The following is a 54,054-nucleotide window of genomic DNA, read 5'->3' as shown; positions in this document are numbered from 1 at the left end:
CGGATCTTGCGCGCCGTCGCATTTCTGGGCCGTCACCGTGAACTCGCCGAGAAATATCCGGACAAAGTGGGTCCCAATATCAGAGACAACGTGGCCGAGGGGCTTGGCTATTCTGCCCTCGACGTGGCACGCGCGCTTTCGCTGCAGACCGCGCTTTATCGGAGTTGGCAGACATTTTTCGGCGAGCACGATTTTATCATCGCGCCGACAGTCACGATCAGCCCGCGGCCCTGGTCCGAGCTTTACCCGGCCGCCATCGACGGAGTACCTACGAAAAGCTATTTCCACTGGCTGGCGCTGGCCTATGCCGTGACCAATGCCGGACACCCGGCGGTGGCGATACCGGCCGGCCGCGACGGCGCCGGATTGCCGTTCGGCATCCAGATCATCGGTCCGCGAGGTGGCGACGTCGCGACGCTTTCAGTGGCCCGCGAGATCGAGGCGCTGCTTGAGGCCAATCCGGAGACAGCCCGTCCCATCCCCGACCTCGCCTGGCTGCGCCGACAGCCTCCGATTTCGAGCCGGCCGGGTTTTCTGGATTTCGACTGAGGCGATATTCGTTGCGGCGATAGCCAAGCTCACGTTGCGGTCGGCACCGCATCGAGAGGCAAGGCTTGGCTGAATATTTGCTGCCCATGGCGGAGGCGTTTCAGCGCTTCACGACAATGGTTCCCGATCGGAAGAAATAACGACAATCGCCGGCTACCGTCGCAACGGCCTCCTGAACGTCCATTCATCAAAATTAAATCCGGCGCCAGGACGGCCGGAAGCCGGGTCCAAGGCAACAAACTTCACTCGAAAGTGTTTAGCGAGTCTGCGGTTATGTGAAAAAGTTTGCCTGTCTGATTACGGAAAGGAGGAGTCGATGAGAAAGGCACCTTTGGTTCTGGCTGTCGCGGCAACCCTTGGCCTGACAGCGGTAACGGCGCCGTCGCCCGCGGAGGCTCACTGGCGCGGAGGGGGCTGGGGCTGGGGCGGGGCTGTGGCTGGCGGATTGATCGCTGGCGCGGTGATCGGTGGACTGGCGTCGAACGCCTACGCCTATGGTCCGGGTTACGGATATTACGGCGGGTATCCGGGCTACGGCGGCTACTACGGCGGTTATGCACCGGCCTACTATGGCGGCTATTACAGCGAGCCCTATTATCCCGTGGTTCGTTATCGCCGCGTGATTCGCCCGGCGTACGCCTACTATGGCGGTCCGCGATTCTATGGCGGTCCGCGATTCTATGGTCCGCGGTATTACGGCGGCTGGCGTCGCTGGTGATCCGGCAAAATGAAAAAGGGCCGCCCGACTGGCGGCCCCTTTTTGCATGGCGCTGCGAGAGCCCCTCAGTCGACTTCATGCACCACGGTGCGGGTAGCGGGATCAACCAGCATCACGCGATTGTTCGAGTAGACATAGCGATACTTGGTCACTGACGGGCCCCAATCCGAAGGCACTGCCTCGAGTTCGACCTCGGTCGGCACCTTGGCGCCCACCACGATCCGTTCCCGTGTTTCTACCGGACGGATCTTGTGCTCGGTCACGTAGCTCTTGATCTTCGTGCGATACTCCGGCTCGATCCGAATCGTTGCGCCCGCAGTTCCGGTGGTCGTGTCGGGAGTTATGACCGTGGTTTGAGCGTTGGCCATGGTCGCAACCAGCGACGCTGCCGCCGCCGCCAAAATAAGCAGCTTCTTCATCGGGTCCTCCTCAAGCCGCATCAGCGCGGCATCAGGAAAAACGGTTTCTGAGCGTCCTTGTTCCGCCTGAACGACCGCCTTCGTTGCTGCCTACACCGGCGCGACGCCCTCGACGAAAACCAGACGGCGATCCAGCGCGGCCTGCCGCACTCTCAACGCCTCGGCATATTCCGGCGAGGCGTACCATTCGCGCAAACGCTCCATCGTCGGAAATTCGACGACGATGATGGTTTTCGGCGGTGGGCCTCCTTCGATCAAAGTTGCGGCGCCGCCGCGCACGAGATAGCGGCCGCCATACTTTGCAATCGCCTTGGCCGCTATGCTGCGATAGCTTTCGAAGTCAGTGGCATCACGCATCTCGACTTCGGAAATAGCGTAGGCTGACATCCTTCCCTCGCGCACGGTGTTTGCGCATCACCGGATTTCGACGATCTCCGCTTCGCCTCCTGCGATGGCAACGACATCGCCGACACCCTTGCCGAACAGCGCGCGCGCCAGCGGCGAGCCGTGCGAGATCGTCCCGTGTGCGGGCTCGGCCTCGTCTTCGCCGACGATCCGGAACGTCTGTCGCCGGTCGTCCTCGCGCACGATGGTGACGGTGTGACCGAAGCGCACGACGGAATTGTCTGATGGCACGGGGGCCACCCTTGCCGTGGCGCGGCGAGCATTCCAATAGCGGAAGTCACGGCGAGCGCTGGCCAGCGCCGCGCGATCGCCGGCGGATTGCGCCGCAGCCTGGGCCGCGGCCAACGCCTGCTCGATCCGGCGGAGACCGTCAGCCGTCACGTCGTTCGGAAGTTCGGAGATTGGCCGGTCAGGCAGATCTTCGACGTCTTCGGTATCCTTGACGAACGCTCTACTCATGGATGTCAAACGTTTGGCGGCCCGGGACGTTCCTGTGAAGTCACGCGCCGGCCGCGATCGCGGGCGCGCCGGGCAACAAAAAAGCGGCGCTTTTGGCGCCGCCTTTGAAAAACTGCGATTTGGAAGAGTTACGCCGCTTCCGCGGACTTCTCTTCCACAGGACCAGAATCCTGGCCCTTGGCGTCGACGTCGCGGTCGACGAATTCGATCACGGCCATCGGGGCGTTGTCGCCGTAGCGGAAGCCGGCCTTGATGATACGGGTATAGCCGCCCTGACGGTCCTTGTAGCGGGGCGCCAGCGTGTCGAAAAGCTTCTTGACCTGATCCTTGTCGCGCATCTCGGAGATTGCCTGGCGGCGCATGGCGAGCCCGCCCTTCTTGCCGAGGGTAACGAGCTTCTCGACGATCGGGCGCAGTTCCTTGGCCTTCGGCAGGGTGGTGACGATCTGCTCGTGCTTGATCAGCGCGGCGCACATGTTGGCGAACATCGCGCGGCGATGCTCGGCGGTTCGGTTGAGCTTACGATGAACCTTGCCGTGACGCATTGATGTATTCCTTGATTTGTCTTCGTCGCGACGGTTCGTCGGACTTGTTGCTCAGGTGGGCTGCCTGCGTTCGCCCTGGGTGGCGAGTAGCGAATGGCAAGTAGCGAATAGTTTCTCCCCCATTCGCTATTCGCCACTCCCAATTCGCTCAGTAATGATCCTCGAAGCGCTTGGCGAGCTCGTCGATGTTCTCCGGCGGCCAGCCCGGCACTTCCATGCCGAGATGCAGACCCATCTGGGCCAGCACTTCCTTGATCTCGTTCAGCGACTTGCGGCCGAAGTTCGGCGTGCGGAGCATTTCCGCTTCCGACTTCTGCACGAGGTCGCCGATATAGACGATGTTGTCGTTCTTCAGGCAGTTTGCCGAACGCACCGACAACTCGAGCTCGTCGACCTTCTTGAGGAACGCCGGGTTGAAGGCGAGATCGGGGATGATCTCCTGCGCGACTTCCTTGCGCGGCTCTTCGAAGTTCACGAACACGTTGAGCTGATCCTGCAGGATGCGCGCGGCATAGGCCACCGCGTCCTCCGGCGAGATCGCGCCGTTGGTCTCGATCGTCATGGTCAGCTTGTCGTAGTCGAGAATCTGGCCCTCGCGGGTGTTCTCGACCTTGTAGGAGACCTTGCGCACGGGCGAGAACAGGCTGTCGACCGGGATCAGGCCGATCGGCGCATCCTCGGGCCGGTTGCGCTCGGCGGCGACGTAGCCCTTGCCGGCGGCGACCGTGAACTCCATGCGGATTTCAGCGCCCTCGTCCAGCGTGCAGATCTGCAGCTCGGGATTGAGCACCACGATGTCGCCGACGGTCTGGATGTCGCCGGCGGTGACGACGCCCGGACCCGACTTCTTCACGACCATGCGCTTGGGGCCCTCGCCCTGCATCTTGATCGAGATGTCCTTGATGTTGAGCACGATGTCGGTGACGTCCTCGCGAACGCCCGCGATCGAGGAGAACTCGTGCAGCACGCCGTCGATGTGCACCGACTGCACGGCGGCGCCCTGCAACGACGACAACAGGATGCGGCGCAGCGCGTTACCGAGCGTCTGGCCGAAACCGCGCTCGAGCGGCTCGGCGACGACGGTCGCAAACCGGGTCGCATCGCCGCCCGGCGTTACCTGCAGCTTGTTCGGTCGAATAAGTTCTTGCCAATTTTTCTGGATCGTCACTTTGTCACCCCTTCGGGTCAATAGACCGGCCAGTCGATCTGCCTTCAGATCACTGGCGTTGGAGATCGCGGATCAGTCCGCGGAAAATTCCAAAAGCAATCGCGAGCGGCATAACCGCCCGCGACCAGATATCAAACGCGCCGGCGCTTGCGCGGACGGCAACCATTGTGCGGGATCGTGGTCACGTCGCGGATAGATGTGACGGTGAAGCCCGCAGCCTGCAGCGCGCGAAGCGCCGATTCGCGGCCCGAACCGGGGCCGGCAACTTCCACTTCCAGCGTGCGCATGCCGTGTTCCTGCGCCTTCTTGGAAACGTCTTCGGCCGCGACCTGCGCGGCATAGGGGGTCGACTTGCGGGAGCCCTTGAAGCCCATCGTGCCGGCCGAGGACCAGGCAATGGTGTTGCCCTGCGCGTCGGTGATGGTGATGGTCGTGTTGTTGAAGGACGAATTCACGTGCGCGATGCCGGAGGCGATGTTCTTGCGTTCGCGACGGCGGACGCGGGTGGCTTCCTTGCCCATTACCTTAAAACCTTCCTGTGATCTCAAACGCCGCCGTACTGCCAGCGGCTACACCTAAGAGGTGAATGGTGAGTGGCGAACGGCGAATAGAACCATTCGCTACTCCCCATTCGCTATTCGCTTAATTACTTCTTCTTGCCGGCGATCGACTTGGCCGGGCCCTTGCGCGTGCGCGCATTGGTGTGGGTGCGTTGACCGCGTACCGGAAGGCCGCGGCGATGACGCAGGCCGCGATAGCAGCCGAGGTCCATCAGGCGCTTGATGTTGATGCCGGTCTCGCGCCGAAGGTCGCCTTCGACGAGATAGTCGCGGTCGATGACTTCGCGGATCTGCAGGACTTCCTGGTCGCTCAACTGGCTGACGCGACGATCAGCCGGGATCTTGACCTTCTCCATGATCTCGGACGCGTTCTTCTGGCCGATGCCATGGATGTACTGGAGCGCGATCAGAACGCGCTTGTTGGTCGGGATATTCACGCCGGCAATACGGGCCACGGACTTCTCTCCTGTCGCCGATCCCTCATGGATCGGGCTGTGTTCTTGCTAACTCGGGCAGGTGTCCGCAAACGCGAACACGACGCCCTCCCCTCATCTCTTTCGGGGCCCGGCATCGTCAAAAAACTATCCGACTTGGATGCGGGGCTTATTAAAGGATTCAACTCGGTTTCGTCAACCGCCTCTATCGCTTAGCTCGCTTTTTCGTGACCTTTTTGGCCGCTTTCCGGACGGTTTTTTGGGCGCTTGCGCCCCCTCGGCCTCTGGCCGCCGAAACGGCCTTCCGAGCAGCCTTCTTGTTACCAGCCGTTTTGGTTCCCCTGGAGGCCGGTTTGGCGGCCTTACGCGCCGTTTTGACGGCCTTCTTGGCGGTTTTGGCAGCCTTTTTGCCTGCAGGCTTGGCGGTCTTCCGTGCCTTGGCCTTCCGGGCCGGCGCCACCTTGGGTTCCAGCGCGCCGACAGCGGAGAGGATCCGGTTAACCTCCCGGGTTACCTGCTCGATGGTCATCATCCCGTCGACGGTCGCGAGCTTCCGCCGCTCGGAATAGTAGTGAATCAGCGGCTCGGTCTGCGACCGGTAGGCAGCGAGCCGTTTGGTCAGCACTTCCGGCGTGTCGTCAACACGCACCTCCTCGCCGCGCGCCAGCATCTCGGCGACGCGGGTTTCGACGCGCTGCAGCAGCGCGCTCTCATTGACGCGCAGTTCGACCACCGCGTCGAGCCTGAGATGCTTTTTCTTTAGGAGATCATCCAGCGCCTCCGCCTGCGGCACCGTGCGCGGGAACCCATCGAGGACGAAGCCCTTGGCCGCGTCCGGTTGATCGATCCTGTCAGAAATGATTCCGACTACGACGTCATCAGGCACAAGCTGACCGTTTGCCATGAGGTCCTTGGCCTTCAACCCGACCGGCGTCTCGGCGGCCACAGCCGCGCGCAGCATCTCGCCGGTCGAGAGCTGCACAATCCCATAGCGCTGCACCAGCCGCTGTGCCTGGGTACCCTTCCCCGACCCCGGCGGTCCCAAAAGGATCAATCTCATGACTACTCGCCCCCCGGCTTGGTGAGCGAAACCGCACACCTTGTATTGAATTTCAGAGCGGTCCGCTGGTTAGCGGCGACGGCCCCTCAGCTTGGATTTCCGGATCAGCCCCTCATACTGATGGGCCAACAGATAACCCTGCACCTGCGCCACCGTATCCATGGTCACGCTGACGACGATCAGAAGCGAGGTTCCGCCGAAATAAAACGGCACCGAGGCATAGGAAATCAGGATTTCGGGAATCAGACACACGATCGCCAGATAGATCGCGCCCAGCACCGTGATGCGCGACAGCACGTAATCGATATATTCGGCGGTGCGCTCGCCCGGGCGGATACCGGGAATGAAGCCGCCGTGCTTCTTCAGATTGTCGGCGGTCTCGGTCGGGTTGAACACGATCGCGGTGTAGAAGAAGGCGAAGAACACGATCAGCGCCAGATAGAGGAACAGGAACAGCGGACGGCCGTGGCTGAGCTGGGTGTTGAGCCACTGGAACCACTCCGGCCCCCTGCCGGCGTTGAAGTTCGCAACCGTCGCCGGCAGCAAGAGCAGCGACGAGGCGAAGATCGGCGGAATGACGCCCGAGGTGTTGAGCTTGAGCGGCAGATGCGAGGACTGCCCCTCGAACATCTTGTTGCCGACCTGGCGCTTCGGATACTGGATCAGAAGCCTGCGCTGCGCGCGCTCCATGAACACGATGAAGGCGATCACGGCGACCGCCATCACGATCACGATCAGGATCAAGCCGGTCGAGAGCGCGCCCTGGCGTCCCAATTCGAGCATGTTGGCGAGCGCCGAGGGCAACTCGGCAACGATGCCGGCCAGAATGATCAGCGAAATGCCGTTACCGATGCCGCGCGAGGTGATCTGCTCGCCGAGCCACATCAGGAACATGGTGCCGCCGGTCAGCGTGATCGTGGTGGAAATCAGGAAGAACATCCCGGGCTCGCTGACCACGTTGCCGGCGCCCTGAAGTCCGATCGCGATGCCGTAGGCCTGGAACGTGGCGAGGATCACCGTGAGGTAGCGGGTATACTGGTTCAGGGTCTTGCGGCCCGCCTCGCCTTCCTTCTTCAAGGCTTCGAGCTTGGGCGATACCGTCGTCAGAAGCTGGATGATGATCGATGCCGAGATGTACGGCATGATGTTCAGCGCGAAGATCGCCATGCGGTTGATGCCGCCGCCGGCGAACATGTTGAACATGCCGAGAATGCCGCCGGCCTGCGACTTGAACACCTGCTCCCAGGCCGCGGGATCGATGCCGGGCAGCGGGATATAGGTGCCGAGCCGATAAACAAGCAGCGCACCCAGCGTAAACCAGATGCGCTTCTTCAGTTCGTCGGCTTTGGCCAAAGCGCCGAAATTGAGGTTTGCCGCAAGTTGTTCTGCTGCTGAGACCATGTTCAGGCTTTCTCCCGCCGCCTCCCAGGCCGACGCCCCTTCGCGGGCAATCGGTAGACGCCGGACATTATTTGGTGCGCGGCTTCGATAAGTCCACTGGTCCATGCCCGCGATCAGGCGGGCATGACGCAGATGTTACGCCGCCTCGCCTTCCTTCTTGGCCGGGGCCAGGATCTTCACCGTGCCGCCGGCCTTCTCGACCGCCGCAACCGCGGATTTCGAGGCGCCGTGCACCTCGATCGCAAGCTTGGCCTTAAGTTCGCCACGGCCGAGCAGCCGCAGGCCGTCCTTGGCACGGCGGATCACGCCAGCCTTCACCAGCGACTCGACGGTCACGGTTTCCTTGGTGTCGACCAGCTTGGCGTCGATCGCCTCCTGCAGCCGGTCGAGATTGATCTCGGCAAAGTCGAGCCGGAAGATGTTGTTGAAGCCGCGCTTCGGCAGGCGCCGATGCAGCGGCATCTGGCCGCCCTCGAAGCCCTTGATGCGCACGCCCGAGCGCGCGGTCTGGCCCTTGCCGCCGCGGCCCGAAGTCTTGCCCTTGCCGGAACCGATGCCACGGCCGACGCGCATGCGCTTTTTGCGCGAGCCGGCGTTGTCGGCGATATCGCTGAGCTTCATCGCCCTGTCTCCTTACTTACTTCTCGCCGACGATGCGGACGAGATGTTGAACCTTGCTGATCATGCCGCGAACTTCAGGGGTGTCCTGCAGCTCGGCAACCCGGCCGATCTTGTTGAGCTTGAGGCCGATCAGCGTCGAACGCTGCGAGTGGTGGCGGCGGATCGCGCTGCCGGTCTGCTCGACCTTGATCGTCTTTGCGGCCTTGGCCATCGTCTTAACTCCAAAGAGCGCTTGAAATTCGCGCCGGTTATTCAGCCACCACTTCGGCGTCGCCGCCGACGCGGCGCGATTGCAGCGTGGACACCTTGATGTTGCGGCGTGCCGCAACCGAACGCGGCGAATCCTGATGCTTCAGCGCGTCGAAGGTCGCGCGAACCATGTTGTAGGGATTCGACGAGCCGATCGACTTCGCCACCACGTCCTGGATGCCGAGCGTCTCGAACACCGCGCGCATCGGGCCGCCGGCGATGATGCCGGTACCGGCCGGAGCGGCGCGCAGGTAGACGCGGCCGGCGCCGTGACGGCCGGCGATGTCGTGATGCAGCGTGCGGCCTTCGCGCAGCGCCACCCGCGTCAGGTTGCGCTTGGCCGACTCGGTCGCCTTGCGGATCGCCTCGGGCACTTCGCGCGCCTTGCCGTGGCCGAAACCGACCCGGCCCTTCTGGTCGCCGATGACGACCAGCGCCGCAAAGCCGAAGCGCTTGCCGCCCTTGACGACCTTCGCCACGCGATTGATGTGGACGAGCTTGTCGACGAACTCGCTGTCGCGCTCCTCGCGATCCCTGCTCCGTTCGCGTCCGCCGCGTTCGCGTTCACCTGCCATGGTGTTTTCCAATCTTTAGGGGAAGAAAGCCCCTGTCCTCGTAATTATCCAAAACCGTTTCGTTAGAAGCTCAGTCCGCTTTCGCGGGCGGCGTCCGCGAGCGCCTTGACGCGCCCGTGGTAGAGATAGCTGCCGCGATCGAACACCACTTCCTTGACGCCGTTCTTCACGGCGCGTTCCGCCAGCAGCTTGCCGACGGCCTTGGCCGCATCGATGTTGGCGCCGGTGTTGCCGGCCTCGCGCATGGTCTTTTCCAGCGACGAGGCGGAAGCCAGCGTCTCGCCCTTCAGGTCGTCGATGACCTGGGCGTAGATGTGCTTCGACGACCGGAACACCGACAGACGCGGGCGTCCATTGGCGGACCGGCGCAGCGAGTTGCGCACGCGCTGTTTGCGCCGGGCATTCGTGACCTTGAGTGACATGACCGGCTCCGTTACTTCTTCTTGCCTTCCTTGCGGAAGATGAATTCGTTGGCGTACTTCACGCCCTTGCCCTTGTAGGGCTCCGGCGGACGGTAGGCGCGGATCTCGGCGGCGACCTGCCCGACGCGCTGGGAATCGGTGCCCGAAATCGTGATCTCGGTCGGCTTCGGCACCGCGATGGTGATGCCTTCCGGGATCGCATAGACCACGTCGTGGCTGTAGCCGAGCGCGAGCTGCAGGTTCTTGCCCTGCATCGCGGCGCGATAGCCGACGCCGGTGATCTCGAGCTTCTTCTCAAAACCCTTGGTGACACCCTCGACCAGGTTCGCCACCTGCGCGCGCGCGGTGCCATACATGGCCTGCGCGCGGTTGGTCTTGAATTTCGGCGCGACCTTGACCTCGCCCTTGTCGAACTTCACCTCGACGTCGTCATGCACGACGAACTGAAGCTGGCCCTTCGGCCCCTTCACCTTGACGGTCTGTCCCTCGACGGTCGCCGTCACACCGGACGGGATCGCCACAGGCCGCTTGCCAACACGTGACATGGCTAAAAATCCTTCCTCAGAACACCGTGAAGAGAACTTCGCCGCCCACATTCGCGTCTCGCGCGGCGTGGTCGGCCATGATTCCCTTCGGCGTCGACAACACCGAAATGCCGAGACCGTTGTTCACGCGCGGCAGGTTCTTCACCGAAGCGTAGACCCGGCGGCCCGGCTTCGAGACCCGCTCGATCTCGCGAATGACGGGCTCGCCGTCGAAATACTTCAACTCGATCTCGAGTTCGCTGCGGCCCGAAGCATGCTCCACGCTGGCATAGCCGCGGATGTAGCCCTCGGCCTTCAGCACTTCGAGCACGCTGGCGCGCATCTTCGAGCCCGGGGTCGAGACCTTGGACTTCGAACGCATCTGCGCGTTGCGGATGCGGGTGATGAGATCGGAGATCGGATCGTGCGTTGACATCGTGACGACCCTCCTTACCAGCTCGACTTCACGAGCCCGGGAACCAGGCCCTTGGAGCCGAGTTCACGCAGCGCGATGCGGGAAAGCTTGTTCTTGCGGTAGTTCGAGCGCGGGCGGCCGGTCAGCTCGCAGCGGTTGCGAATCCGCGTGGTCGACGAGTTGCGCGGCATCTGGGCGAGCTTCAGCGTCGCCGCAAACCGCTCTTCCATCGGCTTGGTCTTGTCGGCGATGATCGCCTTCAGCTTCGCACGCTGCGGGGCGGCGTTCTTGGCCATCCGCTTGCGCCGGTTGTTCTTCTCGATCGAACTCTTCTTTGCCATGCTTGGCTCCTGGGTTTCCGCGTTTGAGAGGCTTAGCTGCGTCTCACTGCCGGAACGGGAAATTGAATGCGGTCAACAAGGCGCGCGCCTCGTCGTCGGTCTTCGCCGTGGTGCAGACCGTGATGTCCATGCCGCGGGCTTCCGAAACCTTGTCGAAATCGATTTCGGGGAAAATGATGTGCTCCTTGAGGCCGAGCGAGTAGTTGCCGCGGCCGTCGAAGCTCTTCGGGTTGAGGCCACGGAAGTCGCGCACGCGCGGCAACGCCACGTTCACCAGGCGATCGATGAACTCGTACATCCGCGCCTTGCGCAGCGTGACCTTGCAGCCGATCGGCTGGTTCTCGCGCAGCTTGAAGGTCGCGATCGCTATCCGCGAATAGGTCACGATCGCCTTCTGGCCGGCGATCTGCGTCAGTTCGCCAGCCGCGGTCTCGGCCTTTTTGCGGTCGTTGACGGCATCGCCGACGCCCATGTTGAGCACGACCTTGTCCAGCCGCGGCACCTGCATGACGTTGGCATAGCCGAACTGTTCGGTCAGCTTGCCGCGAATGCTCTTGTCATACTCCGCGCGCAGGCGCGGCACGTAAGCGGTATCAGCCATCGATCTCTGCTCCCGAGCTCTTGGCAATGCGTACCTTCTTGCCATCAGCCTGAATCTTGAAGCCCACGCGGGTCGGCTTTCCGTCCTTGCCGACATAGGCGAGGTTGGACAGGTGGATCGGCGACTCCTTGGAGATGATGCCGCCTTCCTGGTTCTGGGTCTGCTTCTGGTGACGCTTCACCAGGTTGACGCCGCGCACCAGCGCCTTGTTCTCGGCGGGGCGGACCTCGAATACTTCGCCGGTGCGACCCTTGTCACGACCGGTCATCACCATGACCTTGTCACCTTTCCGGATCTTGGCAGCCATCACAGCACCTCCGGCGCAAGCGAAATGATTTTCATGTGGTTCTTGGCGCGAAGCTCACGCGGCACCGGCCCGAAGATACGGGTGCCGACCGGCTCCGACTGGTTGTTGATCAAGACGGCGGCGTTGCGGTCGAAGCGGATGACCGAACCGTCGGCGCGGCGGATGTCCTTGCGGACCCGCACCACGACGGCCTTCATCACGTCGCCCTTCTTCACCTTGCCGCGCGGAATCGCTTCCTTGATCGACACGACGATAACGTCGCCCACGGTGGCATAGCGGCGCTTGGAGCCCCCCAGCACCTTGATGCACATGACACGGCGTGCGCCTGAATTGTCGGCCACGTCGAGGTTGGTCTGCATCTGAATCATTGATGCACCTCGTCCTCTTTCTGATGCGCTCGAATTAGCGCCTAAAATTTTCCTGATTACTCATCCGGCCAGGCCGAACGAATCTCAGGCGGTTTTCTTCTGTTCGCCCCGGACCACGGTCCAGCGCTTCAACTTCGAGATCGGCTTGCTCTCCTCGATCCACACCATGTCGCCCGGCTTGAACTCGCCGTTCTCGTCATGCGCGTGGTAGTTCTTGGAGCGGCGGATCGTCTTCTTGTAGATCGGATGGGTGAAGCGGCGATCGACGCGCACCACCACCGTCTTGGCTTGCTTGTCGCTCACGACCACGCCCTGAAGGGTACGTTTCGGCATAATACGGCCTCTTACTTCTTCTTCGCGCGAACCTGCGCGGCGATGGTCTTGATGCGGGCGATATCGCGGCGGGCTTCGCGCAGCCGCGAGGTGTTTTCCAACTGCCCGGTGGCGCGCTGGAAACGCAGGTTGAAGCGTTCCTTCTTCAGATTGAGGACGGCATCCTCCCTCTGGTCGTCGCTCATCGCGCGGATGTCTTCAACTTTCATCGGGGCCATGACGGTTACTCCGCAATGCGCGCGACGAAGCGCGTCTTGATCGGCAGCTTGGCGGCGGCGAGCGTGAGCGCTTCCTTCGCGGTCTGCACGTTGACGCCGTCGATCTCGAAAATCACCCGGCCGGGCTTGACCCGCGCCACCCACAATTCCGGCGTACCCTTGCCGGAGCCCATGCGGACTTCGGCGGGCTTCTTCGACACCGGCACGTCCGGGAACACGCGGATCCAGACGCGGCCGGCGCGCTTCATGTGGCGGGTCAGCGCGCGGCGCGCGGCTTCGATCTGGCGGGCAGTGACGCGCTCGGGCGCCATCGCCTTCAGGCCGAACTGGCCGAACGACAACGTCGCACCCGAAGTCGCAACGCCGTGGATACGGCCCTTATGCGCCTTCCGGAACTTCGTTTTCTTTGGTTGCATCATGGCTTTGAGCCCTCAAACCTTCCTAATGTCTCACGCTGCGGCGGTGTCGCGGCGCGGACGCGCGGTATCGCCTTCGGCCATCTTCTTGTCCTGGGCCATCGGATCGTGCTCGAGGATTTCGCCCTTGAAGATCCAGACCTTGACACCGCAGGTGCCGAACGTCGTGAACGCCGTCGCCACGCCGTAATCGACGTCGGCGCGCAGCGTGTGCAGCGGCACGCGGCCCTCACGATACCACTCCATGCGCGCGATTTCGGCGCCGCCGAGACGGCCCGAGCAGTTGATGCGGATGCCTTCGGCGCCAAGACGCATCGCCGATTGCACCGCCCGCTTCATGGCGCGGCGGAAAGCGACACGGCGCTCGAGCTGCTGCGCAATCGATTCGGCAACCAGGGTGGCGTCGAGTTCGGGCTTGCGGATTTCGACGATGTTGATCACGACATCGGAAGCCGTGATGTCGGCAACCCGCTTGCGCAGCTTGTCGATGTCGGCGCCCTTCTTGCCGATCACGACGCCCGGACGCGCCGAGTGGATCGTCACGCGGCACTTCTTGTGCGGACGCTCGATCACGATGCGGGCGACGGCCGCCTGCTTGAGCTCCTTGTGCAGGATCTCGCGGATCTTGACGTCTTCATGCAAGAGCTTGCCGTATTCGTTCTTGCCGGCGAACCAACGCGAATCCCACGTGCGGTTGATGCCGAGACGCAGTCCGATTGGATTGATCTTTTGACCCATCGTTTTCTCCTGCGCCGCTTTAAGCGCTTGCCTCGGCCTCGACCTGACGAACCACGATGGTCAGGTGCGAGAACGGTTTATAGATACGGCCCGAACGGCCACGGCCGCGGGGCGAAAAACGCTTCATGACGATGCCGTTGCCGACATGGGCCTCGGCGACGACGAGATCGTCGACCTCGAGGTCATGGTTGTTCTCGGCGTTCGCGATCGCCGATTCCAGGCACTTCTTGACGTCGACCGCGATCCGCTTGCGCGAGAACTGCAGGTCGGCGAGCGCAGCAGACGCCTTCCGGCCGCGGATCAACTGCGCGACAAGATTGAGCTTCTGCGGGCTGACGCGCAGCATCCGGGCGACTGCCTTGGCCTCGTTGTCCGCGAGGCTACGTTCGCGCTTTGGTTTGCTCATCGTCTATTCCTCAAGCCTTCTTGGCTTTCTTGTCGCCAGAGTGGCCATGGAAGGTACGGGTCGGCGAGAACTCGCCGAACTTGTGACCCACCATTTCCTCGTTGACCGAGACCGGCACGTGCTTCTGGCCGTTGTAGACGCCGAACACCAGGCCGACGAACTGCGGCAGGATGGTCGAGCGGCGGCTCCAGATCTTGATGACGTCGTGACGGCCGGACGCGCGCGCAGCATCTGCCTTCTTGAGCAGAGAGGCTTCGACGAACGGGCCTTTCCAGACTGAACGAACCATGTCCGGCGTTCCTTACTTCTTCCGCTTGTGGCGGCTTAGGAGGATGAATCGATTGGTCGACTTATTCGAACGGGTCTTCTTGCCCTTGGTCGGCTTGCCCCACGGCGTGACCGGGTGGCGGCCGCCCGAGGTGCGGCCTTCGCCGCCGCCGTGCGGATGGTCGATCGGGTTCATGACGACGCCGCGGTTATGCGGACGCCAGCCCAGCCAACGGGTACGGCCGGCCTTGCCGATCGAAATGTTCATGTGATCGGGGTTCGACACCGCACCGATGGTGCCGCGGCAACGGCCGTGCACCAGGCGCTGCTCGCCCGAGTTCAGGCGCAGAATGACGTATTCCTGGTCGCGGCCGACGATCTGGGCGTAGGTACCGGCGGAACGGGCGATCTGGCCGCCCTTCCCGATCTTCATCTCGATGTTGTGGACGATCGTGCCGACCGGCATGTTGCCGAGCGGCATGACGTTGCCGGGCTTCACGTCGACATAATTGCCGGCAACCACCGTGTCGCCCACGGCCAGCCGCTGCGGCGCCAGGATGTAGGCCTGCTCGCCGTCCTGATACTTGATCAGCGCGATGAACGCGGTGCGGTTCGGATCATATTCCAGCCGCTCCACGACGGCGGGAACGTCGACCTTGTTCCGCTTGAAGTCCACCAGGCGGTAGGCCTTCTTGTGGCCGCCGCCGCGGAAGCGCACGGTGATGCGGCCGGTGTTGTTGCGGCCGCCGTTGCCGAGCTTGCCCTCGGTCAGCGCCTTCACCGGCTTGCCCTTGTAGAGCGCCGAACGGTCGACCATCACCAGTTGGCGCTGGCCCGGCGTCGTCGGATTGTATGTTTTCAATGCCATCGCTGTGTCGCCTTATAGTCCGGTGGTGACGTCGATGCGGTGGCCCTCTTCGAGGGTCACGACAGCCCGCTTGACGTCCGACTGCGAACCGAAATTGCCGCGGAACACCTTGGTCTTGCCCTTGCGGACCAGTGTATTCACGCTCTTCACCTTGACGTCGAACAGCTTCTCGACGGCTTCCTTGATTTGCGGCTTGGTCGCCTTGCTGGCGACCTTGAACACGACCTTGTTGTGCTCGGATGCAACCGTCGCCTTTTCGGTGACGACGGGGGCTACGATCACGTCGTAATGGCGCGGATCGATGTTCTTCATTTGAAGCGCGCCTCCAGCGCATCGACTGCCGCCTTCGTCAGCACGAGCTTCTGACGGCGCAGAATGTCGTAGACGTTGATGCCCTGGATCGGCAGCACGTCGATGTTCGGAATGTTGCGGGCCGCGGTCGCGAAACCGTTGTTGAGCTCGGCACCGTCGATGATCAGCGCGTTGGTGAGCCCAAGGCCGTTGAAATGGCCGACAAGCGCCTTGGTCTTGGCTTCCTTGACCTGCGCGCTGTCGATCACGACCAGGCCGCCGTCCTTGGCTTTCGCCGACAGCGCATGCTTGAGCGCCAGTGCGCGCACCTTCTTCGGCAGGTCGGTCGCGTGGGAGCGAACCACCGGACCGAACGCACGGCCACCGCCGCGGAACTGCGGCACGCGGGCCGAGCCGTGACGGGCGCCGCCGGTGCCCTTCTGCTTGTACATTTTCTTGCCGGTGCGCCAGATTTCGGCGCGGCCCTTCGCCTTGTGCGTGCCGGCCTGGCGCTTGTTGAGCTGCCATTGCACGCAACGCTGGATGATGTCGGCGCGCGGCTCGAGACCGAAGATCGCGTCCGAGAGCTGGACCGATCCGGCTTCCTTACCTTCAAGCGTCGTGACTTTCAGTTCCATCTCACGCGCCCTCCTGCTCGGCCGGCGCAGCAGCAGCCTGCTCACCGCCAGCAACCCTAAACTTGCCGGGCTTCGGAGCTTCCTTCGGCAACGGCTTCTTCACGGCGTCGCGCACCGAGATCCAGCCGCCCTTGGAGCCGGGAACGGCACCCTCGACCAGGATCAGACCGCGCTCGACGTCGGTCTGCACCACACGCAAATTGAGCGTGGTGATGCGATCGACACCCATGTGACCGGGCATCTTCTTGTTCTTGAAGGTCTTGCCGGGATCCTGACGTCCGCCGGTCGAACCGATCGAACGGTGCGAAACCGACACACCGTGGGTGGCGCGCAGGCCGCCGAAATTCCAGCGCTTCATGCCGCCGGCAAAACCCTTACCAACCGAGGTGCCGGTGACGTCGACGAACTGGCCGACCACAAAATGGTCCGCCTGGATCTCGGCGCCAACGGGAATCAGCGCATCTTCCGAGACGCGAAATTCGGCGACTTTCCGCTTGGGCTCGACCTTGGCCGCGGCAAATTGGCCGCGCTCCGCCTTCGGCAGATACACGGTCTTGCGGGTGCCCGCACCGAGCTGCAGCGCGACGTAACCGTTCTTTTCGGTCGTGCGGTGGCCCAGCACCTGGCAATTGCCCAGCTTCAGCACGGTCACAGGGATATGTTCGCCGGCCTCCGTAAAGACCCGCGTCATCCCGACCTTTTGTGCGATCACTCCGGAGCGCATCGGCGTGCTTCCTGTTCTTTCTGTCCGCTAAATTCGGACGAGCTAAAAAATCTTAGAGCTTGATCTCGACGTCGACACCGGCGGCCAGATCGAGCTTCATCAAAGCGTCGACGGTCTGCGGGGTCGGGTCGACAATGTCGAGAAGGCGCTTGTGGGTGCGCATCTCGAATTGCTCGCGGCTCTTCTTGTCGACGTGCGGCGAACGGTTGACGGTGAACTTCTCGATGCGGGTGGGCAGCGGAATGGGTCCGCGAACCTGGGCACCGGTACGTTTCGCCGTGTTCACGATCTCGCGGGTCGACGTATCGAGGATTCGATGGTCGAACGCCTTGAGACGGATGCGAATATTTTGGCCGTTCATTGCCGTTTGTCTTTCTTTGTCGCGTAGGGCGAGTGGTGAGCAGCGAGTAGCGAATGGAGCTGGTCCACTCGCTACTCGCCATTCCCTATTCGCTTATTCGATGATGGCGGCGACGACGCCGGCGCCGACGGTGCGGCCGCCCTCGCGGATCGCGAAGCGCAGCTTTTCTTCCATTGCGATCGGCACGATCAGGTGCACTTCCATCGCGATGTTGTCGCCCGGCATCACCATCTCGGTGCCTTCGGGCAGGTGCACGACGCCGGTCACGTCGGTGGTGCGGAAGTAGAACTGGGGCCGGTAGTTGGTGAAGAACGGGGTGTGACGACCGCCCTCTTCCTTGGTCAGGATGTAGGCCTCAGCCTTGAACTTGGTGTGCGGCTTGACCGAACCCGGCTTCGCCAGCACCTGGCCACGCTCGACTTCCTCGCGCTTGGTGCCGCGGAGCAGCGCGCCGATGTTGTCGCCGGCCTGGCCCTGATCGAGCAGCTTGCGGAACATTTCGACGCCCGTGACGATGGTCTTCTGGGTGTCGCGGAGGCCTACGATTTCGATTTCCTCGCCGACCTTGATGATGCCGCGCTCGACACGGCCGGTGACGACGGTGCCGCGGCCCGAGATCGAGAACACGTCTTCCACCGGCATCAGGAACGGCTGGTCGACCGGACGCTCCGGCTGCGGAATGTATTCGTCGACATTGCGCATCAGCTCGAGGATGGCGTCGTGGCCGAGCTTCTTGTCCTTGTCTTCGAGGGCGGCGAGCGCCGAGCCCTTGATGATCGGGATCTTGTCGCCCGGGAATTCATACTTCGAGAGCAGTTCGCGAACTTCGAGCTCGACGAGCTCGAGCAGCTCCGGATCGTCGACCATGTCGCACTTGTTCAGGAACACGACGAGCGCGGGGACGCCGACCTGACGGGCGAGCAGGATGTGCTCGCGGGTCTGCGGCATCGGGCCGTCGGCGGCCGACACGACCAGGATCGCACCGTCCATCTGGGCGGCGCCGGTGATCATGTTCTTCACATAGTCGGCGTGGCCGGGGCAGTCGACGTGGGCATAGTGGCGGTTCGTCGTCTCATACTCGACGTGAGCGGTCGAGATGGTGATGCCGCGCGCCTTCTCTTCCGGCGCCTTGTCGATCTGGTCGTACGCCGTGAACGTCGCACCGCCGGTTTCAGCCAGCACCTTGGTGATCGCTGCGGTCAGCGATGTCTTGCCATGGTCAACGTGACCGATGGTTCCGATGTTGCAGTGCGGTTTAGTACGTTCAAACTTTGCTTTGGCCATTTGACTCTCCGTTCAGTCGTTAGCTTGCAACCAACGACAATCAGGCAAACTTCTTCTGGACTTCTGCCGACACGTTCGCCGGCGCTTCAGCGTAGTGATCGAATTGCATCGTGAAGGTCGCGCGTCCCTGGCTCATCGAGCGCAGGTTATTCACGTACCCGAACATGTTCATGAGCGGCACCATCGCGTTGATGACGTTGGCGTTGCCCCGCATGTCCTGGCCCTGGATCTGGCCGCGCCGGGAATTCAGGTCGCCGATGACCGAACCGGTATAGTCTTCCGGGGTCACCACCTCGACCTTCATGATCGGCTCGAGCAGAACAGACTTGCCCTTCTGCAGCGCTTCGCGGAATGCCGCGCGCGATGCGATTTCGAAGGCCAGCGCCGACGAGTCGACGTCGTGGTACTTGCCGTCGACGAGCTGGACCTTGACGTCGACCACCGGGAAGCCGGCGACCACGCCCGAGCCCATCACGCTGTTGAGGCCCTTTTCGACGCCGGGGATGTATTCCTTCGGCACCGCACCGCCGACGATCTTGGACTCGAACTCGTAGCCTTTGCCGGGCTCGTTCGGCTCCACGATGAGCGACACTTCGGCGAACTGACCGGTACCGCCGGTCTGCTTCTTGTGCGTGTACTTGACTTCAGCGCGCTTGGTGACCCGCTCGCGGAACGCCACCTGCGGCGCGCCGATGTTGGCATCGACCTTGTAGGTGCGCTTCAGGATGTCGACCTTGATGTCGAGATGGAGTTCGCCCATGCCCTTCAAGATGGTCTGGCCGGACTCCTGGTCGGTCGACACGCGGAACGACGGATCTTCGGCAGCGAGCTTCGCCAACGCGACGCCGAGCTTTTCCTGGTCGGCCTTCGACTTCGGCTCGATCGCGATTTCGATCACCGGCTCCGGGAATTCCATCTTTTCCAGAATCACCGGCTTGTCGGAGTCGCACAGCGTATCACCGGTGCGCGCTTCCTTCAGGCCCGCCAGTGCGACGATGTCGCCGGCATAGGCTTCCTTGATGTCTTCGCGGTTGTTCGCATGCATCAACAGCATGCGGCCGATACGCTCTTTCTTCTCGCGGGTCGAATTGATGACCCCGGTGCCCGACTGCAGGATGCCCGAATAGATGCGGCAGAAGGTGATGGTACCGACGAACGGGTCGTCCATGATCTTGAACGCGAGCAGAGCCAGCGGCTCCTTGTCGTCGGCCTTGCGCACCACTTCGTTGCCGTCATCGTCGGTACCCTTGATCGCGGGCACGTCGATCGGCGACGGCAGGTAGTCGACGACGGCGTCGAGCAGCGGCTGCACGCCCTTGTTCTTGAACGCCGAGCCGCACAGCACCGGATAGAACGCGCCGGTCAGCACGGCCTTGCGGATCAGCTTCTTCAGCGTCGCCTCGTCCGGCTCCTTGCCGTCGAGGTAAGCGGCCATGGCGTCGTCGTCGAGCTCGACGGCGGCTTCCACCATCTTCTCGCGGTATTCCTTGGCCTGGTCGACGAGGTCGGCCGGGATGTCGACATAGTCGAACTTGGCGCCGAGCGATTCATCGTTCCAGATGATGCCCTGCATCTTCACGAGATCGACGAGGCCCTTGAAGTTGTTCTCGGCGCCGATCGGGAGCTGGATCGCGATCGGCTTGGCGCCGAGGCGGTCGACGATGTCGGCCAGACACTTGAAGAAGTCGGCGCCGGTCTTGTCCATCTTGTTGGCGAAGACGATGCGCGGAACCTTGTACTTGTCGCCCTGGCGCCAGACGGTTTCGGTCTGCGGTTCGACGCCCTGGTTGGAATCGAGCACGCATACCGCGCCGTCGAGCACGCGCAGCGAACGCTCGACTTCAATGGTGAAGTCGACGTGGCCGGGCGTGTCGATGATGTTCAGGCGCTTGCCGTTCCAGAACGCGGTGGTCGCAGCCGAGGTGATCGTGATGCCACGCTCCTGCTCCTGCTCCATCCAGTCCATCGTCGCGGCACCTTCGTGCACTTCGCCGATCTTGTGGCTCTTGCCGGTGTAGTAGAGGATGCGCTCGGTGGTCGTGGTCTTGCCGGCGTCGATATGCGCCATGATACCGAAGTTACGGTAGTCCTCGATGGCATGTTGGCGGGGCATGGGCTGTTCCTTAAATCCGTTCTTCGCCGTTACCAGCGATAATGCGAGAAGGCGCGGTTGGCTTCCGCCATCCGGTGCACGTCTTCACGCTTCTTGACGGCGTTTCCCCGGTTGTTCGACGCGTCGAGCAACTCGGCCGAGAGCCGCTCCGTCATCGTCTTTTCGTTGCGCTCGCGCGCGGCCGTGATCAGCCAGCGAATGCCCAGCGCCTGGCGGCGGACCGAACGCACTTCGACCGGCACCTGATAGGTGGCGCCACCGACGCGGCGCGACCGCACTTCAATGGTCGGCATGACGTTTTCCAGCGCCTGCTCGAACACCGTGAGCGGCCCCTGCTTGGTCTTGGCCTCGATCATGGCGAGCGCGCCATAGACGATGTTTTCGGCGGCGGACTTCTTGCCGTCGTACATGATCGAGTTCATGAACTTCGTAATGATGATGTTCCCGAACTTCGGATCCGGGTTGACTTCACGCTTTTCGGCAGAATGGCGACGAGACATCGTGTCTGTTCCCGCTTATTTCGGACGCTTCGCGCCGTACTTCGAACGGCGCTGCTTACGGTTCTTGACGCCCTGGGTATCGAGGACGCCGCGGAGGATGTGGTAGCGCACGCCGGGCAAGTCCTTGACGCGGCCGCCGCGGATCATGACCACCGAGTGCTCCTGAAGGTTATGGCCCTCACCCGGGATGTAGCCGATCACTTCGAAGCCGTTGGTCAGGCGCACCTTGGCGACCTTACGAAGCGCCGAGTTCGGCTTCTTCGGGGTCGTGGTGTAGACGCGCGTACAGACGCCGCGCTTCTGCGGCGACTGCTGCAGCGCCGGCACCTTCTTGCGCGACTTCTGCACCATACGCGGATTAGCGATCAGCTGGTTGATCGTCGGCATGTCAGCCTTCACCCTTTAGTTCACGCGAAAACCTGGAATGGCTTTCGTAAATTCTTCTCGGAACTAGCCGTTCCGTTCGGCCCGCCTCACGCGAAAAAAACATTCGCGCAAAACGAAATCGCGCCAACCACCCATCGCTGAGCGGAAAGCGCTTCGACGCCACAGAGGATCGCGAATTAAGGCCGATCAGCGTTCGCTGTCCGGCCCGCTACCGAGATCATGCACCCGAGTTCACTCTCAAGAGGACGTGCTCAAGAGAACTAAAATCGTCCTGGCATTGCCTAGCTATATGATCGACAGCGTTTGAGCGGCATTCGTCGAGGTTGGTGCCCGTCCAATACCTTTAGGAATTGCCCATAAGGATTTGAAAGGGTGATCCGTTCCGACGCTGGCGTAGCTCACCGCCTGTCGTTAAGTGGGCGTCTTCTATAAGCGGTGGATAGCTAAGTCAAGCAAAACGAGAACGCTGGAAACGCCTATGGCGTCTGTGGATTCGGCGTTTGTCACGAAATCGGAAAAGCCGAAATGGCGATGCCTGCCCTCTTCGGCGTGGATCGAGTCGCATATTTTTATCCGGGTAAATATAGTCAGAAACACAATTTTCTGGTTCCAGTTTTTCCCGGCCAAGCCCTTATTGCATTTCCGGGTGCAAAACTTGCGCAACAGGGCCGGAATTCTTCGTGAAACACACCGATATTGCGATCATCGGCGGCGGCCTCGCCGGTTCGACCGCGGCCGCCATGCTCGGGCGCGCGGGGCATCAGGTCCATCCCATTCGACTTCCGCATCCGGAAAAATCAGCGGCAACGAGCAGCTCGGCCGCTTCTACCCGACCAGAATCGCCGATTCGGTGCGGCACTCGGCCACCACGGCGAAAAACTAGATCACGCGATTCGCCTACCCGGCGCATGCGTCAGCCCGCGGTCAACCCGCCCTGCTCACTCCTCGTCGTCGTCCTCATCGTCGTCGTCTTCGTCGTCGACGTCGGCCTGAGCGGCGGCGTTATACGGCGTGTGGCCCTGGTCGTCCCAGAGCTTGCGATAGACGCCGTTGGCCGCGAGCAACTGCGCATGCGAGCCGCGCTCGATCGCCTTGCCGCCTGAAATCACGATGATCTCGTCCATCTCGACCACCGACGTCAGGCGGTGGGTCGACCAGATCATGGTGCGCCCTTCCGCCACCTTCATCAGCGTGCGGTTGATCGCGGCTTCCGTGGTCTGGTCGAGCGCCGAGGTCGCTTCATCGAGCAGCAGCAGCGAGGGATTGCGGATGATGGCGCGCGCGATCGCGATGCGCTGGCGCTGGCCGCCGGATAGCGTGTCGCCGCGCTCGCCGACCGGCGTGTCGTATTTCTGCGGCAGGCTCATGATGTAGCGGTGAATCTCGGCCTTGCGCGCGGCTTCCTCGACCTCCTTGTCGGTGGCGCCTTCCTTGCCGAGCCGGATGTTCTCGCGGATCGACATGTTGAACAGCATGTTCTCCTGGAACACGACGGCCATGCCTCCGCGCAGCGACTCGCGGGTCACGCGGCGGATATCGACGCCGTCGATCGCCACCCGCCCCTCGTCCGCCGTGTAAAGACGCAGGATCAGGTTGAGCAGCGTGCTCTTGCCCGAGCCGCTCGGCCCCACGATCGCGATGCGCTTGCCGACATTGAGCTTGAGGCTGAAATTGTCGAGCACCGGCGTCTCGCTGCCTTCGTAGGCAAAGGTGACGCGGTCGAAGGTGATGTCGTTGGTGATCGGCGGCAAATCCGGCGCGCCCGGCCGGTCGGCTCCCCGTGTCGGCTCATCCAGCAGTTCCTGGATGTGCCGCACGGCCGCCGCCGACTGGATCGACACCGGGATGAAATGCATCAAATGGGCGATGTTGTAGGACACCTCCCAGAACGCGCTCTCGAAGGTGACGAAGGTACCGATGGTGATCTGGCCCTTGGTGGCGAGATAGGCGCCGATCGCCAGCACCACGAGATGCAGCAGCAGCACCGAAATGGTGACGGTGCGCTCCACCATGGTCGACAGGAACACGGCGGACGCCGTCTTGATGCGCACATCCTGGTTGCGCATGGTGAACCAGCCGAGCGTGCGTCGCTGCAGGCTGAACGCCTTGATCACGGCCTGCGCAGCCACGTTTTCCTGCACCGTGCCGAGCAGTGCCGCTTCATTGAGCTTCTGCTCGTAATTCGCCTGCACCGCCTTCGGCGTCAGGATTCGCGGCCCGATCAGCGTGATCGGGAATACCAGGAGGGCGACCGCCGCGAGTTGCCAGTTCAAAAACAGCATCAGGATGATGCCGGCGACCAGTTCCAGGAACGGCAAAGCGGCGCTGTTGGCGAACGTCTTGACCGAGCCCTCAAAGGCTGCGAGGTCGATCGAGAAGCGCGAGAGGATTTCGCCGCGCTTGGTACGGGCAAAATACGACGCCGGCAGGTTCTGGACGTGCTCGAACAGCCGCGTCCGCACATCGGCAATGACGCACGCTGCCAGCCGCGCATCCCAGCGCTCGTACCAGACCGCGATGATCGAGGTGATGATACCGGCGACCGCGAGCACGCCGAGGATCTTGTAGAGCGCCTGAAAATCCTCTTCACCCAGCGCATCGTCGATCAGGAATTTCAGGCTCAACGGCATGATGACGTTGAACAGTGTCTCGACGAGAACGCCGAACGTCACGAAGACGAGCAGCTTCCTGTAATTGCCCAGATACGGCTTGACGAAGCCGTAGATGGTCGCCATCGCGCCGGCGGCTTCCTTGGCGGTGAAAACGACGAGGTCCTCGTCATCATCATCGTCGTCGAGCTCGATCTCGTCCTCTTCGTCGTCCTTGTCAGCGTCGGGGGGGATGGCCGCCTTGCCGCCGACAACGGGTGCAGCGGCAGCCCCGGCCGCGAGCTTCTTCGCAAGCTCGGGATCGTCCGGCGGCGCGGGATTCTGATCATCCGAGGACGGAGGCTTGGGCGCCATGAAACCAACCGATGCTGCACGGCCGGCATGACCGCAAATCGAACGCGGCAGCGGCGGGCGCTACCGCAAGGATTCTATGCGATAGGGATCAATTCGGCAAACATTGGCGTGACCGGCTCTGCTTCAGCGGAGCGGTCACACTCAATACAACCAGTCGGTGCTCAATCGTCCGATTCGACCTTGTCAAAAAACGAATAGCGCAGGCTGTCGGCGTCGGCATACCACTGCCCCGGCCCCTTGTTGGCAGCCAGCGTCGCTGCCCATACCGCATCGGTGCAGTCGCGCCGGTGCATCGAGAGGTCGAATCCGTTGCCGAAGAATAATTCAGACCATTCCCACCAGGTGCCGAGCTTCTTCACCCCGCGCAACAGATCGTAACGGTCGATCAGTGCAGGGGCCATGTCCGAAGTCACCGACCCGAACACCAGGCCGGTCTTCACGACGCGGTTCAGTTCGCGCACCGCCCGCGGGACCTGCTTTTCGGCGACATGACACAGACTGGTCTCGAACACGAAATCGAACTCGTCGTCCTTGAACGGCATGTCGACGACCGAGCCGAGCTTGTTGAACTTCTTCAGCGCCTTCGGCGTCTTGGCGTGGATCGCCCGGTTGTTCTCGATACCCCAGGCATCGATGCCGCGCTCGCGCAGCGCGCCGACCAACTCGCCGCTGGCGGAGCCGGCGACCAGGAGCTTGTAACCCTTGGCCCTGCTCCAGACGATCTTGATCAGTTCCGTCAGATAGTCCGGATCGGTAAACTGGCCCCAGACTTCGCTGTAGGGGCCAAGCCCACGGTAATTCTCGAAATAGCTGCGGTCGATCTTGTCGGGCGACACCTCGCCCTGTTGCGCACGCGCGCGGCGCAACCGCATCATCTCGGTCAGAATGATATCGGTGGCGGCGTCGGAGGAATCGAGCAGCCCGTTCAGCGTCGAATCGAAAAGATAATCGCCGACCACCACGATTCCCGGATGCTGTTTCGGCTCCGGGCGATGGTTGGTCATGACGTCGCGCACCGGCAGGCCGCCGGGCAGCGCGTTTACCGACGATAGCCAGCGGTGAATCTTGCCTTCCAGGAAATGATCGCGGGCGTTGCCGAACGAAGCCGGCAGCGACTTGATGGCGGCATCGATCAGTTCCTGGTCGCTGAGATTGGCAAATGCCAGCGCGTCCGAGCCGGCGATCAGCCAGTTCAGCACGCCATGCCTGCCGACGTCGTGGCGAGCACCCTCGTTGTAGACGCAGCAGCCGCCGAACGCTTCCGACATGAACCAGGCGCCCGGGATCTTCTCGCCCCAGAACGGTTCGTCGAACAGGATCGAGACCCGCAAGTAATGCGCCGGACGGTCGAAATACGCGACGTGCTTGACCATCGACTTGCGCAATTCCTCGCCGTCCCAGCCCATGGTGGCGAGCCATGAATGCGGCAAACACATCAGGACCAGATCGAAATCCCGTGTCTCGGGCCCCTTCCCGTTCATCATGTTGAGCTGATAGCGGCCGGCAGCGGTTTTTCCGACCTTCAGCACGCGGTGATTGAGTTCGATGTCGGCGTCGACTTCCGAGCGCAGGCATTCGATCAACTGCTCATTGCCATTCTGGATCGAGTACAGGCCGATATAGCCGTCGATATCCATCACGAAGTTCTTCAGCGCATTCAGACCGTTGGTGTTGTGGGCCTCGGTTGCGATATCCGAGCGCGCCATCACCTTGAAGAAGCGTTTGGCCGTGGGATCGTCGACTTCCTTGTCGAGCACCTCCTCGCAGGTCATGTAGGCCCAGGGATGCTCGTTGTCGTGGGCGCCGACGCCCTCGTAATATTCGATCGGCGACACCAAGTCGGTGCAGCGCTTGCGGAACGCCTCGATCGCAGCCGCGGTCTTCTCGCCATACTTGCGGCGCATGCCGGGCACGTCGTTGAGCAGCACGCCGTCGAGGTGCACCTGCTCGGCGTCCATCGGTATGGTCTGCAATCCGAAATGCTGGATCAGTTCCCGTAAGGGATCCGGGCCGGTCATCGAATAATCGTAGATTTCGGCGACGCCCGCCTCATACATCGCCGGCGCGGAATCGAATTTGCGCGAGACGATCTTGCCGCCGACGCGGTCGGACGCCTCGTAAATCGTGACACGGCAGAGATCGCCAAGCTTTTTCTTCAAGTACCAGGCGCTCATCAAGCCACCTGGGCCGCCGCCTACAATTGCAAGATCCAACATGTCAGTTCCGTCGCCCTCCGGCTCCCCTGCCATAGGAAATCAGCCGGTCTAAACCGCAAGCAAAAGCTCTTTTCACCCTGAAGGGAAGATGAACAAAGCAGGTCCTCGCAACGCAGCAATGAAAGAAAGCAGCAAGAAGGCCGGCTTGCGCCGACCTTTTGTCTTCGCACCGTATTCTTGCGGGCGCCGTATTCTGGCAGCGGCACGGTCGGCCGTTTCGACTCCAGTGCTGCACGGCTCGGTTGTCTATTCGCCACGGAACGCCTTGCCGGCGAGCAGGCTGACAAGCTCCTGCTGGCGTGACAGGCCAGTCTTCGATAGCACGGCCTTGAGCTGGCTGCGCACCGTCTCCCGATTGACGCCGGTGGCATCCGCAAGCGCATCGATGGTCACCGCCTGGCCGATGCCCCGCGCCACACGCGCCTCCGCCGGCGTCAGGTCGAACAAGCCTTGCAGGACTTCCGCCGTCGGCACCACGGCGCGATCGACCGGCGTCACCACCAATAGCGCGGTGGCCTGGGTGAAGATATCGCGCGCATCGCCGCGCACGGGGATGACATGCAACACCATCGGCACGCGGTCTGCCGTCGCAGCGATCGGTATCGACTTGACGGTGCGGCCGCCGGCAAGGGACTGCGGACCGAGCGCCTCCGCAAGCAGCACATCCGCCGTGACATCCGTCATCGTGACGCGCTCGATACGATCCTGAAACAGCGAAGGGACCAGCGCTTCGAACAAGCCGTTCGCCGCAAAGACCCGGCCACGCCCGCGCAACACCGCGCCCGGCAGGCCAAGCACCTGCAACGCGTCAGCCTGCGCACGGGCGCGCTCGAAGCCGATGCGGTTTGCCGCAAGCGAAGCCCGGGCCAGATGCGGCCGCAGCCCATCCAACAGATTGACGACGTCTCGAGGCACCGGACCGTGATCCTGATGCCGCGGCATCACGATCGCGATTGAATCGCCGCTCGGCATCGGAATGATCGTCCCCGCGCGGTAGCCAAGGCCGTGTTTGCGGTAAAAATTGCAATAGACGTCGTTGGTCGCAATTTCCTCATCCGAGAGGAGGTCATAGTCAGTGACGAAGCCTGCATGATTGAGGGCAATGGCGCGCGGCAGATTTGGATCGCGTTCGCTCCATCCGTCGTTCAAGAAAACCGGCATGAGCTGGTCATATTCGGCAGAATTGACCGCGCTGGTGTAGCCGTCGCGCACGCCGAACAGAAAGCCGCCGTTCCCGCCGATCGCGGCACTGAGTTCGCCGAGCACAGCCGGCCAAAGCGACGGAATGAGCCCCGCCTCGTAAATGCGGTCGATCAGGGGTTCAAAATGAGCCGGCTCGCTCATGGGGAATTGCAAACATTACAGTTGTGGCAGGAGGCCATTTCCCGACTTGATAGCAGCGGTCACCCATCCGGGTGAAGCAATATCCTCGTTCGCAAAAAGAAAAAGCCGGCTTCGCAGCCGGCTTTCTCGTTGATTGGCGTGGAACCTTTACTCCGCCGGCGGCAGCGCCAAAGGTTCGGCTTCCGGAGCGGTCGGCACGATCGCCGACTGCTTCTCGCGTTCGTCCAGGATCAGCTTGTCGCGCTTGACGGCGACTTCGCGGATCTTGGCCATCGAGGCGCCGGTGCCCGCCGGGATCAGCCGGCCGACAATGACGTTTTCCTTGAGGCCTTCCAGCGGATCCACCTTGCCGTTGACGGCGGCTTCGGTGAGCACGCGGGTGGTCTCCTGGAACGAGGCCGCCGAGAAGAACGAGCGGGTCTGCAGGCTCGCCTTGGTGATGCCGAGCAGAACCGGCGTTCCCGTGGCGGGCTTCTTGCCCTCTTCCTTTGCCTTCAGGTTGAGCGCGTCGAACTCGATCTTGTCGACCTGCTCGCCCGAGATCATGTCGGTGTCGCCCTGGTCGGTGATCTCGACCTTCTGCAGCATCTGACGGACAATCACCTCGATGTGCTTGTCGTTGATGAGCACGCCCTGCAGCCGGTAGACTTCCTGGATTTCGTTGACCAGATAGGCAGCGAGTTCCTCGATGCCCTTGATCGCCAGGATGTCGTGCGGCGCCGGATTGCCTTCGACGATGAAATCGCCCTTTTCGACGATGTCGCCGTCCTGCAGATGGATGTGCTTGCCCTTCGGGATCAGGTACTCGCGCGGCTCCTCGGTCTTGTCCATCGGCTCGATCGAGATGCGGCGCTTGTTCTTGTAGTCGCGGCCGAAACGGATCGTGCCGGCGATTTCCGCGATGATCGCCGCGTCCTTCGGCTTGCGGGCCTCGAACAGTTCGGCCACCCGCGGCAGACCGCCGGTGATGTCGCGGGTCTTGGCGCTTTCGGTCGAGATACGCGCCAGGATGTCACCGGCCTTGACCTTCGCGCCGGTATCCACCGACAGGATGGCGTCGACCGACAGCATGTAGCGGGCATCGCCGCCACGCGCGAGCTTGAGCACCTTGCCGTCCTTGCCCTTGACCACGATCGCCGGACGCAGATCCGCCCCGCCCCGCGCGGCGCGCCAGTCGATGACGACGCGCTTGGCGATACCGGTGGATTCGTCGAGCGTTTCCGAAATCGACTGGCCCTCGACGAGGTCCTCGAACCCGATGGTGCCCTCGACTTCGGTGAGAACCGGACGGGTGTACGGATCCCATTCCGCGATGCGCTGGCCACGCTTGACCATGTCGCCTTCGTCGACGTGCATGCGCGAGCCGTACTGAATACGGTGCGTCGCCCGCTCGGTGCCGTCGGAATCGACGATCGCAACCACCATGTTGCGGACCATCGCGATCAAGTGGCCTTCGCTATTCCGGGCGATGGCCTTGTTCTTGATGGTGACCTTGCCCTCGAAGTTCGATTCGACGAACGACTGCTCGTTGATCTGCGCTGCGCCGCCGATGTGGAACGTGCGCATCGTGAGCTGCGTGCCGGGCTCGCCGATCGACTGCGCCGCTATCACGCCGACCGCCTCACCGTGGTTGACCGGTGTGCCGCGGGCCAGATCGCGGCCATAGCACTTGCCGCAGATGCCGTTGACGAGTTCGCAGGTCAGCGCCGAACGGATTTTCACCTCCTGGATGCCGGCCTGGTGGATGGCGTCGACATGCGACTCCTCCATCAGCGTGCCGCGCTTGACCACGACCTTGTTGGTCGCGGGATCGCGCAGATCCTCGCCCGCGGTGCGGCCGAGAATACGCGAGGCCAGCGAAGCGACCACCGTGCCGGCATCGACGATGGCGCGCATCTTGATGCCGAGCTTGGTGCCGCAATCGTCCTGCGTGATGATGCAGTCCTGCGCCACGTCGACCAGGCGGCGGGTCAGGTAACCGGAGTTCGCGGTCTTCAACGCGGTATCCGCGAGACCCTTGCGGGCGCCGTGGGTCGAGTTGAAGTATTCGAGCACCGACAGACCTTCCTTGAAGTTGGAAATGATCGGCGTCTCGATGATCTCACCCGACGGCTTCGCCATCAGGCCGCGCATACCGGCGAGCTGACGCATCTGGGCCGGCGAACCACGCGCGCCCGAATGCGCCATCATGTAGATCGAGTTGATGTCGGCGTCGGCGCCCTTCGGCGTCTTCTTGGTCGAGGAGATTTCCTTCATCATCTCCTTGGCGATTTCTTCGGTCGCCTTCGACCAGGCGTCGACCACCTTGTTGTACTTCTCGCCATGGGTGATCAGGCCGTCGTTGTACTGCTGCTCGAAATCCTTCGCCAGCGTACGGGTGGTGTCGACGATCTTCCACTTGCTGTGCGGCACCACCATGTCGTCCTTGCCGAAGGAGATGCCGGCCTTGAACGCATTGTAGAAGCCGAGCGCCATGATGCGGTCGCAGAAGATCACGGTCTCCTTCTGACCGCAGTGGCGGTAGACCTGGTCGATCACGCCGGAGATTTCGCGCTTGGTCATCAGCTTGTTGATGATCTCGTACGAAATCCGCGGGTTCTTCGGCAGCACGTTGCCGAGCATGACGCGGCCCGCGGTGGTCTCGATCCAGCGCTTGGTTGCCTTGCCGCTCTCGTCGGTGCCCTCCCACCGGTACTTGATCTTGGTGTGGAGGTGGATGACCTTCGAATGCAGGGCGTGCTCGAGCTCGGCCATGTCGCCGAAGATCTTGCCCTCGCCGGGCAGGCCTTCACGCATGATCGAGAGATAATAGAGGCCGAGCACGATGTCCTGCGACGGCACGATGATCGGCTGACCGTTCGCCGGATGCAGGATGTTGTTGGTCGACATCATCAGGACGCGCGCTTCCAACTGCGCTTCCAGCGACAGCGGAACGTGCACGGCCATCTGGTCGCCGTCGAAGTCGGCGTTGAACGCCGCGCAAACCAGCGGATGGAGCTGGATCGCCTTGCCTTCGATCAACACCGGCTCGAACGCCTGGATGCCGAGGCGGTGCAGCGTCGGCGCGCGGTTGAGCAGCACCGGATGCTCGCGGATCACCTCGTCGAGGATATCCCAGACCTCGGGACGCTCCTTTTCGACCAGCTTCTTCGCCTGCTTCACGGTGGTGGACAGGCCCTTGGCGTCGAGCCGCGAATAGATGAACGGCTTGAACAGTTCGAGCGCCATCTTCTTCGGCAGGCCGCACTGATGCAGCCGCAGCTCGGGACCGACCACGATCACCGAACGGCCCGAATAGTCGACGCGCTTGCCGAGCAGGTTCTGCCGGAAGCGGCCCTGCTTGCCCTTGAGCATGTCGGCCAGCGACTTCAGCGGGCGCTTGTTGGCGCCGGTGATGACGCGGCCGCGGCGGCCGTTGTCGAATAGCGCGTCGACGGCCTCCTGCAGCATGCGCTTTTCATTGCGGATGATGATGTCGGGCGCGCGCAGCTCCATCAGCCGCTTCAAGCGGTTGTTGCGGTTGATGACGCGGCGGTAGAGGTCGTTGAGGTCCGAGGTCGCGAAGCGGCCGCCGTCGAGCGGCACCAGCGGACGCAGGTCCGGCGGGATCACCGGCACCACGGTCAGGATCATCCACTCCGGCTTGTTGCCGGAATAGCGGAACGCTTCAACGATCTTCAGCCGCTTGGCGAGCTTCTTGTGCTTGATGTCGGATTCAGTCTCCTGCATCTCCGCGCGCAGGGACTGCTCGAGCTTTTCGAGCTCGAGACCCTTCAACAGCTCGCGGATCGCTTCCGCGCCGATCATGGCGGTGAACGAATCCTGGCCGTATTCGTCCTGCGCCTTCAGGTACTCGTCTTCCGACAAGAGCTGACGGTCCTTGAGCGCGGTCAGGCCCGGCTCCAGCACGACGTAGTATTCGAAGTACAGGATCCGCTCGAGATCCTTCAGCGTCATGTCGAGCAGAAGGCCGATGCGGGACGGCAGCGACTTCAGGAACCAGATGTGGGCAACGGGTGCCGCCAGCTCGATATGACCCATGCGCTCGCGCCGGACGCGCGACAGCGTCACTTCGACCGAGCACTTTTCGCAGATGATGCCCTTGTACTTCATCCGCTTGTACTTGCCGCACAAGCACTCGTAATCCTTGATCGGCCCGAAGATGCGGGCACAGAACAGGCCGTCGCGCTCCGGCTTGAAGGTCCGGTAGTTGATGGTCTCCGGCTTCTTGATCTCGCCGTAGGACCAGGACAGAATCTTCTCCGGGGACGCAATCGAGATCCGGATCTGGTCGAAGACCTGGGCCGGGGTCGTCGGATTGAAGAGATTCATAATTTCTTGGTTCATCGTCTTCTCCTCGCGTGCCGGTCGTCACCGGCAGCAAATTCGAAACTCTTATTTGGTGCGCGCCCCACTCAACGTCCGAGAGGAGCGCGAATGCCCGGCCCTTTTGCGCGAAGCTTGCCTCGCGCTTTGGGCCGGACATGGAATCTCAAGCGTTACTCAGCCGCCTCGGACGTCGGCGCCGGTCCCATCTTGGAATTGTGCAGGTCGACGTTGAGGCCGAGCGAGCGCATTTCCTTGACCAGCACGTTGAACGACTCCGGAATACCCGCCTCGAACGTGTCGTCGCCGCGCACGATCGCCTCGTACACCTTGGTACGGCCGGCAACGTCGTCCGACTTCACGGTCAGCATTTCCTGCAGCGTGTAGGCCGCGCCGTAGGCTTCCAGCGCCCACACCTCCATTTCGCCGAAGCGCTGGCCGCCGAACTGCGCCTTGCCGCCCAGCGGCTGCTGGGTGACGAGCGAGTACGGACCGATCGAACGCGCGTGGATCTTGTCGTCGACCAGATGGTGCAGCTTGAGCATGTAGATGTAGCCTACCGTCACCTTGCGATCGAAGGCGTCGCCGGTGCGGCCGTCATAGACGGTCGACTGGCCGGAGGCGTCGAAGCCCGCGAGCTTCAGCATCTCCTCGATGTCGGCTTCCTTGGCGCCGTCGAACACCGGCGTCGCGATCGGCACGCCGTGGCTCAGATTGCGGCCCAGCTCCATCAGCTCGTTGTCGTTCAGCGTCTTGATGGTTTCATCGTCGCCATAGATCTTCTTCAGGGTCTCGCGCAGCGGCTTGAGATCCTGCTTCTGATAATAGCCGTCGATGGTCTGGCCGATGCGCTTGCCGAGGCCGGCGCACGCCCAACCGAGATGTGTCTCCAGAATCTGGCCGACGTTCATGCGCGAGGGCACGCCGAGCGGATTGAGCACGATGTCGGCATGGGTGCCGTCCTCGAGGAACGGCATGTCCTCGATCGGAACGATCTTGGACACCACGCCCTTGTTGCCGTGGCGGCCGGCCATCTTGTCGCCGGGCTGGATCTTGCGCTTCACCGCGACGAAGACCTTGACCATCTTCATCACGCCGGGCGGCAACTCGTCGCCACGCTGCAGCTTTTCGACCTTGTCGAGGAAGCGCTGTTCAAGGCCCTTCTTCGACTCGTCGTACTGCTTCCGCATCGCCTCGATTTCGGCCATCAGCTTGTCGTTCGGTGACGCAAACATCCACCACTGCGACTTCGGATACTCCTCGAGCACGGCGCGCGTGATCTTGGTGTCCTTCTTGAAGCCCTTCGGACCCGCGATGCCCTGGCGGTTTTCCAAGAGCTCGGCGAGGCGGCCGTAGACGTTGCGGTCAAGGATCGCCTGCTCGTCGTCGCGGTCCTTGGCCAGACGCTCGATCTCTTCCCGCTCGATCGCCAGCGCGCGCTCGTCCTTGTCGACGCCGTGGCGGTTGAACACACGCACTTCCACGATCGTACCCTGCACGCCCGGAGGCACGCGCAGCGAGGTGTCGCGGACGTCGGAAGCCTTTTCGCCGAAGATGGCGCGCAAAAGCTTTTCTTCCGGCGTCATCGGGCTTTCGCCCTTCGGCGTGATCTTGCCGACCAGGATGTCGCCGGCGCGGACTTCGGCGCCGATATAGACGATGCCGGCTTCGTCGAGGTTTTTCAGCGCCTCTTCCGAAACGTTCGGAATGTCGCGGGTGATTTCCTCAGGTCCGAGCTTGGTGTCGCGGGCCATCACCTCGAACTCCTCGATGTGGATCGAGGTGAAGACGTCGTCCTTCACGATCCGCTCGGAGAGCAGGATCGAGTCTTCGAAGTTGTAGCCATTCCACGGCATGAACGCGACCAGCACGTTGCGGCCGAGCGCGAGCTCGCCGAGATCGGTCGAGGGACCGTCGGCAATGATGTCGCCCTTCTTGACGATGTCGCCGACCTTCACCAGCGGACGCTGGTTGATGCAGGTCGACTGGTTGGAGCGCTGGTACTTCATCAGCCGGTAGATATCGACGCCCGACTTGGTCGGATCGAGATCTTCGGTGGCGCGGATCACGACGCGGGTGGCGTCGATCTGGTCGATCACGCCGGAACGGCGGGCGGCGATCGCGGCACCGGAGTCACGGGCCACCACGCCTTCCATGCCGGTACCGACGAACGGCGCCTCGGCGCGAACCAGCGGCACCGCCTGGCGCTGCATGTTCGAGCCCATTAGCGCACGGTTGGCGTCGTCGTTCTCGAGGAACGGGATCAGCGCCGCGGCAACAGAGACGAGTTGCTTCGGCGACACGTCCATATAGTCGACCTTGTCCGGCGTGATCGGCAGCACTTCGCCGGCGTGACGGCAGACGATCAGATCTTCGGTGAAGCGGCCCTTGGCATCGAGCGGCACGTTTGCCTGCGCCACGCGATAACGGCCCTCCTCCATCGCCGAGAGATACACGACCTCGTCGGTGACGCGGCCGTCCTTCACCTTGCGGTAAGGCGTTTCGACGAAGCCGTACTTGTTGACGCGCGCGAACGTCGCCAGCGAGTTGATCAGGCCGATGTTCGGACCTTCCGGCGTCTCGATCGGGCAGATGCGGCCGTAATGCGTCGGATGCACGTCGCGCACCTCGAAGCCGGCGCGCTCGCGGGTCAGACCGCCCGGTCCAAGCGCCGAGAGGCGGCGCTTGTGGGTGATCTCCGACAGCGGGTTGGTCTGATCCATGAACTGCGAGAGCTGGGACGAGCCGAAGAACTCGCGCACCGCGGCAGCCGCCGGCTTGGCATTGATCAGGTCCTGCGGCATCACGGTGTCGATGTCGACGCTGGACATGCGCTCCTTGATCGCGCGCTCCATGCGCAGGAGGCCGATGCGGTACTGGTTCTCCATGAGTTCGCCGACCGAACGCACACGGCGGTTGCCGAGATGGTCGATGTCGTCGATCTCGCCCTTGCCGTCGCGCAGGTCGACCAGCGTCTTGATGACGGCCAGGATGTCTTCCTTGCGCAGCGTGCGGTGGGTGTCGGGCGCATCAAGTTCGAGGCGCATGTTCATCTTGACGCGGCCGACCGCGGAGAGGTCGTAACGCTCGGCGTCGAAGAACAGCGACTGGAACATGGTCTGGGCCGAATCGATCGTCGGCGGCTCGCCCGGACGCATCACGCGGTAGATGTCGAACAGCGCGTCTTCACGCGTCATGTTCTTGTCGGCATGCAGCGTGTTGCGGATGTAGGCACCGACATTGACGTGATCGATGTCGAGCAGCGGCAGTTCCTTGTAGCCCTGCTCGTTCAGTGCCTTCAGCGACTTCTCGGTGAGCTCCTCGCCGGCTTCGGCATAGATTTCACCGGTCTTCGGGTTGACGAGATCCTCGGCGAGATAGTTGCCGATCAGCTCTTCATCCGACAGGCGCAGGGCTTTCAGGCCCTTTTCCTGCAACTGGCGCGCCGCGCGCACGGTCAGCTTCTTGCCGGCCTCGAGCACCACCTTGCCGGTGTCGGCGTCGATCAGGTCGTTGATGGTCGAGTAGCCGCGGAAACGGGCGGCGTCGAACGGCACGCGCCAACCTTCCTTGGCGCGCTTGAAATTGATCTTCTTGTAGAAGGTGGACAGAATCGTCTCGCCGTCGAGACCGAGCGCGTACATCAGCGAGGTCACTGGGATCTTGCGGCGACGGTCGATGCGCGCGAACACGATGTCCTTGGCGTCGAACTCGATGTCGAGCCAGGAACCGCGATACGGAATCACGCGCGCGGCAAACAACAGCTTGCCGGACGAATGGGTCTTGCCCTTGTCGTGGTCGAAGAAAACGCCGGGCGACCGGTGCATCTGCGAGACGATGACGCGCTCGGTGCCGTTGACGACGAAGGTGCCGTTCATGGTCATGAGCGGGATGTCGCCCATGTAGACGTCCTGCTCCTTGATGTCCTTGACCGACTTGGCGCCGGTTTCCTCGTCGATATCGAACACGATCAGGCGCAACGTCACCTTCAGCGGCGCAGCATAGGTCATTCCGCGCTGGCGGCACTCGTCGACGTCGTATTTCGGCGGCTCGAATTCGTAGCGGACGAATTCCAGCATCGAGGTGCCGGAGAAATCCGAGATCGGGAACACCGAGCGGAACACCGCCTGCAGGCCCTCGTCCAGTCGTCCGCCGACCGGCTCATTGACCATCAGGAACTGGTCGTAGGACGCCTTCTGAACCTCGATCAGGTTCGGCATCTCGGCGACTTCCTTGATGTGTCCGAAGAACTTGCGGACCCGTTTGCGACCGGTGAATGTCTGCTGCGCCATCATGGCCTCTCATTTTCGTCGCCTTAGTGGGCGAACCTTCCGAAGCGCGACTGCCATCGCCCCCGGGTTGAATTGTCGAATCGCTCGAAAGGAACAAAGCCCACTTCCAGGAATTAAATCCTGAACCCGTTCTCCAGCCCTTCAAAACGCAAAACGACGCGCGGGCGCATGACTGCACCCGCCCGTCATAACTGGTGGTTTCACGGACTGAAAAAGCCCGAAATCTGACTGTCTCCCAACGGGTTACGCCGGGGACCCTGCCGTCCCCGCCGCCTTACCGCGCTTTCCTGCTGCCGACCCGATATGGGGCGGCAATCGTGGAGATTCGAGGGGTAACCCCGCGAATCCCCACACTTTTTTGTGTACGCCGTGCTCCGGGCTACCCCACAGCACAAACTCTGCAAGCTCCGGCCATCCACGCCGCTGGCAGGAGATCCCGGGTCGCGCTGACGCCCGCCCGGGATTTCGCTGAAGTAACTTGTGTTACTTCAGCTCAACCTTGGCGCCAGCCTTTTCGAGCTGGGCCTTGAGCTTGTCGGCCTCTTCCTTGTTCACGCCTTCCTTGACCGGCTTGGGCGCGCCTTCGACGAGGTCCTTGGCTTCCTTGAGGCCCAGGCCGGTGATGGCGCGGACTTCCTTGATGACTTCGATCTTCTTTTCGCCGGCGGAAGCGAGAACGACGGTGAAGTCGGTCTTTTCTTCAGCCGGAGCAGCAGCGGCGCCGCCACCCGCGGGACCGGCAACCGCCACGGCGGCAGCGGCGGAAACGCCCCACTTTTCTTCGAGGAGCTTCGCGAGCTCGGCAGCTTCGAGCACCGTGAGGCTCGAGAGGTCGTCGACGATTTTCTGTAGGTCAGCCATTGATCAGTTCCTTAAAGGTTTGATTCGAACCAGATTTGATTTGCGAAGGGTCAGGCCGCTTCACTCTTTGAGGCATAGGCCTGGACGACGCGCGCGAGCTTGGCCGCGGGCGCAGTGGAGAGCTGAGCGATCTTGGTTGCCGGCGCCACCAGGAGGCCGACAAGCTTGCCGCGCAGTTCGTCCAGCGACGGCAATGAGGCAAGCGCCTTCACGCCGTTCACATCCAGGACGGTTTTACCCATCGAGCCGCCGAGAATGACGAACTTCTCATTCGTCTTGGCGAACTCCATGGCAACCTTCGGCGCCGCTACCGGATCGTTTGAAGTCGCGATCACGGTCGGCCCCTTCAAAAGGGAGCCAATGGCAACGACGTCCGTGCCTTCAAGAGCAATTTTGGCGAGACGGTTCTTCGAGACCTTCACCGACGCGCCCGCCTGCTTCATCTGCATGCGCAGCTTCTGCATCTGGGCCACGGTGAGGCCGGAATAATGGGCGACGACTGCAACGCTCGTGGTCTTGAAGACCTCGTTCAGCGCTTCAACCGCGTCCTTTTTTGCCGCTCTTTCCACAGCAAGCTCTCTCCGGTTGGCGGCCTTCGCTTACGAGCGAGACCGCCGGGTTGCACCCATCGTCTCGCCCAAAACCTGACCTCTAGACACCAGTCTCGAGGACACGCCGGGCAGACGACATTTGAAAAGCCTGCCCTCCCGAACCAGATGGCGCGGGGTGTCGAGGTTCGAACCAAATCAGCCATGGCGCCGCACGAGGCGACGCTAAAGCGAAATCCGGTCTTCACCCGTCTATGCAGGCTATAAGATTAAGCCGTTGAGGAACTTGCGTTTCTTCGCGGGCGCCTGCAGTCTCGGACAGGATCGGGGCCATCCGGCAAGCCGAAGGACCCCTGCCGCATTCCACGAAACGATGAGTTTTCCTTCCTTTCGAGCAATCCATGCGGATGTCCTGAAAGGAATGATCTCCTACCGTAACGGGTTTTCGGAATGCGCACACAGACGTGCCAGCTACGGCCAGCACGCCTGGAGGCCGTTGTTTAACGAGTCTTGCCCGGCTTGCCAAGGGCAAAATTCACACCAATTCCACCGACCGGTCGGAAAACAATTTTCGTTCCGGATCTCGAAATTTCTTTGACGGGTTTCGTCACACCGGCGACGCCCGCCTCGTCTTGGCCGCAGGAGGTTCCCATGCGGCGTCAGTTGGCGGCCATTCTTGCGATACCTCCGGTTCTGAACGGGCTGGCCATGCTTATGGCCGGACCGCTCTGGTACGAAACCGTGCCCGGGGTGACCGACACCGGCCCGTTCAACCCACATTTTGTTCAGGACATCGGTGCCGCGTTCCTCGTGGCCGGTCTGGCGCTGGCCATGCGGGCTTGGCGCCCGCGTTATTGGCCGGCAGCCGTGGCAGGCGCCGGCTTCCTCGCCGCGCACGGTCTGATCCACCTGGTGCTGATCATTAGCGGGCACGCACAGCACGCCGCGTTCGATCTCCTTGCCGTGGTCCTGCCCTCCGCACTCGCCCTCTATTCCGCCTTCCCCAACCAAGGAGAACAACATGCGTAGTTGGATCGCCCGCCGCAGTTTGCGTGCATTCGCCAGGCGCTATGGTTACGACGTCAGCTATCTCGAAATGATGCTGAACGAATCGCCTGCCGGCTTTTTCAAGTTCGCGCCCATCATGAAGGCGGCCGCGCACCGCGAGGCGGTCCCGATCGATGCCAGCTTCGCTGCCAAAATCGTCGGCGCGCTGGCGGAGGATTGCGGCCCCTGTACCCAGCTCGTCGTCGACATGGCGCTGGAGGCCGGAATGGCCAAGGACCAGATCGAAGCGGTGCTGCGCCGCGATCCGCGCGCGATGAATGACGCGACCATGCTCGGGTTCCGGTTTGCCGACGCCGTGGTGCGCCGCTCCCCCAATGACGATGAGTTTCGCGATGCCGTCCGCGCCCAGTGGGGCTCGAAAGGCGTGATAGACCTCACGATGGCGCTCCAGCTCGGCCGCATGTTCCCGATGGTGAAAGCCGGGCTCGGCTATGCCAAGGAGTGCCGCCGCGTCTCAGTGAATGGGCACAATGTCGATGTCGTCAAACAGGCTGCATGACGGCGACCCGCTGGCGCCCCATCGCGGGCGCCTGCTCGGGCTCGCCTATCGCATGCTCGGCAGCCGCAGCGACGCCGAAGACGTCGTGCAGGATGCCTATCTGCGATTCACCGGCGCACAGGATGTCCGCAACGCGGAAGCGTTTCTCGTCACCGTCGTGACCCGGCTTTGTCTCGATCGCCTGAAGAGCGCGAAGGCGCAGCGCGAGATCTATATCGGGCCTTGGCTTCCGGAGCCTGTGTTCGACGCGGAAAGTCTGTCGGCCGAAGCCGCCACCGAACTGGCCGACGACCTGTCGTTCGCCTTGTTGCTGGCGTTGGACCGGCTTTCTCCGATGGAGCGCGCGGCCTTCCTGCTGCACGATGTGTTCGACACGCCGTTTTCCGAAATCGCCGCGATGCTCGACCATAGCGAGGCCGCCTGCCGTCAACTTGCCTCGCGCGCCCGCCGAGCGGTACGCGAAAACCGCCCGGCACCTGCGGCCGCGCCGGACAATCACGCGCGCCTCCTGCGTCTCTTCAGCGAAGCGGTCGCCAGCGGCGATGTCAGTCGGCTGGCCGAATTGCTGCGCGAGGATGCGGTTGCGATCACCGATGGCGGCGGCCGCAAATTCGCGGCGCGCAATCCGATTGTTGGGAAAAACAAAGTCGCGCGCTTCTTCGTCGGCATTGCCGGCAAAACCGCCGGCCAGGACGTCCGTATCGAGCCGGCGGTCATCAACGGCGCCATTGGCGCGCTACTCTATCTCGATGGCGAACTCGACTTCACCTTGAGCATGGCGATCGATGGCGAAAGAATCGCCGCGATCTATGTCGTCCGCAATCCCGACAAGCTGCGCCACGCGCCGCGCCCCAGCTGAATGCGGATCGGTCAGCAGGAACCGATCCGCATGGATAACTCGACATCTTCGCCGAATGGCGTGGACAGATAACCGCCGGCCGACGCGCGCACGCGCGCCAGATAATCGGGGCTGTCATCGGCGTTGTCGGCGACGATTAAGGCGCCCGGCCGAAGGCGGCTCTCGACCAGCCTCAGGATTTCCGGATAGAGCGCTTTGGCCCCGTCGAGCAGCAGCAGGTCGATCGTATCGGGGAGATCGACGCTGAGCGTCTGCAGGGCGTCCCCTTCCCGGATCTCCACGAGGTCGATGAGACCGCCGGAGCTCAAATTATCGCGGGCCCGCGCCACCTTGGATGGCTCGAACTCGCTGGTGATCAAGCGGCCGCCGCCATTGTCCCGCAGCGCCGCGGCGAGATGCAGGGTCGAGATGCCGAACGAGGTCCCGAACTCGACGATCGTCCGCGCGCGGGAGCTTCGCGCCAGCATATAGAGCAGCGCGCCGGTCTCTCGCGAGATGGCGAGCGGTGCATTCTTCAAGCGCCCATAGAGGTCGTGGTAATCGGTCTTGCTCCGCATCATGCGCGCGCGGGCTTCGTGCGAGAGATCGGCCACGGCAGCCTCGGTCTCCGCCGAGGCCGCATAGGCCTCTTCGAACAGGCGGTCCAACAGGGGCGCAAGCGGGGTGGTGGTCAGGGTGGTCATGAAGGGTCTCCGGACTGGGGTGAGCGCGTCCTTGCGCAGGTCCAAAAATACGACTAATCATTCGCGTTTTCTAATCGCATTCCCGCCGCTCCTGATGACCGATCGTCGAAGCCCTTCAGTTTCCTCGCGAAAACGGCCCCAGCAGGTCCGCTCGACCGAGCTCGTCGCGGCGATCCTGGGTGCTGCTGTTCAGGTTTTGGCGAAGGAAGGAGCGCAACGCTTCACCACGGCGCGGGTGGCCGAGAAGGCCGGCGTGAGCGTCGGATCGCTGTATCAATACTTCCCGAACAAGGCGGCGATCCTCTTCCGCCTCCAAAGCGACGAATGGCGCCAGACGACCGAGCTGCTGCGCGGCATCCTTGAGGACGTCCGGAGACCGCCGCTTGAACGGCTGCGTACGCTGGTCCACGCCTTCATCCGCTCGGAATGCGATGAGGCCGCGGTGCGTGTCGCACTGGATGACGCCGCCCCGCTCTACCGCGATGCGCCGGAGGCTCACGAAGCGAGGGCGTCGGGAGACCGCACTGTCCAGCTCTTCATGCAGGAAGCGCTGCCCGAAGCCTCGGAGGTGACGCGTGCACTGGCCGGTGAGCTGATCACAACGATGCTCAGCGCGGTGGGAAAGCAGTTTTCGGAAAGTCCTCGAACCCCTGCCGAGATCGAGACCTATGCCGACGCCATGGCGGATATGTTTTGCGCCTACCTCAAAGGGCTCGCGCACCGCGGAGACGATCAGGCGGAGCTTGACGTCACGGGGTGAGCGAGCGGCTTGCCGGCGAAGAACGCGTCGAGATTGGCCAGCACGCAGTTCTGCATCGCCACATGCGACTCCAGCGTATGGCCGCCGATGTGCGGAGAGAGCACGACATTGGGCAGTGCCGTCAGGGCGTCCGGCGCATGCGGCTCCTTGGCGTAGACGTCGAGGCCGGCGCCGGCGATGGTCTGATCGGTCAGTGCCGCAATCAGCGCAGGCTGGTCGATCACCGAGCCGCGCGAAATATTGACGACGTAACCATCCTTGCCGAGCTTGCGCAGAATATTGGCATCGACGACGTGATGGGTGTCGGCGCCTGCCCGCACCGCGATCATCAGGACACTGCACCATTCGGCCAGCGCATCCAGGCTCGGAAAATACCTATACGGCACATCGTGCTGCCGGCGGCTGAAATAGCCGACCTCGGTCTCGAACGCGGCGACGCGCACCGCGATCTTGCGGCCGATCTCCCCCATGCCGTAGACGCCGATCTTGCGGCCGAGCATGCCCGCCTGCGGGCGCATCATCGGCGACGGTTTTGCGGCCGCCCAACTACCGCCCCGCACATAGTCATCCGCTACCAGTAACCGCCGCGTGGCGGCCAGCATCAGCGTGACCGCGATGTCGGCGACTGACGCCGCATTGGCGCCTGGGCTATGGCCGACGGCGATCTTCCGTTTCGCCGCCGCCGCCAGATCGACGCCGTCATAGCCGGTGCCGTAGCAGACGATCGCGCCGAGTTTCGGCATCATGTCCATCGCGTCACCTCGGAGCGGCGTGCCGCCCGCCGTGATCAGCGCTCTGATGTCTGCGAGTTGCTCGGCCGAGAACACCTCATTCGGCGCCTTGCCGGCGGCGTTCAGCAGTTCAAAGCGTTCGCCAAAGCGCTCCATCTGAGCTTTCGGGAAACGCGAATAGATCAGGACTTTCTCGGGCATTGTTCTTCCTTCTTGCCAAGTCCTTGCCAGGTCCAACGGGGCGACGATTACGCAAAAGCGACATCAAACGCAAAGGGCGGAATCGGTCACCCGATTCCGCCCCTGCAATTCACTTAAACCGCCACGAACTAGCCGAGCAGCGTGCCCGGCTCGACCTTGACGCCCGGGCCCATGGTGGAGGAGACCGCCACGCGCTGGATGTAGGTACCCTTGGCGCCGGCGGGCTTTGCCTTTGCCACTGCATCCGCGAGCGCTTTGACGTTCTGCACCAGCTTTTCCTCGGAGAACGACGCCTTGCCGACACCGGCCTGCACGATGCCGGCCTTCTCGACGCGGAATTCGACCGAGCCGCCCTTGGCGCCCTTCACGGCTGACGTGACGTCCATCGTCACGGTGCCGATCTTCGGGTTCGGCATCATGCCGCGGGGGCCGAGCACCTTACCGAGGCGGCCAACCAGCGGCATCATGTCGGGGGTTGCGATACAACGGTCGAAGTCGATCGTGCCACCCTGGACCTTCTCGACCAGGTCTTCGGCGCCGACGACGTCAGCACCGGCAGCCTTGGCTTCGTCCGCTTTGGCGCCACGGGCGAACACGCCGACGCGCAGCGTGCGGCCGGTGCCGTTCGGCAGGTTGACGACGCCACGAACCATCTGATCGGCGTGGCGCGGATCGACGCCGAGATTGATCGCGATCTCGATCGTCTCGTCGAACTTCGACGTGGCGCGTTCCTTGACCATCTTGATGGCATCCGCGAGCGGATAGAGCTTCTCGCGGTCGATGCCCTCACGGACCTTCTTCAAACGTTTTCCGATTGCCATGGTCCGTTACCCCGCAACTTCCAGACCCATCGAACGGGCGGAGCCCTCGACCATCTTCATGGCCGATTCGATTGAGTCGCAATTGAGATCCTTCATCTTCTTCTCGGCGATCTCGCGCACCTGCGCTTTGGTCACCTGGCCCGCCTTGTCGCGGCCCGGAGCTTTCGAGCCGGACTGGATCTTGGCAGCCTGCTTGAGGAAGAACGACATCGGAGGGGTCTTCATCTCGAAGGTGAACGAACGATCGGCGTAGATCGTGATCACCACCGGAATCGGGGTGTTCTTTTCTTCCTTCTGCGTCTGCGCGTTGAACGCCTTGCAGAATTCCATGATGTTGAGGCCGCGCTGACCAAGCGCGGGACCGATCGGGGGCGACGGATTGGCCGCACCGGCCGGGACCTGAAGCTTCAGGTATCCGGTCACTTTCTTTGCCATGTATCACTCCTGTTGTGCCGGCCGGGGCCGGCGGTTTCAGGGTCCGTGGTTCGGTTGAAGCGCGGTTGGCGACCGCCCTCTTCCTCCCACGGCCTTAGTTGACGCGAAGACAAGCTTCGCGCCGCTCCGATCAGACCTTCTCGACCTGACCGAATTCCAGTTCGACGGGCGTGGCGCGGCCGAAGATCGACACCGCGACCTTCACGCGCGAACGCGCCTCGTCAATTTCCTCAACCACGCCGGAGAACGACGCAAACGGACCATCCGCCACGCGGACGTTCTCGCCAATTTCGAACGACACCGACGCCTTCGGACGTTCGACGCCTTCCTGCACTTGGTGCAGGATCCGCATCGCCTCGGACTCGGAGATCGGCATCGGCTTGTTTTCGGCGCCGAGGAAGCCCGTCACCTTCGGCGTGTTCTTGATGAGATGGAACGCCTCGTCGGTCAGTTTCATCTTCACCAGCACGTAGCCCGGGAAGAACTTGCGCTCGGCGTCGATCTTGCGGCCACGGCGCACCTCGGTGACCTTTTCGGTCGGCACCAGCACCTGGTCGAACAGTTCCTCGAGGCCGCGCTGCTTCGCCTGCTCGCGGATCGATTCCGCCACCTTCTTCTCGAAGTTCGAATAGGCGTGAACGATATACCAGCGCTTGTCCATCGTAAGGGTTCCGGTGCTCATCATTGGACGCCCAGCAGGAAGGTGACGACGTAGCGGATGATCAAATCCGAGATGAAGAAAAAGATCGAAGCCATGGCAACCATGACGAAGACCATGATCGTGGTGATCGTCGTCTCGCGGCGCGTCGGCCAGGTGACCTTGGCGGTCTCCGAGCGCACTTCCTGCAGGAATTTGAACGGGCTGAAAGCCATCGTTGGGTACCGCGTCCTTTGAGACGATTGCGATTTAAAGCGAATCCGAACAGCCCTCTAGCGCCCAGCCCTCTCTCGAAGGATGAGCCGCCAAGCGGGCTCGATTGTTCGGGGGAATTCAAAGCCGCGCCGGATATCCGCATCTCAACGGGCCGGCAGCAGGTGGCGGGTATCTACTGCCGGCCGGGCAAAAGGTCAAGGTACGGGGTGCCGCGCCCCCCTTGTCGGCTGGCTGGTGGCCGACCGACCGGGGCGGAGCCATTGGTTAACCGCCGGTACCGGGTCGGGTCAAATGCACAAAAGGCCGCCATCCTGATCTTAAAAGCTCTTGGATATCAAAGCTCTTGGATATCCTGTTTGCTCCACTGGGGAGTGAGACGGCCATGGCACTGTTGGGCCAAGACTACGAAAGACCTTCGGGCGAGACCGCGTGGAGCATTCTCGACGCGGCACACGACCTCGGCGACACCGTCACCGTCGATGCCTGCCGGCGGGTGATCGATGCCGACCTGCGCGGCGACACGCCGGCCACCTCGGACATGGCGGTCCTCTCCGCATTCTTCGGCTAATTGCCGGACAGCGCTAGGAATTTTCGCCAAGCAGTTGACTGAACTGCTAATTTTAGTCGTGTACCGGCGATATCCGGCCTACGAACTCCCCAGCGTGGGGATCGATCCGTTTTTGCACCCTGACTGCGGGATTCCGCAGTCGATTCCGGCATTTGACATGGCTCAACAAGCCCCGCCGCACCGCTCCCTATCATTTTAGTCCATGCGCGCGCCCTGAAAGCCTCACCTCCGAGGCGCACTGGGTGCGGCCGAAATCTCGACTGCTGTCAGAGGTGGGCTGGAACAAATGAGGGTCGAGCTTGCACTTCCACCGTCGAAGCGGGATTTGCGGCTCGACCTGTTTCGCGGCCTCGCCAACTGGCTGATGTTTCTCGGTCACGTCTCCACCAGCGTGCTGGCCTGGTTTTCGTTCCGAAATTACGGCTTCAGCGACGGTGCCGATCTGTTCGTGTTCATTTCCGGCTACACCTCGGCGCTCGTGTTCGGCAGGCGAATGCTCGAGGGCGGCTTCGTTTTCGGAACGACCAGACTATTCCGGCGCGTCTGGCAAATCTACGTCGCCCACATTTTGCTGTTCGTGTTTTATCTGGCTTCCGTCCATTTCCTCACAAACAGCTTCAGCGCGCCTGACCTCGTCGATCGATTCAATGTCGCCCCCCTGTTGAACGCGCCGGTCGAAACCATCACGCAAGGGCTGTTGCTCCGATACAAGCCGCTGAACCTCGACGTGCTGCCGCTCTATGTCGTCCTGATGGCTGCTTTTCCGCCGGTGCTCTGGCTGATGCTCAGGCATCGCAACTGGGTAATGCTGGGATCCGTATTGCTCTACGTCACCGCCCGGCAATTCGGCTGGAACCTGCCCTCCTATCCTTCGGGAGTTTGGTACTTCAATCCATTCACGTGGCAGCTTCTCTTCGTGCTCGGCGCATGGCTGGCGCTGGGCGGGGCCAACACGCTGCATTTCCTGGTGCGCTCCAGAGCGGTCCTCGTGTTCGGGATGGCTTATTTGCTCTTCGCCGCCGTCATGACGCTGGCAGGGCTGATACCGGAGCTTCAGAAGGTCTTTCCGCGCGTTCTGTTCGAAGCCTTCAACCCGAACGACAAGACCAATCTGGCGCCGTATCGCTTCCTGCATCTGGCCGTCGTGATCATCCTGGGCGCGCGATTCATACCGATCGATGCGGCTGGACTGCAGGCCGCGATCTGGAAGCCTCTGGTCAAATGCGGCCAGCAATCCCTCGAAGTGTTTGCGGTCGGCATCTACCTTGCGTTCATCGGATATTTTGTCCTGACGACGACTTCGGACGGAATCATCCCGCAACTGCTGGTTGGAACCGCCGGCATCTCCATCATGACGGCTGTCGCCTATTACCGGTCGTGGTCGAAGCGCGTTGAAAAAGCGGTCCACGCCCATGCTGGTCCGCCGATCACGGGCAAATCCCAACCAATCGGCGGCGAGTTGGCCCGGCCGGCTGAACGATCAGCCGTTGGCGTTGTATGATCTCACGCTCCGCAAAGGCGAAGTGACGCGGATCGATCCGCGAAGGATCGCCGGCCTGTCGAAAATCAGCGTAAGTATTTGATTTAGCTGGCAGGAGTGGCAGGGCTCGAACCTGCGACCCCCGGTTTTGGAGACCGGTGCTCTACCAATTGAGCTACACTCCTGCAGGGAACCGGCGCGTGCGTCGGTTCGTGCCGTTTCAAGCATAGGGCATGCCCTGATTGCAAGGGCGAAGCAGCTTACTGCCCTACCCAAAGCAGGTCTTCTGCGCCAGACTTGGTCACCACAACAACAAGCGCAACGGGAGACACCATGAACGCGCAGACCGCCGCCCGGCAGACGTCCGCCCCCCAGACCCCTTCGCTCCCGCAGGCCAAGCCGGAAACCATCGGCCTCTCGGGCGTCCGCCTGCAGCGGATGTCGGACGCTTTCAAGCGGGAGGCGGACAAGGGAACCCTGCCCGGCGCCACCGTGATGGTGGCCCGGCGCGGCCAGATCGGCTGGTTCGATGCGATCGGCCGCCAGAGCCCGGCCGCCAGCGCGCCGATGGCGCATGACAGCGTCTTCCGTATCTTCTCGATGACCAAGCCGATCGTCTCGGTCGGCATCATGATGCTGGTCGAGGACGGCCACTTCATCCTCGGCGATCCCGTTGCCAAATTCATTCCAGAGTTTGCTACCCAGCAGGTCGGCGTCGAGAGCAACGGCAAGCTCGAACTGGTGCCGGCGAAGCGACAGATGACGGTTCAGGACCTGCTGCGGCATACGTCCGGCCTGACCTACGACCACACCGGTAACGGCCTCGTCCAGCAGCTCTATCAGCAGTCGCGGCTGCGCAGTCGCAAGATCACCAACGCCGAGCACGCCACCATGATCGCCGGCATGCCGTTGATCTGCCAGCCCGGCGCGGAATGGAACTACAGCCGCTCGACCGACGTCCTGGGCCGCATCATCGAAGTCGTCTCCGGCAAGTCGCTCGGCGCGTTCCTGACCGAACGCATCCTGGCGCCGCTACAGATGGCCGAGACCGCTTTCCATACCTCAGAAGCCAACGCCGGCCGCCTCGCCGAACCGTTCGCGAATGATCCGTGGAACGGCGACAAGGTGCAGCTCTTCAACATGCTGGAGAAGCCCGCGATGGAATCCGGCGGCGGCGGGCTGGTCTCGACCACCATGGACTATGCGCGGTTCTGCCAGATGCTGCTCAACGGCGGCGCGCTCGACGGCAACAGGATCATCGGCCGCAAGACGCTGGAGCTGATGGCATCGGATCATCTCGCCCCCGGCGTGAAGGTGGACTCGCCGCTGATGCCTCCGGGCCACGGTTTTGGGCTTGGCTTCGCAGTCCGCACTCACAGAGGCATCGCGCCGTTCCCGGGATCGCTCGGCCAGTTCTTCTGGAGCGGGATGGCCGGCACATTCTTCTTCGTCGATCCCGCGGAAGACCTGTTCACGGTCTTCATGATGCAGGGGCCCGGCCAGCGCGAATACATCCGCAACATGCTGCGGGATCTGGTCTACGCGGCGGTAGAGTGATTTCTCGTGCCCCGTACGCGACGCAGCACGAAGTGATGCGTCGCTGAGCCGGGGCCCACACCTTCGCCGCGGTTCGCACGGGTCCCGGCTCTGCGGAGCAGCGCTGGCGGACGATGCTTCGCATCGCCTAGGCTGCACCGCGTCCGGGATACGAGCCAACCTCAACTGATCGTCGCGCCGCCGTCGATCACGATGGTCTGCCCCGTCATGAAGTCGCCGGCCTTCGACCCCATCAGCACCGCAGCGCCCGCGATTTCGTCCGGCACGCCGATGCGTAAGAGCGGCGAGCGCGCGGTGGAAGCTTTCAGCGTCTCCGGATTGTCCCACAGCGCCTTGGCGAAATCGGTCTTGATCAGGCCGGGCGCGATGCAATTCACGCGGATATTGTGCTTGCCGTATTCGCAGGCCAGATTGCGCGCGAGTTGCATGTCGGCCGCCTTCGAGATCGCGTAGGCGCCGAGCACGGTCGAGCCCTTCAACCCGCCGATCGAGGACACGATCACGATCGAACCGTCCTTGCGCTCGATCATCTGCGGCACCACCATGTTGATCAGCCAATTATTGGCGACGATGTTGTTGTCCAGGATCTTGCGGAACTGTTCATCGGAGATGCCGCCGAGCGGACCATAATAGGGATTGGACGCGGCGTTGCAGACCAGCACGTCGATCTTGCCGAAGGCGCGGTTGGACTCGTCGACGAGGTTTTGCAGGTTTTCCTTGCTGGAAATGTTCGCGGCGATCGCGACCGCCGTCCCCTTGCCGAACTTGTCGTTGATTTCCTTGGTGACCTGGTCGCAAACATCCTGCTTGCGCGAGGAGATCACGACCTTCGCGCCGTGCTCCGCCATCCGCTCGGCGATGGCGCGGCCGATGCCGCGCGTCGAGCCGGTGATGACGGCGACTTTCCCGGTCATATCGAACAAGCTCATGTCTCTCTCCCGATGTTGATCCAGCGCGGTGCCGGTTTCGTTTTTCAATTCGAACTAAGCAGCCTTTGTGGTCCTCGACAACTTGAGACTCAGCCAAGTTTCGTCGCCGGCGGCTCGACCTCCGGTCCCGCCGGCTGGTGCATGGCGTTGTGCGAAGCGTCCGCGATCCATGGCTGCTGGTTGACCATCGGTAGCCGCCAGCGGCTGTGGCTGGCGCTGGAGAGGTGATCGAGCCGCGTCACCGAGCAATTGTCGATATCGAAGGCCATGCCCTTATCGGGATGGCCGCCGAGTGCATGACCGATGGCGGCTCTGATCGTGCCGCCATGGGCGACGACGATCAGGTCCCTGCCCGCCTGTTCGGCATTGATGCGTTCGATAGCACCGCTGACGCGGTTGTAGAGGTCCATAAAACTCTCACCGCCGGGCGGGACCTCGTCGATTTCCGCAAACCAGTGACTGCCGAGCGGACGGCTGGCGAGGAACGCCGCACGATTGAGGCCCTGCCACTCACCGAGATGCTGCTCGGCGAATGCGTTCACATGCGGCATCTCCGAAGGTTTCGGAAAACCCGCGGCCCAGATCGCGCTCGCGGTCTGGTGCGTACGCTTCAGATTGCTTGCATACCAGATCGCGTTGCGCGGCAGGATTTTTCCGACCGCCTCGAACACGATGCGATCGCTGCAGTCGCAGCCGAGATCCTTCTGCCCGTAAATGCAGCCGTTATCTTCGCGAACCGGCGCGTGGCGCACCCACCACCAGCGCGTGCTCACCAGTCGCGATTTGTCTGCATTGGACATCAGCAAAGCCCTCCAATACTGTTCGTTGTCGCTGTACGTCAGAGCAGTCATCGCCTCAAGTAACTTTGGTAGCCAAAGATTCCTGGGCGTTTGAAATCTTGTTTGAATTCCGCGAGGCGGCAGACGCCGGCGCGCATAACACCGTAAGGGAGAAGCTCATGGGCCGCCTCGAAGGCAAATCCGTCGTCATCACAGGTGCTGGCAGCGGCATCGGGCGCGCGGCATCGGTGCTGTTCTCCAGGGAAGGCGCGAAGCTTGTCATCGTCGACCGCGCGGAAGGCGTGAAGGAGACCGCCAAGCTCGTCAGCGATGCCGGCGGCACCGTCGAGGCTGTCATGGCGGATGCCGGTTCGGAAGCCGATGTGAAGGCGTTCATCGACAAGGCGGTTTCGAAGTACGGCAGCCTCGATGCGATCTGGGCCAATGCCGGCGTCAGCGGCGGGCTGGTGCCGCTGGCCGAGCAGACCGTCGAACACTGGCAGGAAGTCTTGCGCATCAATCTGATAGGCCCGTTCCTCGCGATCAAGCATTCGATGCCGCACATGATTAAACAGAAATCCGGCTCGATCGTCTGCACCGCCTCCGTCGCGGGTTTGAAGGCTGGCGCCAGCGGACATCCCTATGGCGCGAGCAAGGCCGGCGTCATCAGCCTGGTGCAGACCACCGCCTATTCGCTGTCCGGCACCGGCGTGCGCATCAACGCGGTCTGCCCCGGCCTGATCGAGACCGGCATGACCAAGCCGGTGTTCGACCGCGCCAAGGAGCGCGGCACCTCCGACAAGATCGGCCAGCTCAATCCGCTGAAGCGTGCCGGCCAGCCGCACGAACTCGCCGCGATGGGCCTCTTCCTCGCCAGCGACGAGGCTTCCTACGTCAACGGCCAGGCCATCCCGGTCGACGGCGGCCTCACCGCGTCGATGCCGTATACGGGCAAGCCGATTTAGCGATGACCTCGTGCCCCGGACGCAGTGCACCGCTGAGCGGTGCGCTGCTGAGCCGGGGCCCATGGCTTCCGCAGTGCCCGACGAAGATGGGTCCCGGCTCTGCGGCGCGTCACTTCGTGCCGCACCGCGTCCGGGACACGAGATGATGGTCCGCTCTGCTCCACGATTCACTGACGGCTTTCGCACGTTGCGATCACAACCCATCCGGCGGCAGGCCCGATGACTCTGCCGCCAGCGCGCGGTGGCGGATGCGCTCGCGGTAGAAGGCGTAGAGGCCTGACAACACGATGATCGAGGCGCCCAGCACCATCATCGTATCGGGTACATCGCCGAACACGAGATAGCCGATCAGCATCGCCCACAGCAGCGCGGAATAGCGGAACGGCGCCACCGCTGAGATGTCGCCCGAGCGCAGCGCCGAGATGATACATTGATAGCCGATCAGCAGCAGCACTGCGGCCAGCGCCTGCAGGCCAAGAGCGCTCGCGGACGGCGGCGTCCAGCCGCCGAGCGGAACGAGGATAGCGCCGCCGGCCGCCGTCACCGTGACGGTCGTCAGCAAGGTGATGAACAGCGACGGGATCTTTGCGGGTATGCGCCGGGTGGCGAGATCGCGCAGCGCGCAGAACGCAACCGACACCAGCGCGAACAGCGAGTACTCGCTGAAGCCGGCAAGCCCCGGCCGCACGATGATGAGCACGCCGATGAAGCCTGCGACAATCGCCGACCAGCGCCGCCAGCCGACCGGCTCGCCGAATATCACGGCGGCGCCGAGCGTGATCGCCAGCGGCAATGCCTGGAAGATCGCCGAGGTGTTGGCGAGCGGCAGATGCACGAGCGCCGCCATGAACGAGATCGTGCCACCGATCTCGCCGAACACCCTGAGCGCCACCGGCTTGAGCACCAGCGTGCGCAGCGGACGCAGCGCGTCCTGATAATACGCGAACGCCGCGACCAGCAGAATCGCGAACAGCCCGCGCACCAGCATCACCTGGCCGAAGTTCATCTCTGACGACACCACCTTGGTGATGGAGTCGTTCATGGTGAACGCCGCCATGGACACCGCCATCAGCAGGCTGCCGCGGATATTCGGTGAGAGTGCCAACTGGATTCCCTCATGGTGAGGAGCGCCAACGGGTCCGCGCGTAGCGCGGCCCGATGACAGGCTCCGCGCGTCTCCGGACGATGCTTCGCATCGCCGGGAGAACCATGAGGCCCCATCTGTGGCCTACATCCTTCGAGACGCCCGCTTCTCGCGGGCTCCTCAGGATGAGGGTTTTTGAGCAGCGATGACGAAGTAGGATTAAGTCGCGCCGGCCTTCTGAGCGTACTCCCAGGAGGACTTCGACAGCGGCACGGTGCGCGCCGCGGACTCCAGCGCCTTGGCGTTGGCCGCGGTGCCGTCGCGGATTCGTCCGGCAATACCCTGCGTGATGCCGGCGAGGCGGAACATATTGTAGGCGAAGTACCAGTTGAGGTCGGGCACTTCCATGCCGGTGACGTCGCAGTAGATCTGCGCGGCCTCTTCAAGACTCGGAATGTTCAGCGCCTTGAGATCGGCTTTTTCCAAGCCCGGCATCGTCCACTGCATCAACAGATAGGTGAAGTCGGCCATGGGATCGCCGAGCGTCGACAGTTCCCAGTCCAGTACCGCCTGCACCCGCGGTTCCGTCGCGTGGAAAATCATGTTGTCGAGGCGGTAGTCGCCGTGGACGATCGAGACGCGCTTCTGTTCAGGTACGGTGCGCGGCAGCCATTCGGCCACCTTTTCGAATTCCGGAATGTGCTGGGTTTCCGAGGCGCGGTATTGCTTGGTCCAGCGGTCGATCTGGCGCGCGAAATAATTGCCCGGCTTGCCGAAATCGCCGAGCCCGATCTGCTCCGGATCGAAGACGTGGAGCTTCGCCAGCGTCTCGATCTTGCTGGTGAAGATCTTGCGCCGGTTGTCCGGCGTCTGGCTCGGCAATGTCGGGTCCCAAAACACCCGGCCGTCTTCCATCGACATGATGTAGAAGGTGGCCCCGATCACGGCTTCGTCGGTGCACAGCGCGTAGGCCTTCGCGACCGGAAAGCCCTGCTTGCCGAGCGCTGCAATGACGCGGAACTCGCGGTCGACCGCATGCGCCGACGGCAGCAATTTGCCGAACGGCTTTCGGCGCATCACGTAGGATCGGGCCGGCGTTTCGAGCTTGTAGGTCGGGTTGGACTGGCCGCCCTTGAACTGCAGGACCTTGAGCGGCCCCTGATAGCCCTCGACATGCTCGCGCATCCAGCCGTCGAGGCTCGCCTCGTCGATGCGATGGCGTTCCTCGACTTCCTTGGTGCCCGAGAACTCTTCGTCTTTCCTGACGCCGTCCGCCACGATGACGCTCCCTTAAGATTCTTCTTGGACTTTGGGGAGCGCCATCGATGGCCTCCCGTTAGTTCGTAGCGTTTGCATACTTCCGAAGTTCAAGTCTGGCAATGGCGCGGTTATGCACCTCGTCCGGACCGTCCGCCAGCCGCAGCGTGCGCACGTGCGCGTAGTCCACCGCAAGGCCAGCGTCGTCGGAGACGCCGCCGCCGCCGAACGCCTGGATCGCGTTGTCGATGATCTTCAACGCCATGTTC

At 62.6% G+C, this 54,054-nt stretch carries 63 protein-coding genes and 1 tRNA gene (2 of these 64 only partly in view); 11 read left to right on the top strand and 53 right to left on the bottom strand.

Going from position 1 to position 54,054, the window contains the following annotated elements; all coding sequences use genetic code 11:
* Positions 1-549: the 3' end of an amidase gene (locus LMTR3_RS28040; RefSeq protein WP_065748171.1), read on the top strand. The gene continues 945 nt to the left of window position 1, outside the view; 549 of the gene's 1,494 nt are visible here — the last part of the coding sequence; its start codon lies off the left edge, out of view; it ends in the stop codon at positions 547-549.
* A 316-nt stretch (positions 550-865) separates the two neighbouring features.
* Positions 866-1,267, top strand: coding sequence for a hypothetical protein (locus tag LMTR3_RS28035; RefSeq protein ID WP_065748170.1), 402 nt, complete (start codon positions 866-868; stop codon positions 1,265-1,267).
* A gap of 65 nt (positions 1,268-1,332) precedes the next feature.
* On the opposite strand, the gene LMTR3_RS28030 is transcribed toward LMTR3_RS28035, so the two are convergent.
* From LMTR3_RS28030 to rpsL, 34 genes are all read right to left on the bottom strand, one after another.
* On the bottom strand, positions 1,333-1,686 hold the full coding sequence (locus tag LMTR3_RS28030) for a DUF1236 domain-containing protein (protein WP_065748267.1): 354 nt from the start codon (positions 1,684-1,686) through the stop codon (positions 1,333-1,335).
* A 90-nt stretch (positions 1,687-1,776) separates the two neighbouring features.
* Entirely contained in the window at positions 1,777-2,073 is a 297-nt protein-coding gene (locus tag LMTR3_RS28025; protein ID WP_065748169.1) for a DUF1330 domain-containing protein, read from the bottom strand.
* A gap of 27 nt (positions 2,074-2,100) precedes the next feature.
* Positions 2,101-2,550, bottom strand: coding sequence for a transcription elongation factor GreA (greA, locus tag LMTR3_RS28020; RefSeq protein WP_065748168.1), 450 nt, complete (start codon positions 2,548-2,550; stop codon positions 2,101-2,103).
* 128 nt (positions 2,551-2,678) lie between these two features.
* On the bottom strand, positions 2,679-3,095 hold the full coding sequence (rplQ, locus tag LMTR3_RS28015) for a 50S ribosomal protein L17 (RefSeq protein ID WP_065728829.1): 417 nt from the start codon (positions 3,093-3,095) through the stop codon (positions 2,679-2,681).
* 148 nt (positions 3,096-3,243) lie between these two features.
* Positions 3,244-4,284, bottom strand: coding sequence for a DNA-directed RNA polymerase subunit alpha (locus tag LMTR3_RS28010; RefSeq protein ID WP_176722005.1), 1,041 nt, complete (start codon positions 4,282-4,284; stop codon positions 3,244-3,246).
* A 110-nt stretch (positions 4,285-4,394) separates the two neighbouring features.
* Entirely contained in the window at positions 4,395-4,784 is a 390-nt protein-coding gene (gene rpsK / locus LMTR3_RS28005) for a 30S ribosomal protein S11 (protein WP_006021048.1), read from the bottom strand.
* 125 nt (positions 4,785-4,909) lie between these two features.
* Positions 4,910-5,278 carry a 30S ribosomal protein S13 gene (gene rpsM / locus LMTR3_RS28000; RefSeq protein WP_028349038.1) on the bottom strand — a complete coding sequence of 123 codons (369 nt, stop codon included), beginning with the start codon at positions 5,276-5,278 and terminating at the stop codon, positions 4,910-4,912.
* Positions 5,279-5,462: 184 nt separating this feature from the next.
* Positions 5,463-6,317 (bottom strand): adenylate kinase, encoded by an 855-nt coding sequence (locus LMTR3_RS27995; protein WP_065748167.1) that lies wholly within the window; start codon positions 6,315-6,317, stop codon positions 5,463-5,465.
* A gap of 69 nt (positions 6,318-6,386) precedes the next feature.
* Positions 6,387-7,718 (bottom strand): preprotein translocase subunit SecY, encoded by a 1,332-nt coding sequence (secY, locus tag LMTR3_RS27990; RefSeq protein ID WP_065748166.1) that lies wholly within the window; start codon positions 7,716-7,718, stop codon positions 6,387-6,389.
* A gap of 135 nt (positions 7,719-7,853) precedes the next feature.
* Positions 7,854-8,339, bottom strand: coding sequence for a 50S ribosomal protein L15 (rplO, locus tag LMTR3_RS27985; RefSeq protein WP_028349041.1), 486 nt, complete (start codon positions 8,337-8,339; stop codon positions 7,854-7,856).
* A gap of 16 nt (positions 8,340-8,355) precedes the next feature.
* A complete protein-coding gene (gene rpmD, locus LMTR3_RS27980) occupies positions 8,356-8,550 on the bottom strand; it encodes a 50S ribosomal protein L30 (protein ID WP_028349042.1) in 195 nt (64 codons plus the stop codon).
* A gap of 37 nt (positions 8,551-8,587) precedes the next feature.
* Positions 8,588-9,163 (bottom strand): 30S ribosomal protein S5, encoded by a 576-nt coding sequence (gene rpsE, locus LMTR3_RS27975; protein ID WP_028349043.1) that lies wholly within the window; start codon positions 9,161-9,163, stop codon positions 8,588-8,590.
* A 62-nt stretch (positions 9,164-9,225) separates the two neighbouring features.
* Entirely contained in the window at positions 9,226-9,585 is a 360-nt protein-coding gene (rplR, locus tag LMTR3_RS27970) for a 50S ribosomal protein L18 (protein WP_065728824.1), read from the bottom strand.
* A gap of 11 nt (positions 9,586-9,596) precedes the next feature.
* Positions 9,597-10,130: a 50S ribosomal protein L6 gene (gene rplF, locus LMTR3_RS27965; RefSeq protein ID WP_065748165.1), complete on the bottom strand. Its 534-nt coding sequence runs from the start codon at positions 10,128-10,130 to the stop codon at positions 9,597-9,599.
* 16 nt (positions 10,131-10,146) lie between these two features.
* The gene (rpsH, locus tag LMTR3_RS27960; RefSeq protein ID WP_028349046.1) at positions 10,147-10,545 is read right to left on the bottom strand and encodes a 30S ribosomal protein S8; all 399 of its coding nucleotides are present in this window, start codon (positions 10,543-10,545) and stop codon (positions 10,147-10,149) included.
* Positions 10,546-10,559: 14 nt separating this feature from the next.
* On the bottom strand, positions 10,560-10,865 hold the full coding sequence (rpsN, locus tag LMTR3_RS27955) for a 30S ribosomal protein S14 (protein ID WP_028349047.1): 306 nt from the start codon (positions 10,863-10,865) through the stop codon (positions 10,560-10,562).
* 43 nt (positions 10,866-10,908) lie between these two features.
* Entirely contained in the window at positions 10,909-11,466 is a 558-nt protein-coding gene (gene rplE / locus LMTR3_RS27950; RefSeq protein WP_057843585.1) for a 50S ribosomal protein L5, read from the bottom strand.
* On the bottom strand, positions 11,459-11,773 hold the full coding sequence (gene rplX, locus LMTR3_RS27945; RefSeq protein WP_065748164.1) for a 50S ribosomal protein L24: 315 nt from the start codon (positions 11,771-11,773) through the stop codon (positions 11,459-11,461). Before rplX ends, rplE begins: the two co-directional genes overlap by 8 nt.
* Positions 11,773-12,141, bottom strand: a complete 369-nt coding sequence (gene rplN / locus LMTR3_RS27940) for a 50S ribosomal protein L14 (protein WP_011473865.1) — start codon at positions 12,139-12,141, stop codon at positions 11,773-11,775. The genes rplX and rplN overlap by 1 nt, the downstream gene beginning before the upstream one ends.
* A gap of 84 nt (positions 12,142-12,225) precedes the next feature.
* Complete coding sequence (gene rpsQ / locus LMTR3_RS27935; RefSeq protein ID WP_028349050.1) at positions 12,226-12,474, bottom strand: 30S ribosomal protein S17; 249 nt, start codon at positions 12,472-12,474, stop codon at positions 12,226-12,228.
* Positions 12,475-12,485: 11 nt separating this feature from the next.
* The gene (gene rpmC, locus LMTR3_RS27930; protein WP_028349051.1) at positions 12,486-12,692 is read right to left on the bottom strand and encodes a 50S ribosomal protein L29; all 207 of its coding nucleotides are present in this window, start codon (positions 12,690-12,692) and stop codon (positions 12,486-12,488) included.
* Positions 12,693-12,697: 5 nt separating this feature from the next.
* Positions 12,698-13,111 (bottom strand): 50S ribosomal protein L16, encoded by a 414-nt coding sequence (rplP, locus tag LMTR3_RS27925; protein ID WP_057843582.1) that lies wholly within the window; start codon positions 13,109-13,111, stop codon positions 12,698-12,700.
* A 30-nt stretch (positions 13,112-13,141) separates the two neighbouring features.
* Positions 13,142-13,846: a 30S ribosomal protein S3 gene (rpsC, locus tag LMTR3_RS27920; protein ID WP_057843581.1), complete on the bottom strand. Its 705-nt coding sequence runs from the start codon at positions 13,844-13,846 to the stop codon at positions 13,142-13,144.
* Between the two features lie 19 nt (positions 13,847-13,865).
* A complete protein-coding gene (rplV, locus tag LMTR3_RS27915; RefSeq protein ID WP_028349054.1) occupies positions 13,866-14,252 on the bottom strand; it encodes a 50S ribosomal protein L22 in 387 nt (128 codons plus the stop codon).
* A 10-nt stretch (positions 14,253-14,262) separates the two neighbouring features.
* Positions 14,263-14,541, bottom strand: coding sequence for a 30S ribosomal protein S19 (gene rpsS, locus LMTR3_RS27910; protein WP_025588653.1), 279 nt, complete (start codon positions 14,539-14,541; stop codon positions 14,263-14,265).
* A 12-nt stretch (positions 14,542-14,553) separates the two neighbouring features.
* The gene (gene rplB / locus LMTR3_RS27905; protein WP_028349055.1) at positions 14,554-15,387 is read right to left on the bottom strand and encodes a 50S ribosomal protein L2; all 834 of its coding nucleotides are present in this window, start codon (positions 15,385-15,387) and stop codon (positions 14,554-14,556) included.
* A gap of 12 nt (positions 15,388-15,399) precedes the next feature.
* On the bottom strand, positions 15,400-15,699 hold the full coding sequence (locus tag LMTR3_RS27900) for a 50S ribosomal protein L23 (protein WP_028349056.1): 300 nt from the start codon (positions 15,697-15,699) through the stop codon (positions 15,400-15,402).
* Entirely contained in the window at positions 15,696-16,316 is a 621-nt protein-coding gene (gene rplD / locus LMTR3_RS27895) for a 50S ribosomal protein L4 (RefSeq protein WP_065748266.1), read from the bottom strand. The genes LMTR3_RS27900 and rplD overlap by 4 nt, the downstream gene beginning before the upstream one ends.
* 1 nt (position 16,317) lies before the next feature.
* A complete protein-coding gene (gene rplC, locus LMTR3_RS27890) occupies positions 16,318-17,040 on the bottom strand; it encodes a 50S ribosomal protein L3 (protein WP_057843579.1) in 723 nt (240 codons plus the stop codon).
* Between the two features lie 52 nt (positions 17,041-17,092).
* Positions 17,093-17,401, bottom strand: coding sequence for a 30S ribosomal protein S10 (gene rpsJ / locus LMTR3_RS27885; protein ID WP_002712302.1), 309 nt, complete (start codon positions 17,399-17,401; stop codon positions 17,093-17,095).
* A 93-nt stretch (positions 17,402-17,494) separates the two neighbouring features.
* The gene (tuf, locus tag LMTR3_RS27880; protein WP_065748163.1) at positions 17,495-18,685 is read right to left on the bottom strand and encodes an elongation factor Tu; all 1,191 of its coding nucleotides are present in this window, start codon (positions 18,683-18,685) and stop codon (positions 17,495-17,497) included.
* Positions 18,686-18,725: 40 nt separating this feature from the next.
* The gene (fusA, locus tag LMTR3_RS27875) at positions 18,726-20,798 is read right to left on the bottom strand and encodes an elongation factor G (RefSeq protein WP_065748162.1); all 2,073 of its coding nucleotides are present in this window, start codon (positions 20,796-20,798) and stop codon (positions 18,726-18,728) included.
* 29 nt (positions 20,799-20,827) lie between these two features.
* Entirely contained in the window at positions 20,828-21,298 is a 471-nt protein-coding gene (gene rpsG / locus LMTR3_RS27870) for a 30S ribosomal protein S7 (RefSeq protein WP_028349061.1), read from the bottom strand.
* Positions 21,299-21,313: 15 nt separating this feature from the next.
* Positions 21,314-21,685, bottom strand: a complete 372-nt coding sequence (gene rpsL, locus LMTR3_RS27865; protein ID WP_028349062.1) for a 30S ribosomal protein S12 — start codon at positions 21,683-21,685, stop codon at positions 21,314-21,316.
* A gap of 478 nt (positions 21,686-22,163) precedes the next feature.
* Between rpsL and LMTR3_RS38690 the strand changes: the two genes are divergently transcribed.
* Complete coding sequence (locus tag LMTR3_RS38690; protein WP_176722004.1) at positions 22,164-22,568, top strand: hypothetical protein; 405 nt, start codon at positions 22,164-22,166, stop codon at positions 22,566-22,568.
* Between the two features lie 55 nt (positions 22,569-22,623).
* Here the strand turns inward: LMTR3_RS38690 and LMTR3_RS27855 are convergent, their stop codons facing one another.
* The 7 genes from LMTR3_RS27855 to rplJ all read right to left on the bottom strand — a co-directional run bounded on the left by LMTR3_RS27855 (position 22,624) and on the right by rplJ (position 38,256).
* Positions 22,624-24,648 (bottom strand): ABC transporter ATP-binding protein, encoded by a 2,025-nt coding sequence (locus tag LMTR3_RS27855; RefSeq protein ID WP_065748160.1) that lies wholly within the window; start codon positions 24,646-24,648, stop codon positions 22,624-22,626.
* 161 nt (positions 24,649-24,809) lie between these two features.
* Entirely contained in the window at positions 24,810-26,864 is a 2,055-nt protein-coding gene (locus LMTR3_RS27850; RefSeq protein ID WP_065748265.1) for an FAD-dependent oxidoreductase, read from the bottom strand.
* Between the two features lie 246 nt (positions 26,865-27,110).
* Positions 27,111-28,208, bottom strand: a complete 1,098-nt coding sequence (locus LMTR3_RS27845; protein WP_065748159.1) for a helix-turn-helix transcriptional regulator — start codon at positions 28,206-28,208, stop codon at positions 27,111-27,113.
* A 147-nt stretch (positions 28,209-28,355) separates the two neighbouring features.
* Positions 28,356-32,555 (bottom strand): DNA-directed RNA polymerase subunit beta', encoded by a 4,200-nt coding sequence (gene rpoC / locus LMTR3_RS27840; RefSeq protein WP_065748158.1) that lies wholly within the window; start codon positions 32,553-32,555, stop codon positions 28,356-28,358.
* A gap of 152 nt (positions 32,556-32,707) precedes the next feature.
* Positions 32,708-36,826 (bottom strand): DNA-directed RNA polymerase subunit beta, encoded by a 4,119-nt coding sequence (gene rpoB, locus LMTR3_RS27835; RefSeq protein ID WP_065748264.1) that lies wholly within the window; start codon positions 36,824-36,826, stop codon positions 32,708-32,710.
* Positions 36,827-37,309: 483 nt separating this feature from the next.
* On the bottom strand, positions 37,310-37,687 hold the full coding sequence (gene rplL / locus LMTR3_RS27830) for a 50S ribosomal protein L7/L12 (protein ID WP_065748157.1): 378 nt from the start codon (positions 37,685-37,687) through the stop codon (positions 37,310-37,312).
* A 50-nt stretch (positions 37,688-37,737) separates the two neighbouring features.
* Positions 37,738-38,256 (bottom strand): 50S ribosomal protein L10, encoded by a 519-nt coding sequence (rplJ, locus tag LMTR3_RS27825; protein ID WP_065748156.1) that lies wholly within the window; start codon positions 38,254-38,256, stop codon positions 37,738-37,740.
* Between the two features lie 630 nt (positions 38,257-38,886).
* On the opposite strand from rplJ, the gene LMTR3_RS27820 reads away from it, so the two are divergent.
* Genes LMTR3_RS27820 through sigJ form a run of 3 tightly spaced genes read left to right on the top strand, consistent with a single transcriptional unit; the run spans position 38,887 to position 40,661 of the window.
* Positions 38,887-39,264, top strand: a complete 378-nt coding sequence (locus LMTR3_RS27820; protein WP_065748263.1) for a hypothetical protein — start codon at positions 38,887-38,889, stop codon at positions 39,262-39,264.
* Positions 39,257-39,802 (top strand): carboxymuconolactone decarboxylase family protein, encoded by a 546-nt coding sequence (locus tag LMTR3_RS27815; protein WP_065748155.1) that lies wholly within the window; start codon positions 39,257-39,259, stop codon positions 39,800-39,802. The genes LMTR3_RS27820 and LMTR3_RS27815 overlap by 8 nt, the downstream gene beginning before the upstream one ends.
* A complete protein-coding gene (gene sigJ, locus LMTR3_RS27810; protein ID WP_141686839.1) occupies positions 39,780-40,661 on the top strand; it encodes an RNA polymerase sigma factor SigJ in 882 nt (293 codons plus the stop codon). Before LMTR3_RS27815 ends, sigJ begins: the two co-directional genes overlap by 23 nt.
* Positions 40,662-40,672: 11 nt before the next feature.
* Here sigJ and LMTR3_RS27805 read toward each other — a convergent pair whose 3' ends face one another.
* Positions 40,673-41,344 (bottom strand): O-methyltransferase, encoded by a 672-nt coding sequence (locus LMTR3_RS27805; RefSeq protein ID WP_065748262.1) that lies wholly within the window; start codon positions 41,342-41,344, stop codon positions 40,673-40,675.
* Positions 41,345-41,438: 94 nt separating this feature from the next.
* On the opposite strand from LMTR3_RS27805, the gene LMTR3_RS27800 reads away from it, so the two are divergent.
* A complete protein-coding gene (locus LMTR3_RS27800) occupies positions 41,439-42,104 on the top strand; it encodes a TetR/AcrR family transcriptional regulator (protein WP_065748153.1) in 666 nt (221 codons plus the stop codon).
* Here LMTR3_RS27800 and LMTR3_RS27795 read toward each other — a convergent pair.
* The 5 genes from LMTR3_RS27795 to secE form a co-directional block, all read right to left on the bottom strand.
* Entirely contained in the window at positions 42,077-43,036 is a 960-nt protein-coding gene (locus tag LMTR3_RS27795) for a 2-hydroxyacid dehydrogenase (RefSeq protein WP_065748152.1), read from the bottom strand. The two genes, LMTR3_RS27800 and LMTR3_RS27795, sit on opposite strands and share 28 nt — an antisense overlap.
* 128 nt (positions 43,037-43,164) lie before the next feature.
* On the bottom strand, positions 43,165-43,857 hold the full coding sequence (rplA, locus tag LMTR3_RS27790) for a 50S ribosomal protein L1 (RefSeq protein WP_057843562.1): 693 nt from the start codon (positions 43,855-43,857) through the stop codon (positions 43,165-43,167).
* 6 nt (positions 43,858-43,863) lie between these two features.
* On the bottom strand, positions 43,864-44,292 hold the full coding sequence (gene rplK, locus LMTR3_RS27785) for a 50S ribosomal protein L11 (protein ID WP_065748151.1): 429 nt from the start codon (positions 44,290-44,292) through the stop codon (positions 43,864-43,866).
* Positions 44,293-44,422: 130 nt separating this feature from the next.
* Positions 44,423-44,953, bottom strand: coding sequence for a transcription termination/antitermination protein NusG (gene nusG, locus LMTR3_RS27780; RefSeq protein ID WP_057849226.1), 531 nt, complete (start codon positions 44,951-44,953; stop codon positions 44,423-44,425).
* A gap of 20 nt (positions 44,954-44,973) precedes the next feature.
* The gene (secE, locus tag LMTR3_RS27775; protein WP_065748150.1) at positions 44,974-45,165 is read right to left on the bottom strand and encodes a preprotein translocase subunit SecE; all 192 of its coding nucleotides are present in this window, start codon (positions 45,163-45,165) and stop codon (positions 44,974-44,976) included.
* Between the two features lie 383 nt (positions 45,166-45,548).
* Here secE and LMTR3_RS27770 point away from each other — a divergent pair, with 383 nt between their 5' ends.
* Together LMTR3_RS27770 and LMTR3_RS27765 are read left to right on the top strand one after the other, a co-directional pair.
* Complete coding sequence (locus tag LMTR3_RS27770) at positions 45,549-45,734, top strand: hypothetical protein (RefSeq protein WP_065748149.1); 186 nt, start codon at positions 45,549-45,551, stop codon at positions 45,732-45,734.
* A gap of 286 nt (positions 45,735-46,020) precedes the next feature.
* Positions 46,021-47,235 carry an OpgC domain-containing protein gene (locus tag LMTR3_RS27765; RefSeq protein WP_084029846.1) on the top strand — a complete coding sequence of 405 codons (1,215 nt, stop codon included), beginning with the start codon at positions 46,021-46,023 and terminating at the stop codon, positions 47,233-47,235.
* Positions 47,236-47,323: 88 nt separating this feature from the next.
* Here LMTR3_RS27765 and LMTR3_RS27760 read toward each other — a convergent pair.
* Positions 47,324-47,399 (bottom strand) — tRNA-Trp (locus LMTR3_RS27760).
* Between the two features lie 148 nt (positions 47,400-47,547).
* Between LMTR3_RS27760 and LMTR3_RS27755 the strand changes: the two genes are divergently transcribed.
* Positions 47,548-48,771 (top strand): serine hydrolase domain-containing protein, encoded by a 1,224-nt coding sequence (locus LMTR3_RS27755; protein ID WP_065748147.1) that lies wholly within the window; start codon positions 47,548-47,550, stop codon positions 48,769-48,771.
* A gap of 161 nt (positions 48,772-48,932) precedes the next feature.
* On the opposite strand, the gene LMTR3_RS27750 is transcribed toward LMTR3_RS27755, so the two are convergent.
* Together LMTR3_RS27750 and LMTR3_RS27745 are read right to left on the bottom strand one after the other, a co-directional pair.
* A complete protein-coding gene (locus LMTR3_RS27750) occupies positions 48,933-49,700 on the bottom strand; it encodes an SDR family NAD(P)-dependent oxidoreductase (protein WP_065748146.1) in 768 nt (255 codons plus the stop codon).
* 89 nt (positions 49,701-49,789) lie between these two features.
* Entirely contained in the window at positions 49,790-50,500 is a 711-nt protein-coding gene (locus tag LMTR3_RS27745; RefSeq protein WP_065748261.1) for a histidine phosphatase family protein, read from the bottom strand.
* 158 nt (positions 50,501-50,658) lie between these two features.
* On the opposite strand from LMTR3_RS27745, the gene LMTR3_RS27740 reads away from it, so the two are divergent.
* Positions 50,659-51,444, top strand: coding sequence for an SDR family NAD(P)-dependent oxidoreductase (locus LMTR3_RS27740; RefSeq protein ID WP_065748260.1), 786 nt, complete (start codon positions 50,659-50,661; stop codon positions 51,442-51,444).
* Between the two features lie 193 nt (positions 51,445-51,637).
* Here the strand turns inward: LMTR3_RS27740 and LMTR3_RS27735 are convergent, their stop codons facing one another.
* The 3 genes from LMTR3_RS27735 to LMTR3_RS27725 form a co-directional block, all read right to left on the bottom strand.
* Complete coding sequence (locus tag LMTR3_RS27735; RefSeq protein WP_065748145.1) at positions 51,638-52,549, bottom strand: DMT family transporter; 912 nt, start codon at positions 52,547-52,549, stop codon at positions 51,638-51,640.
* 198 nt (positions 52,550-52,747) lie between these two features.
* Positions 52,748-53,806, bottom strand: coding sequence for a phosphotransferase family protein (locus LMTR3_RS27730; protein WP_065748144.1), 1,059 nt, complete (start codon positions 53,804-53,806; stop codon positions 52,748-52,750).
* A gap of 58 nt (positions 53,807-53,864) precedes the next feature.
* On the bottom strand, positions 53,865-54,054 hold the 3' portion of the coding sequence (locus LMTR3_RS27725; RefSeq protein ID WP_065748143.1) for an acyl-CoA dehydrogenase family protein. It continues 1,043 nt past the right edge of the window; only the last 190 of its 1,233 coding nucleotides appear in the window; the start codon falls outside the window, past its right edge — the gene reads right to left on this strand; it ends in the stop codon at positions 53,865-53,867.

It is taken from the genome of Bradyrhizobium sp. LMTR 3 (genome assembly GCF_001693485.1).
Lineage (GTDB): Bacteria > Pseudomonadota > Alphaproteobacteria > Rhizobiales > Xanthobacteraceae > Bradyrhizobium.
This window is presented reverse-complemented; position numbering and strand designations above follow the sequence as displayed.

Bases quoted from the DNA above. Each gene is read 5' to 3' on its own strand.
- greA (WP_065748168.1), bottom strand. From the start codon at position 2,550: ATGAGTAGAGCGTTCGTCAAGGATACCGAAGACGTCGAAGATCTGCCT.
- LMTR3_RS27850 (WP_065748265.1), bottom strand. From the start codon at position 26,864: ATGTTGGATCTTGCAATTGTAGGCGGCGGCCCAGGTGGCTTGATGAGC.
- rpsH (WP_028349046.1), bottom strand. From the start codon at position 10,545: ATGTCAACGCACGATCCGATCTCCGATCTCATCACCCGCATCCGCAAC.
- LMTR3_RS38690 (WP_176722004.1), top strand. From the start codon at position 22,164: ATGGCGTCTGTGGATTCGGCGTTTGTCACGAAATCGGAAAAGCCGAAA.
- LMTR3_RS27750 (WP_065748146.1), bottom strand. From the start codon at position 49,700: ATGAGCTTGTTCGATATGACCGGGAAAGTCGCCGTCATCACCGGCTCG.
- LMTR3_RS27800 (WP_065748153.1), top strand. From the start codon at position 41,439: ATGACCGATCGTCGAAGCCCTTCAGTTTCCTCGCGAAAACGGCCCCAG.
- LMTR3_RS27995 (WP_065748167.1), bottom strand. From the start codon at position 6,317: ATGAGATTGATCCTTTTGGGACCGCCGGGGTCGGGGAAGGGTACCCAG.
- fusA (WP_065748162.1), bottom strand. From the start codon at position 20,798: ATGCCCCGCCAACATGCCATCGAGGACTACCGTAACTTCGGTATCATG.
- rpoB (WP_065748264.1), bottom strand. From the start codon at position 36,826: ATGGCGCAGCAGACATTCACCGGTCGCAAACGGGTCCGCAAGTTCTTC.
- LMTR3_RS27795 (WP_065748152.1), bottom strand. From the start codon at position 43,036: ATGCCCGAGAAAGTCCTGATCTATTCGCGTTTCCCGAAAGCTCAGATG.
- rpsK (WP_006021048.1), bottom strand. From the start codon at position 4,784: ATGGGCAAGGAAGCCACCCGCGTCCGCCGTCGCGAACGCAAGAACATC.
- LMTR3_RS27855 (WP_065748160.1), bottom strand. From the start codon at position 24,648: ATGGCGCCCAAGCCTCCGTCCTCGGATGATCAGAATCCCGCGCCGCCG.
- rplO (WP_028349041.1), bottom strand. From the start codon at position 8,339: ATGAAGCTCAGCGATATCGCCGACAACGCCGGCTCGCGCAAAAAGCGC.
- LMTR3_RS27745 (WP_065748261.1), bottom strand. From the start codon at position 50,500: ATGTCCAATGCAGACAAATCGCGACTGGTGAGCACGCGCTGGTGGTGG.
- LMTR3_RS27845 (WP_065748159.1), bottom strand. From the start codon at position 28,208: ATGAGCGAGCCGGCTCATTTTGAACCCCTGATCGACCGCATTTACGAG.
- rplL (WP_065748157.1), bottom strand. From the start codon at position 37,687: ATGGCTGACCTACAGAAAATCGTCGACGACCTCTCGAGCCTCACGGTG.
- rplV (WP_028349054.1), bottom strand. From the start codon at position 14,252: ATGAGCAAACCAAAGCGCGAACGTAGCCTCGCGGACAACGAGGCCAAG.
- rpsC (WP_057843581.1), bottom strand. From the start codon at position 13,846: ATGGGTCAAAAGATCAATCCAATCGGACTGCGTCTCGGCATCAACCGC.
- rplC (WP_057843579.1), bottom strand. From the start codon at position 17,040: ATGCGCTCCGGAGTGATCGCACAAAAGGTCGGGATGACGCGGGTCTTT.
- secE (WP_065748150.1), bottom strand. From the start codon at position 45,165: ATGGCTTTCAGCCCGTTCAAATTCCTGCAGGAAGTGCGCTCGGAGACC.
- rpsS (WP_025588653.1), bottom strand. From the start codon at position 14,541: ATGGTTCGTTCAGTCTGGAAAGGCCCGTTCGTCGAAGCCTCTCTGCTC.
- LMTR3_RS28035 (WP_065748170.1), top strand. From the start codon at position 866: ATGAGAAAGGCACCTTTGGTTCTGGCTGTCGCGGCAACCCTTGGCCTG.
- LMTR3_RS27770 (WP_065748149.1), top strand. From the start codon at position 45,549: ATGGCACTGTTGGGCCAAGACTACGAAAGACCTTCGGGCGAGACCGCG.
- rplA (WP_057843562.1), bottom strand. From the start codon at position 43,857: ATGGCAATCGGAAAACGTTTGAAGAAGGTCCGTGAGGGCATCGACCGC.
- rplN (WP_011473865.1), bottom strand. From the start codon at position 12,141: ATGATTCAGATGCAGACCAACCTCGACGTGGCCGACAATTCAGGCGCA.
- LMTR3_RS27765 (WP_084029846.1), top strand. From the start codon at position 46,021: ATGAGGGTCGAGCTTGCACTTCCACCGTCGAAGCGGGATTTGCGGCTC.
- LMTR3_RS27755 (WP_065748147.1), top strand. From the start codon at position 47,548: ATGAACGCGCAGACCGCCGCCCGGCAGACGTCCGCCCCCCAGACCCCT.
- rplE (WP_057843585.1), bottom strand. From the start codon at position 11,466: ATGGCTGATACCGCTTACGTGCCGCGCCTGCGCGCGGAGTATGACAAG.
- nusG (WP_057849226.1), bottom strand. From the start codon at position 44,953: ATGGACAAGCGCTGGTATATCGTTCACGCCTATTCGAACTTCGAGAAG.
- tuf (WP_065748163.1), bottom strand. From the start codon at position 18,685: ATGGCCAAAGCAAAGTTTGAACGTACTAAACCGCACTGCAACATCGGA.
- rpsG (WP_028349061.1), bottom strand. From the start codon at position 21,298: ATGTCTCGTCGCCATTCTGCCGAAAAGCGTGAAGTCAACCCGGATCCG.
- rplB (WP_028349055.1), bottom strand. From the start codon at position 15,387: ATGGCATTGAAAACATACAATCCGACGACGCCGGGCCAGCGCCAACTG.
- sigJ (WP_141686839.1), top strand. From the start codon at position 39,780: ATGTCGTCAAACAGGCTGCATGACGGCGACCCGCTGGCGCCCCATCGC.
- rpsQ (WP_028349050.1), bottom strand. From the start codon at position 12,474: ATGCCGAAACGTACCCTTCAGGGCGTGGTCGTGAGCGACAAGCAAGCC.
- LMTR3_RS28025 (WP_065748169.1), bottom strand. From the start codon at position 2,073: ATGTCAGCCTACGCTATTTCCGAAGTCGAGATGCGTGATGCCACTGAC.
- rplQ (WP_065728829.1), bottom strand. From the start codon at position 3,095: ATGCGTCACGGCAAGGTTCATCGTAAGCTCAACCGAACCGCCGAGCAT.
- rplR (WP_065728824.1), bottom strand. From the start codon at position 9,585: ATGTCACTCAAGGTCACGAATGCCCGGCGCAAACAGCGCGTGCGCAAC.
- LMTR3_RS27820 (WP_065748263.1), top strand. From the start codon at position 38,887: ATGCGGCGTCAGTTGGCGGCCATTCTTGCGATACCTCCGGTTCTGAAC.
- rpsJ (WP_002712302.1), bottom strand. From the start codon at position 17,401: ATGAACGGCCAAAATATTCGCATCCGTCTCAAGGCGTTCGACCATCGA.
- LMTR3_RS27815 (WP_065748155.1), top strand. From the start codon at position 39,257: ATGCGTAGTTGGATCGCCCGCCGCAGTTTGCGTGCATTCGCCAGGCGC.
- rplK (WP_065748151.1), bottom strand. From the start codon at position 44,292: ATGGCAAAGAAAGTGACCGGATACCTGAAGCTTCAGGTCCCGGCCGGT.
- rplX (WP_065748164.1), bottom strand. From the start codon at position 11,773: ATGGCTGCCAAGATCCGGAAAGGTGACAAGGTCATGGTGATGACCGGT.
- rpsE (WP_028349043.1), bottom strand. From the start codon at position 9,163: ATGGCAGGTGAACGCGAACGCGGCGGACGCGAACGGAGCAGGGATCGC.
- LMTR3_RS27805 (WP_065748262.1), bottom strand. From the start codon at position 41,344: ATGACCACCCTGACCACCACCCCGCTTGCGCCCCTGTTGGACCGCCTG.
- LMTR3_RS27740 (WP_065748260.1), top strand. From the start codon at position 50,659: ATGGGCCGCCTCGAAGGCAAATCCGTCGTCATCACAGGTGCTGGCAGC.
- LMTR3_RS28030 (WP_065748267.1), bottom strand. From the start codon at position 1,686: ATGAAGAAGCTGCTTATTTTGGCGGCGGCGGCAGCGTCGCTGGTTGCG.
- rplF (WP_065748165.1), bottom strand. From the start codon at position 10,130: ATGTCACGTGTTGGCAAGCGGCCTGTGGCGATCCCGTCCGGTGTGACG.
- rpmC (WP_028349051.1), bottom strand. From the start codon at position 12,692: ATGGCCCCGATGAAAGTTGAAGACATCCGCGCGATGAGCGACGACCAG.
- rplP (WP_057843582.1), bottom strand. From the start codon at position 13,111: ATGATGCAACCAAAGAAAACGAAGTTCCGGAAGGCGCATAAGGGCCGT.
- rpsN (WP_028349047.1), bottom strand. From the start codon at position 10,865: ATGGCAAAGAAGAGTTCGATCGAGAAGAACAACCGGCGCAAGCGGATG.
- rplD (WP_065748266.1), bottom strand. From the start codon at position 16,316: ATGGAACTGAAAGTCACGACGCTTGAAGGTAAGGAAGCCGGATCGGTC.
- rpoC (WP_065748158.1), bottom strand. From the start codon at position 32,555: ATGAACCAAGAAATTATGAATCTCTTCAATCCGACGACCCCGGCCCAG.
- secY (WP_065748166.1), bottom strand. From the start codon at position 7,718: ATGGTCTCAGCAGCAGAACAACTTGCGGCAAACCTCAATTTCGGCGCT.
- LMTR3_RS27900 (WP_028349056.1), bottom strand. From the start codon at position 15,699: ATGAAGAACATCGATCCGCGCCATTACGACGTGATCGTAGCCCCCGTC.
- rpmD (WP_028349042.1), bottom strand. From the start codon at position 8,550: ATGGCCAAGGCCGCAAAGACGATCAAGGTCGAGCAGACCGGCAGCGCG.
- rpsL (WP_028349062.1), bottom strand. From the start codon at position 21,685: ATGCCGACGATCAACCAGCTGATCGCTAATCCGCGTATGGTGCAGAAG.